Raw genomic sequence first — 57,671 nt, 5'->3', positions numbered from 1 at the left:
GGCTTCCATTTTTCCTAAAAAGTCAGCACTTTTAGCTTTGTACTCTGTTATGTCGTGCAGTACGAGCACAGACATTGCACTGTTGGGTGCTAAGCCTGCTGTTGTTAGGGTGGTCATTTGAAACCATAAGGGCGTTTTGGTCTTATCAAGTACTTGTATTTCGCTTGGTGAGTTTTTATTCGTGGTGTGGAAGTCTAAATTCAGCGTTGCTTTTAGTATGGCACTGTAAGGCCTGTTTATGAGAGCTTGGCGCTGGTAACCAAGCTTATCGAGAAGCGCATCACTCACTTCTGTGATCATGCCATCATCGTTGACTACCAACATGTATTGTTGATTAAATATAAGGTCATATTTTGTTTGAATTGCTTGTCTTTTTAGACGCTCTGTCCTTGATGAAAAGATCATAAGCCACCGAATCATTACAATTGAGTTGTAAGCAAAAATATAGTTGAAAATAGCTGTTGTGCCACTCGAGATTAGTGTACAGAACGGTATGAATTATTGGCAGTTTCCTGACAAGGATAATGTTTGCCTTAAATTGTGGTTCAAAAACAACTCAAAATTAAGGTAAAAAAAAGCGCGCAGAAGCTGCGCGCAAAAAAGTCTCATAAAGACAGGGGGAAATCAACATGTTAAACAATTGCATGGCTAACTGCTTGGGTTACTAAACAGGTAAACCGTATTTGCGCTTACTCAACGAGGAAAAGTATAAAATGATTTCCCTGTTGCAATCATCCTAACCCATGCAAAGGACTGTCACGCCTTGTTGCATTTTGTAAATTCAAAGATGTTTGCGAATACACAAATAAATATAAGCTGAATACCAGGGTCAAATGCCGTCAGTATAGCGACCAGGTGTAGTGCCGAGTATGTTCTTAAAGTCATTGATTAAGTGTGCTTGATCTACGTAATCTAATTTTAAAACTAAGTCCTGTATGCCCAGTGTTTCGTCATCTAATAAGGCTAAAGCTTGATGCAAACGGTATTTTCGAATTAAAAACTTTGGTGAGAGTCCAACATACTTTTTAAATTTTCTCTGTAGCGTGCGTATTGAAAGATCACTGTGTTTTGCCAGATCGGCAACACTGTATATATTTGTTTGGTTTTTTATATCAGCAACAAGTTGGTTTACTAGCTTTACTTCCTGTTGGTTTGATTGGTTACAAAGCGGACTGAGTGTTTGTTCGAGCGTATCCACACGTACTTTGTCATCTTGAACTTTAACCAATACTTGATGCAAGCTTTGTAAGTCAAGGAGCGATAAGTTGGGCGTTGGTATAGATGTATCAATAAAGTCTTCAATTGGCTTTGGCAGTGCGCCTTCGAGCGCCCCCAATGTAAATTTCACGCCAATCAATCCACTTTTTCCAGTCATTTTATAGTCATAGACTTTACTAACCGGACCAATCAGCTCGCAATTTGTAGGAGAAAATACCAAATGAAAATTGGGATCTGGTAAGTTCTTTTGTACATGATGGACGCCTCGTGGTAAGTCCCAGTCTACAAACCAAAATTGCTCAATCACGCATGCGAGTGCACTGGATGGAAAGTAACGCCTTAGAGTGTAATGAGTGGCACTCTTGGTTTGATGCAGTACCCCACTAATTGCTTGATTATTCAGTTGCATAATTGAGTTCCAATGGCAAAACTAGTATGACGCGTTTTTACAATACCTTCAGGTAGGTACATGTTAGTGTAATTAAAAATTAAAAACATCTCGGAGAGATTATGAAGTGGCAAGGTGAGTTTCAGATAACAGATTGGCAAGAACAAACGCGAGAATCTGAGCATTCTTTAGAAGGAGGGAGGTTGGCTACTGCTCAGGTAAAACAACTCTATAAAGGGGATGTAATTGGTAGCAGTGAACTACAGTACTGCATGGTTTATGACGACAAGGGCAATGCATACTTTAGCGGCTCAGAAGTACTAAAAGCACAACTGAACGGCCAAGAGGCCATACTGGTATTGTCTCATCAAGGTAAGTTTAGCCAAGGTGTTGCTAGCAGTGAGTTTGAAGTGGTTGCCAGTGAACCTTCTCATGCAATTGAAGGGGCCAGAGGTCACTTTACCTCAGCCGAAAATGGCACTGCTTTGTATTGTATTGAGAAGAATAACTAACTTACTTTGGGCGATTTATAAGCGTTAGCGATTGAATATGAAATTGCCCGAAGTTTTGATACAACAAATTGTAGGGTGATTGGTGTTGCTCCCTGTTGATATAGAATTGAAATTCAGTACTCATGCTTAATCCTAACATTCCAATATAAGTGTCTGTCTATTGTTTAGTGACTTGCTGACGCGTAACGGTTTAGAGTGTGTTTCGCGCTTTGTTGATGTACATGTTTCCCAGACTAAAATATAAAACGCGCCACTCTTGGCTTTACTATTTTATTTTGCTCAACCACACTTTATATTCAGGATTTTTTATCCCTTTATAAACATACGGTTGTTCAAATGGAATATGCGCAAAATATGCTTTCACTGCTCACACAGTCTCTCGGTGCTGGGCAGTGGCGGTGGCAGCTAGAAAGTGATGAATTAGAAATAGATTCAGCCTTTGAACAGCTTTTTGGAAAAGTGAAGCGGTGTTCAAAGAGTGGAGCCGGTTCTTTCGTGCCAAGCTTCATCGTTTCTACTTGTCATGTTGATGACCTCTCAGTCGTTCAGGAAAGCTTTAGTCTGGCTATTCGTGAAGGCAGTGCAATTAATGTTAGTTATCGTATGCATAATCCGTGCGGCCAGCCTATGACAAGGATCTCATGTCTTGCCTTACCTGAAAAAAATGAAAACTCGGCAGTGATTGCTGTGCGCGGGGTTTGTTATGAAAGCAAGATTGAGCAGTTGACACATCAAGTAGAAGTACTGGAAAGCGTGTTATCCCATATACCCAATCAAGTGTTCTGGAAAGATTTAGAGCTGAACTATCTTGGCTGCAACAATGAATTTGCTAAGGTGGTTGGCTTAAATGCATCATCAGACGTTGTTGGTAAAACAGACTTTGATTTCCAGCGTAATGGCGAACATGTTCAGAAGTATCGAGATGATGATCGACAGGTGCTTGAAAGTGGAATGGCAAAACTAGACATACAAGAGCCTTATCATTTGAGTGATGGAGGTCAAGGGCATGTTTTGACCAGTAAAGTCCCTTTGCGCGATAGACATGGAGTTGTTTACGGTATTTTGAGCATGTGTACAGATATCACTGAAAGGGTTCAAGTTGAACAGGCATTGTCTGATATCAGTAAATTGGTAAGAGAGCAAAAGCAATTATTTGAAGAGCTTGTGGATCTGTTACCAATAATGGTGAACTCCTTCAATGAAAGTGGTCAATGTTTACTGTGGAATCGTTCGTGTGAACGGCAATTAGGCTACAGCTTTGAAGAGGCGAGGAATACCCCTAACTTAATGGAATACTTCTATCCGGATGAGTCTATCCGAGAGCAAGTATTTAAAGATATTACTGCAACTCAGGGCATATTTAGAGAGTACCCTGTACGTATTAAAAATAATGACGAGCGAAGGCAGTTATGGGCTAATTTTAGGTTATCAAATGGAATGATGATTGGTTGCGGTACTGATATAACGGATCTAAAACGCACACAAAGCGACCTAGAAAATCAAATTCGTTATAGCCAGAGTGTCGTTGACAATATGCCAATGGGATACCACCTATGGGAACTCAATGACAATGATCAACTGGTCTTTAAAGGTTTTAATCGCGCCGCAGAAACCATCCTTGGCTTTGATCACAGCCCTCTCATTGGCAGTCATCTAGAAGCGGCATTTCCTGCATTAATAGATACCGAAATACCTGAACGTATGCTCTATATCGCAAAAAATGGCGGTAACTTTGATTATGAGTCACTTACCTACTCCGATGAACGGATAGACAGTGTATTTTCGAGCGTTTATTTTCAGTGCTATAAAGGGGCTGTGGTATCTATCTTTCAAGATATTTCAGCATTGCGCATCAAAGAAGAAGAACTCAAGCTAGCTGTGAACAAGCTTAAGCTTGTCGCTGAAGGCTCTCAAGATGGTTTTTGGCATTGGGTTGATCCTGTTCAGGATCATGTGGAGTGGTCTGACAATCTTTTCGCCATGCTGGGTTACGAGCCACTAGAATTTGAGCCAACTTTTGCTGTGTTTAAGACCTTGCTGCATCCTGATGATGTTGAGCGAACCATGCAAGTAGTTGAATCATCAATTCAAAAGCGTAAGACATTTGAAATTCAGCATCGACTGCGTAATAAAGAAGGAGAGTATGCTTGGTTTAGAAGCCGAGGTACTCCCTATTACACCAGAGATGGTGAGCTAAAGGAGATGGCAGGATCGGTGTCTGATATTGATCAAAATGTAAAAATTAGAAACTCACTCAAAGAGGCCAAAGAGAAAGCCGAACTTGCCACCAAATCTAAGTCTGATTTTTTGTCTAACATGAGTCATGAAATACGTACCCCGATGAATGCAATATTGGGCGGCTTGCAGCTTTTGGAAAGTACATCAATGGATGATAGTTCCAAAGTGATACTCTCAAACGCAGCTTACTCAGCGAAAAGCTTGTTAACGATTATCAATGATATTTTGGACTACTCTAAAATTGAAGATAACAAATTAACTTTGGAGCAGAGTGCTTTTTCCCTTAGTAAAGTACTCGATTCTGTGCGGTATGACCTAGATGCACTTGTCAGCAGCAAAAATATCAACTTTATAACCACCATTGAGCCAGGTTTTGTAGATAGCTGGATTGGCGATGTAGTTCGAGTAAAGCAAATCGTACTTAATCTTTCATCCAATGCTGTGAAATTTACTGATGCTGGAGAGGTACGCATTGAGCTAAGCCAGGTAATAAAATGTGGAAAACAAGCAATAAAAATTAATGTTATTGATTCGGGCATTGGTATGACGCAAGAAGCTCAAAGCCGTATTTTCGAGCGTTTTAGCCAAGCTGATTCATCGACAACTCGTAAATATGGGGGAACAGGCCTTGGGATGTCGATCACCATTAATTTAATTAAAATGATGGGAGGGGAGATAAACATTTATAGTGAGGTCGGCAAGGGGACCCGAGTTGAAGTAATACTGCCATTGATTGAAGCTTCTGATGACTCAATACCTGCTGTTAGAAAGTCACTAACAGCCCCAAGTTTGTTAGGGAAAAAGATTTTAATAGCAGAAGATAATGCAATTAACCAAACTTTGATCCGTGCCATGTTACAACCGACTAAAGCTGACTTAACGCTGGTGGCTAATGGCAAACTTGCAGTACAAGCTATTTTGGACGAGCAGTTCGATTTGGTACTTATGGATATCCACATGCCAGAAATGGATGGGGTTGAAGCGCAACAAAAGATAAAAGTGATAAACCATAAGCTGCCTGTAATTGCACTGACTGCAAACGTTATGGTGGAAGATGTCAATAAGTATCTATCATTGGGTTTTGATTCTCATATTGGCAAGCCAATCGATGTGAACACATTATATGGCGTCTTGGGAGGCTATACAGACGATAAGTCTAATTAAGCCGTGAAGTAAACATGTAAAAAGTTAGTTAGATGATTGAACTCTACTAGGCCTTGCCAGTATTGACCAAGGCCTGGAGTTAAGTCATTTTAACTATTCGATTTGCCCGCCATCAGCGATATTCCACTCGTGGACACCGGTTAGTATGTCTCGTGCAGCTTTACCACTCGCTGAGTATTTACTATTCCCAGCATGAAAGCCTATTTTTGTAGGTGGGTTAGGCAATTGGCTCCAACCTTTAAGCAGTGCGTCATAGTTTTCTACAGAAAGCGTTATATATTGAAACATGCTGCGCATATCTACAAGGTTTGAAATATCCCAGTTGCCAAGGTTTTGATCAAATGCAGTGGCATTTCTAAACAAGCTATTCATGTAGGCAACATGGGATACTTGCCAGCGCCCAATATCTTGATTGAATGATGAAGCGCCATCAAACATTCTGCCCATGTAAAATACTTCCGATGTATCCCAGTCACCAATGTCTTGATTAAATGCGGTGGCACCAGCAAAAGAGGCTGTCATTTTATAGACTCGGCCGACATCCCAGTTGCCTATGGGTTGATTAAAGCTACTGGCTTCATAAAACATAAATAACATGTCTTTCAAACTTGAAACATCCCAACCCCCAATTGGTTGGTTAAATTCTGTTGCGCCGTAAAACATGTAGCCCATGTACTGAACATTGGACACATCCCAATTCCCTATGTTTTGGTTAAAACTGGAGGCATTTTGGAACATGGCACTCATTGCTGTGATATTCGATACATCCCAGTGGCTAATGTCTTGGTTAAACGAACTGGCTCCAGCGAACATATATGATAGATCTGTAACTCTGGTTAGGTCGGGCGCATCAGTCGCATTCACTACTAAATTTGTGCTGCCGAGAAATGCATACTCCATTGAAGACCAACGTATATCACCCCACTGCTCTATAGAGAGCAATTTAATTCTGTCTGCTTCTCGCTCTCCAAAATAAAAGCGCGGGAAATCACCAGAGATTTTAACTGTATATGTACCAGTAGACTCATAAGTATGAGAGACCGTGCTTGTCACATCAGTGCTCAAATTACCATCGCCCCAGTCAACTTGGAAGTTATACCCATCTCCGATTGTGTCTATTTTTACTGTGTATTCATCAGTTGAGCCCTGCTCTACATTGTCTGTTTTCCATGTGGTGATGAACTCTCGAGGTATTACTACATCAATGGTACGGTCAATGCTCGCGCGATTACCCGCTTTATCTGTTGCGGTATAGGTGACGGTATATTTGCCAACAGTATCAGTAACCACAGTACCTGAAGCGGTTGCTGTCAGCTCACCATCAACGTTGTCAATTGCTATCGCGCCTAGTTCGACATAGGCTTCATTCAAAAATAGCTTAATATAATTGTCACCGTTTAAACTTAATACGGGTGCCGTCGTATCTTGCTCTGGAAGTACAGTTACTGTCCGCGTTGCGGTGCCTTGATTACCTGCCAGATCGGTAGCAGAGTAAGTTAGCGTGTAATCACTTGGTTGGTATGTATTTACGTGTCCGGTAATAGTGACTTCGACCACTTTGTCGATATTGTCAGTCGCTGTCGCGCCTAGTTCTTGATATGTATCACCATATTGCAATGTAATTTGGCTATCACCTTTTAATGTCACAATAGGTGCTGTTGTGTCGTTGGGCGCGACGATGGAAATTGTTCTTTGCACACTGACTGTGTTCCCTGCACTGTCTGTAGCACTATAAGTCAGAGTGTAAGTGCCTACTTGATTAAGGTTAAGTGTGCCTGATACTCCAACACTTACTTCGCCATCCTTATTGTCAGTTGCATATGCACCCAACTCAGTATAGCTTTCACCAAGCATTAGCGTGACGCTCTTTGAGCCATTGATGGTAATAACCGGGGCCGTGGTATCAACGTTTGATTGAGGTGATGTCACACCAGAGCTGGAGTTATCTGAACCTCCACCACCACATGCAGTAAGGCTTAACAGCGCAAAAGCGGCTGAGATATACGTACTTTTATAAAAGCACCTTTTGAACATTATTTCTCCTCAAATGGCACTGTGAGCCCGCAAGCTGAATGCCGTTCAAATTACATCTAGAAAATAGGGCAAATATTCTACTATACCTATAAAAGGGAATCAGCAAAAACTTTGTTTGAGGTTGTTTTATAATCGCTATCCAAAGCAAATAAGTACAACTAACTCTAAGTGGACAGGCATTTTACAAGTGGTCATAAAGCGGGTGCTCAAAAAAAGGCGCGTTGTCTGCGCCTTTAGAAAAGTAAAGTTAATATGCCCCAGCGCCGTAAATTAGCTCATAACTGTGGCTATAGATTTCTAGAATATTGCCAAATGGGTCTTCCATGTAAATCATACGATAAGGCTTTTCACCTGGGTAGTAGTAGCGGGGCTTCTCCATGCGCTTTTTTCCGCCAGCTGCGACGATGCGTTCGGCAAGCTCTTCAACATTTGGGTCTTGAACACAAAAGTGAAATACACCCGTTTTCCAGTACTCGAAGTTGTTGTCTGGATTGATTTGATTTTTAAATTCAAATAATTCGACGCCAATTCTATCTCCTGTAGATAGGTGCGCAATGCGGAATCGCTCCCAGCCAGCTCCGAAAACATCAGTACACATCTCTCCAATTGCGCTGTTATCTTCAGTTATCTGTGTTGGCGTCATGATTAAATACCAGCCTAATACGTCAGTGTAAAATTCAACTGCTTTTTCAAGGTCAGGTACAGAGATACCTATGTGGGAAAAGTTTCGTGGATATACCTTGCTCATAATATGTGCTCCTCATAATTTGAGTGCAGGTTACAAATCTCCAGCTATAATGTGAAATTATCATTTGTTCTTATATTAATAATATATTGTAATGATTAATTTGATTTGGCTACGTACGTTCTGCACACTGGCTGAGATAGGTCACTTCACGCGCACAGCAGAGAGTTTGCATATGACGCAGTCAGGTGTGAGTCAGCATATTAGTAAATTAGAAGCTCAATTAAATCAGGTGCTTATTGTGCGTGATGGCAAGCGCTTTTCATTATCTCCTGCCGGAGAAAAGCTGCATAATCATGGACGAGCGATATTGGATGATCTTATTGATTTAGAACAGTCCATTGGCGATGACCCTGCTTATGAAGGCTGTGTGCGTATTATGTCGCCAGGCAGTTTGGGGCTGAAGTTGTACCCTCATTTATTGGACTTGCAAGCGAAGCACCAAAATCTAGTCATAGACTACCGTTTCGCTCCGAATTCAGAAATCGAATTGGCTGTGGCTAATAAAACGGTCGACTTAGGCCTAATGACCGCAAAAAGTAAATTAGAAGATGTATGTAGCCAATCGATTGCCAAAGAACAACTGTTACTTGTTACGCCTGCTTGTTTGGCGCAGCCGTCATGGCAATCCATCAGTGAACTTGGTTTTGTTGATCACCCAGATGGTAGCCACCACGCAAATTTACTCTTAGGTGCAAACTATCCAGAGTTTCAGCACGCTAGTTTGCTCAAAAAGAAAGGGTTTTCGAATCAAATTGGCCTGATTTTACAACCTGTATCCATGGGGTTTGGTTTTACTGTTTTGCCAGCTCCTGCGGTGGAGGCATTTGGGCTGCAAGAAAAGGTAGCGATTCACACTTTGAACAACCCTGTGTTTGAAACTGTATATTTGTGCACTAGGCGAAACTATGTATGTCCCAAACGTGTTGAAACCGTAGCTAAAGAGATAGGCAAGCTGCTGTAGTGGCTGGGGTTAGCCACTACAGATCAATTTTTTACTAACTAGATAAATGCGTTTTCGAGCCAGTTTCTAAAAAAGGCATCTAAATGGTGTGTATCCTGCTCATGACTATTTGACTTTCTGATATTGTCTTCAAAATAACTGAGTTCTGACTCAATAAAGGTATTTAACATTATTATTTTGGGGGCTAGCGATTTTTCGGTAGCTTGCTGTTTTTTGGCAACCAAAGCGTTTAATTCTAACAACAGTTGAGTATCCTCTATCACTGAGTTAACCAACACGGAAAACTCAATTGGTGGAGGGCTGTCATATTTTTCAATCCACTTTGCTGCACATAGAGCGCGCAATACATAAAGGTACTTTTTCAAAGGCACCTTTTCCTGTTTGAGGTAGCCTCTATAATTGCTTTTTGCCATATTTATATAATGGTATAGGCCGCGTTCAGTTCTGTAATAGCGAGCAAAAAGAGCCTGGGCTTGAGTCTTAAACTTATCTTCATTGATGTAGACAATGGGAGAGTTGAGCCACTCTCCTATCGCAGGATTGGATGCCTTTAAAAGTTTGAGTGCTTTTCGCAGATCCCAGCCATTAATATCAATCTCATCCGTTATCGGGTACTCAATCACGTCACGCTTATCTTCTAACATGACAGACAAATACCAATCTTTAGGGTGAACGTAAATAAAGCGGACGTCATAATCGCTATTCGGTGATGCAAACCCCCATGAACGGCTGCCCGACTCGATAGCGTAAAGGACCTTTACATTGTGTTCTTGTTCAGCCTTCTTGATGCGGGCCATGACTTCTGTGCGTGCATTTGGTTCGATTGATAAGACTGCTTTATCCATTATTAATCCAAATAAACTTTCCAAAGGAGTTCGTTGAGTTGTTGTGTTTTAATTTGTATGCCGCTGAGCTGTGCAATAACGTTGATATTGGTCGTTGTATGACTGCTCAGCGCAGAGGTAGTAAAGCTGCCGCCGCCTGCAAGTGCTATGGGCAATAAAAGTTGGTCTGCCAAGTGCTCCTCAACTGCTGCGCCAGACTTTAAATAATGTTGTAGTGCTTTAACCGTGCGGCCCGCAACTCGTTCAGCGGAGAGGCCGAGCTCGCCAATTTGTTCAAACATGGCGACTTGCATGCCCTGCCCTACGCTTAAGTGAAAGCTGTTGCCGTTGCCAAAGGCTTTAGCTCTGTCTATTTCGGTGTTTGCTGCGCTCCAACCCAATAGCGACTGTGCAGCTTTGATTTCCCTATTGGCCACGGAGTCTCTTACTCCTGCGATAATCGAAAGCGAATGACAGTTACTTTGTTGAGTCTCTAACTCTGCACCAGGTTGCTCAAACTGGCAAGGCTTTAGAGACGCCAGTGGAGAAATATCTATTTGCCAACTACCACCACCAGCTGGGAAAAAACCCAGTTTATGTGTTGTGATTTCGCAGTTTAATCCCATGCTTTTTAGTGCAGGCATAAACGAACGCTCCAAAAAGGTCAAAGAAGGAGACATGCCATTATGGGTGCCCCCTTGTAGTTTGACTTTGGACGCTTTACCACTTAGTGCCAGTGGCAGCAAAATAGTTTGGCAAACTAGTACTGTACTACCTGCTGTGCCGATTTTAAATTCATAATTACCAGCTTGCACCGAGTTTGGTGCAAAAGTGATATGTTGAGAATTAAGCTCGGCCCCAGTTACTTGTGCATCACATATCTGCTGAGCAGCAAGTACACATGTCAGGTGTTGGCGCTTTAGCCCCGGCTTTTTTCTTCCTGCCCTGATATTTTTAATCTCAATAGGCTGATTTAATAACATCGATAGGCTAAGAGCGGTTCGTAGGACTTGGCCACCGCCTTCTCCCTTTGAACCGTCAATGATGATAGTTGGTTTGTTTGTCGTTGTTGTCATTCTTATCCTTTTACACAAACGATTTGTTTTAATGTGTGCACGACTTCTACCAAGTCTTGCTGTGCAGCCATAACTTTATCTATATCTTTGTAGGCGTGCGGTATTTCATCTATTACAGCTGCGTCTTTACGGCATTCTACCCCTTTTGTTGCAGCTTCATGATCGGCAATACTATAGACTTTTTTGGCTTTAGTGCGCGACATAACACGCCCTGCGCCATGACTACAGCTATTAAAGCTATCTGGATTGCCAAGGCCTCTAACAATGTATGAACGAGCGCCCATATTTCCCGGAATGATCCCCATTTCACCTTGCTCTGCACGAAGGGCGCCTTTTCGGGTGACATAACACGCTTTACCAAAATGCACCTCTTTTGAGATGTAATTGTGATGACAGTTAACCGCTACATCCACCGTCTCAAATGGCATTGGCAGCTCTTCTTTTAGCGCTTTTAATGCATTGAACATCATAATTTCACGGTTCTTTGCTGCAAAATCTTGTGCCCATTCTACGGCTTCTACATAGTCATCGAAATAGATGCTACCTTCTTTAAGGTAAGCAAGGTCCATATCGGGTAAGTGCTGCTGGTGGCGTTGCATCTCCTTTTTTGCCAGTTCAATAAAGTAAGTGCCTATGCGGTTGCCCACGCCTCGGCTCCCTGAATGCAGCATTAGCCATACATTTTGCGCTTCATCTAAGCAAAGCTCCAAAAAGTGATTACCTGTACCCATAGTACCCAAGTGGTTTACATGGTTGCTCTTGGCGATTGCTGGGTGTTTTGCACAAATCTGAGCAAAACGTTGCTCCAACGCTAGCCACTCTTTTTGTACCAGTTTGGGTATATTTCCCCAAGCCCCTTTATCACGCTTGCCTCGCCCTGTTGTACGACCATGCGGTACAACGGCTTCAAAAGCGCTACGTATCGACTTTAAGTTATCGGGTAAGTCACTGGCCTTTAGTGTGGTTCTGGTGGCGACCATGCCACAGCCTATGTCCACACCTACTGCAGCAGGAATAACTGCATCCACTGACGGGATTACACTGCCTATCGTGGCACCTTTACCTAGGTGTACATCAGGCATCACGGCAATATGGCTGTGTACGATATCCATTGATGCGATATTTTTAAGCTGTTGCTGTGCCTCGGGCTCAAAAGGAACGCCTTTTGTCCAAGCTTTTATCGGATGCTTGGTATTATTACCCAATAACTCGTATTGTGATTTACACATGTTGGCCTCCTTGTTTTTGACCTAGGTTTACTACATTGTTCATAAGCCCTTCCAAGCCGCCATAAACCGTTAAACTTTCAATTTTGTCTGCAACCTTTTCTAGTGCTTCTAGTTCTTTCAAGCGCATTAGCGTTGGATTGTTTTCCATTACTTTTGCTGTGTTGTGTAAGCTTCGCGTTGCTGCGGTTTCTTCTCGGCGTTTAATGACATTGGCTTCAGCCGCCTTTTGTGCTTCAACCACTTGATTAAGGATTGCTCTCATCTCTCCCGGTAGAATGATGTCTTTCATGCCGACGCTGATTAGTTGTACCCCAATCTCAGCTAGTTGCTCGCTCACCAGCTCTTTCACCGTTTCGTTTATATACAACTTATCGAGCAGCAGATCATCTAGGTTTTGTGTACCTACAGCCTCTCTCAAAGCGAGCTGCAGGGCGTTATACGCATATGAATTTACATCTTCAACACTTGAAGCCGCCTGCGCTGCATTGAGGATTCGAAAGCTGGCGCTGAGGTTGATACGAAGACTGACTCTGTCCTTACTTAATATCTCTTGTCCACAGACTTCTATCATTTGTGTACGCAAGTCGAAAACCTTAACCTCAATATCTCGGTTAAATTGCCAAATACCATAGCGCCCAGGTGCCAACTGTTGCTGCAGTTGATTGTTTACATACAGCAAACCGATGTGCTCACTGTCGATAGAGACATCGATAATAGGCTGGCATTGAGTGCCTGTAGGTTTGAATAACGTTGCTGTGCTATTTAGCCCTGCATTATTTACTTGAGTAAACGTGGACTGTTTAACATAAAGGTCTTCGCTGATATCTACTCTTTCTAAGTGAATATGACCCGCTTCTTTCCACAGGTACACTTGCTCCCCCGGCGGTACAATGCCTTTTAAGACTTCGTTTACATACATTAAGCCGACTTCTTCAGCGCCCAGCTTTTGATGCGTGATACTGTGCATTGCACTGTTTTTTTGGTAAATGTCTTTGGCATCTTCTGCTGACACTTTTTTGCAATCAAACGTTTTGAGTTCAACCTCACGGCCAAACTGCCATACGCCGTATTTTCCTGCTGGTAGTTCCTTAACCAGTTTATTGTCTACGAACAACAACCCAATGTGATCGCGTTCAATTTGTATTTGGTAAACCGGTTTACAAGCGGTGGTTTTTGCTGTTCTGATGAGTTTTGAAGCAAGGTTTAATCCTGCTTTCTCAATCTGCTTTAAGGTTTTGTCATCGACATAAAAGTCATTTCTGATATCTACCCTTTCCAAATGGATATCACCTGCATCTTGCCACAAATAGAGGTTCTCGCCCGGTGCAACTACGCCTTTCAAGGCGTCATTGAAGTACAGTAAGCCGATTTCTTGATCATTTAATTTGTAGTGGCGTATGTGTTCTTGCACTTCTGGATTTGAGTGGTACAGACGCTCTGCGTCCGGTGCTACAAAAAATAGCGTGTCGATACTGTGTGTCACAAATTCGAGCTCATTTTTAAAATCCCAAAAGGTATGCTTCCCTGATGTTAGTACACCCTTAAACTGCTTGTTTTTGTATACTAAAACACGTTTTGTCTCTGCTACGATTTGTTGTTTTTTAAATTTCATTTTTATTCCTTGTGATGCGTAGTAGCGGCCAGCTAGTTATCGCTGGGTTGGCTAAATAAGTGCATAAATGGGGAGCATCCAGCTTGCCATTTACGAAGTTTATTCAGCGAGGCCCACCTTAGTGTTAGTGGCGGCTACTCACATAGTTAAGCGCTTTCAGCGCAGTTAAATGTAAAAACTAATAACGTTTCTATCTTTTATTTATGGTGATTAGAGCGGGAGTCGAACCCGCAACAAACGAATGCATAAATTTCGTGGCTCTACCATTGAGCTATCTATCAAATTAGGGGAGTTGAACCCCACACTTACAGTGTTTCCATTTCTAGTACACATTACTGAGGTAGTTGACCTCGGAATACGTGCTTACAGTGTAAGTCGCACCGCGGTGTTATTTAGAAACACGCTATCAAACTACGAGCTTGGTATTTCAATTGACATGCCAAAGGTGTGTTAAAAGCTGAAATTAACTTTTAATATATTGATTTTAATGTGAAAAATAATTTTTATTGAATCAAGGTGTATATTTCTTATTGCGCTTTAATCATAAAAATGATTCCATTTAGATATTGATATATCCATATAGATAGGGTTGTTTTGAAAGAAGTTGTGGCTGTAAGTTTGCTTGGTACGCAATTGGACTTTGTAGGTAAACGGGTTGACCGTTGGCATCGTTGGCGCCCAAATATTTCATTGGTAAGCCAAGATGATTTGATCATAAATCGCTTGTATCTGCTGCATGGAAAACAAAGTACACGCTTAGCACATAATGTTGCCGTTGACATTGAAAGCGTATCTCCTGAAACAACCGTGCATTTGGTGGAAGTCAATTTTGATGACCCTTGGGATTTTGGCGAGGTGTACGCCAAATTGTATGATTTTTGCCGTACACTTGAGTTTGATTTGGATGCCCAAGAATATCTATTTCACATCACCACAGGCACCCATGTTGCACAAATATGTAGTTACTTGCTTACGGAAAGTCGGCAATTTCCAGGGCGTTTAATACAAACATCACCCGACCCACACAATGACAATAAGTCAGTTGGCCAAGTGCAGACCATTGATTTAGATCTTTCAAAATACGACCAATTGGCTGAGCGTTTTGATATTGAGCGCCGTCAAGGTGAGAGCTTTCTCAAAGGGGGCATAGAGACAAAAAATATGGCGTTTAACCGCCTGATCGCCCAAATTGAAAAAGTCGCCATACGCTCCACCGCGCCTATTTTGTTAACTGGCCCAACCGGCGCGGGAAAAAGCCAGCTTGCTTCGCGGATTTTCCAGCTTAAAAAGCAGCGTAAAACCTTACAAGGTGAGCTAGTGACTGTTAACTGCGCAACGCTCAAAGGTGAAAATGCAATGGCTGCCCTGTTTGGTCACACCAAAGGCGCATTCACCGGAGCCCAGCAGGCGCGAGATGGTTTTTTAAAAGCGGCGGATCAGGGGCTCTTGTTTTTGGATGAAGTTGGTGAGCTTGGGCTCGAAGAGCAAGCGATGTTGTTGCGAGCAATTGAAAACAAGCAATTTCATCCTGTGGGCAGTGATCAAGAGGTTACGAGCGAGTTTCAGCTAATTGCAGGTACCAACCGGGATTTAAAAGCGTGCGTATTAGAGGGGACATTCAGAGAGGATTTACTTGCACGTATTAACCTTTGGACCTATCAACTCCCAGCTTTAAAAGATAGGCGCGAAGATATTGATGCGAATATCGATTTTGAATTAGACAAATATAGCCAAGAGCAAGGCCGAAGAGTGCGTTTCAATAAAGAAGCAAGGGCTGCTTATTTGGATTTTGCACACAGCGCAAAAGCCACATGGCAGGGTAACTTTAGGGATCTCGGATCGTCGATGATCCGTTTAGCCACGTTGGCCGACTCTTCGCGGATCAGTACAGAGGACGTGGCAGAAGAAGTGATGCGGCTAGAGCGTAACTGGCACACCAATGAACCGTCACTGCATGGATCTTGCTTGTCATTAATAATGAGTGGCGAGCAAATTTCTCAACTCGATACGTTTGATCGTCAGCAATTAGAGTATGTAGTCACCGTATGTTTGCAAAGCCCTAGCATGGCTGCCGCTGGGCGCGTGTTGTTTGACGTTAGCAGGACTCAAAAAGCCACAAGTAATGACTCTAGCCGATTACAAAAGTACTTGGCAAAGTTTGATATTAAGTGGCGAGATATTGCAGCGGCAAAATAGTGCGTAATGTGTAAGTAAGCCTTTGTAATACCCCTTTACAGAGTTTTTACTACACTAAACAAGGAATTAGTGACGTGATTAGAAGGAAAACGACAATGCGATTCGTCAGTATTATGTTGGGGTTAATTATTTTGGCTAGTTGCAGCAGCCAAAAGCCCTTAAAAAAAGCGGAAGTGATCACTGCTTATGCGATGCTCGCACCAAGCAAACAAGGTGACACACTTATTTATATTCGGGCGATTATTCCCGGCATACAAAGTCAAGCTGCACTGTGCCCAGAACTTGAAAACTCAGAGGGTAAACGCATTAATATGCGAATACGAGGTCTGCACCCAGGGGCAAATTTTCCAGTCACCATCTGTGAGGCAAGTGTCGCTGAAGGACAATCTTATCTCGTGGGTGGTACGCAGTTAAAGTTTGAAGCCATGACTCTCAACCCCAAGCGTATTCAAGTCTACGGAGATTCAGGCTGCAAAGCACATGTTTGTGATGGCAATGGGCCAGCGGAGCCATTTAAAACGCTGATAGGTCAAGGTGCTAAACGTGAAGTGGATCTGCTGTTGCATATGGGGGACTACAATTATCGTGGCACCAGCGGCAGCATTAGCAAAGGGGTTTATGCATATGACGCTGGTGATGGAGGTTATGGTGGCAAAACCTGTGGTTTAGAAGAAACGTACTATAGTCAAAACGCAACGGGCAGTCCTAAACCAGATACTTGGCGTGCATGGCGCGCTGACTTTTTTAGTTCGGCGGATGCAATTTTGACTAAAGCGCCTTGGGTATTTGCCAGAGGCAACCACGAACTATGTAGCCGTGCAGGTCTTGGTTGGTTTTACTTTTTTGGCCCGGGATCAAGTATAGAGAGTGGAATTGCTCAGCGTGCATGCCCTGCACAAGGCGACTTTTCGAATCCTCTGAAAACTGCGGTGTCATCCATTGCGATGATTGACCCGTATATGCTTAAGCTTGAAAAATTAAACATTTGGGTGCAAGACACTGCCAATGCGTGTGATGACAGGTTTTCAAACGATCTAACGTCACAGTATCAAGCCCAATATGAAGGACTGCAAAAATTTGCAAGTAAATACCCTGATAAACCAATCTGGACGGTTACACACCGGCCTCTTTGGGGTGTGAACAATGTGGCCACCGACAACACGCTAAATATCATGATGCAGCGTGCTTTAGCCAATACCCCTTTAGGTCGACTACCTGAACAAGTCGCTTTATTGCTCTCTGGCCACATGCATATTTATCAGTCATTAAGTTTTGACAAACAGTACAAGCGCCCTCCCCAAATCGTCGTGGGAAACAGTGGTGTTACGCTTAGTGAGGAGTTGCCCTACACTAATTTTGAAGCCGTTGTGGATGGATTGGAGGCCACTGGGAATGAACAAGCAAAGTTTGGCTTTTTAGAGTTAGAATTAGATCGCTACTTTGGTTGGTATGGTCGTTTTTTTGACGAACAAGGAGAAGCTTTCTTACGCTGTGACTCTCAATTTTCGGCTCGAAATGAACAGGTATGCCAATAATGGATAAGGGGGATATTCCCCCTTATTACAGCGCGATAACGCGAGTAGCTTAATCAAACTCAACTGTCAGCCAATTATCATCTTTATCGAAGTGCATCGTTTTCACTTTTCCGATGCCTCTAAAATTGACGAGGTTAATTTGGTCCGGCCAAACGTCTCTTAACGCACCATGGCGCATTTGTAGCCCTTTGAGTGGTTTACTCTTTATAAATTGTGCTTCTTGATATACCCACAGATATTTTGCATCAATTTTGACCTGTGCAGCAGATAAAGCCAAAGCTTGGCCACTCAGCCGCCTAAGAGATGTTTGGGTATACACATAGTCAGCAAACGCTTGTTGTACTTTTTGATTTTGGTAAATATTTTTTTGCTCATTGAACAAATGTACTAAGGCATGTTCGATATCATGCAAGTGAAAACGATACTCAATTTGGATATTTCCTTGTTTTGGAAATATGTTTGCAGTGGCAATCGATGCTTTTAACTTGTGTGCTTGTGCTGAAAAAGCCAACAGCAAGCTGATCCCGGCGAAATGCCAAGTCCGCATAAAATAACTCCTTCGCAGAGGGTGATAGTGTTTACTCACTTACGTATAGTCTACTTTATTTTTGTTGTTGTGGAGAAGATTATTGTGTTTTTTTATTGAATTTGAAAGGACAATTGTCGGTTTTTTGACCTTTTTTAGGTAATAGCATTTTAAATATTTCTATTCACTGTTATTTTTCACATTAAATTCAGTTGGCTACTGTTGGATGGCAAAAATTTGTACATCTTAAATCGCGGTTCAGAACTGATTCAGTAAGCCATAGCTAGTCTTTTTACTGACCAAGATGATGATAAATTGGCAATTTTACATGCATGCTGAGAGTATATTTCTCAAATTTATTGTCTCTATTTTGAAAAAAAATTCAAAAACCACAATAAGACTGTTGATATTTGGTCGCAATTATCATTAAAATCGCGCTCTTTCTCATTTTGGGTAAAACTGGCGTTAGTTTTGCTCAAGTAATTATACCCGTTTATCGAAAAGAAATGTGGTGAGCAGTATGGACTTTTACATACTAAAAAAACAAGAGAAGCTGGTTGCGATACCTGCGGACGAACAAAACTGTAAAGAGTACATTGAAAACGGCTACTGTTATGTTGATAAAGTAGCGGCGTGTAATGAGCGTTCTGCAATTAAGCGATTAGAAGCTAAGCAGAGTAAACTTTACCGCGCGCCAATGTTATTGTTACTAGTCCTACCTGTAATAATTTTCGCGTGGTGGCGCTTGAGCTATTAATAAATAGCCCCAAGCAATGCTATATTAGCGTTCCTAAATAGGAAAGGAACGCTGAATGAAGGTTGTACACACATCTGACTGGCATCTCGGTCAACAATTTTACGAACATAGTCGCTTTGCAGAGCATCAAGCTTTTTTAGATTGGCTTTGCCAAGAGCTTGTGCTGGTTGAAGCCGACTTGCTTATAGTCAGTGGTGATATATACCATACAGCTACGCCGCCCGCTGCTGCTGAGCAGCAACTCTACACTTTTATCAAACATGCCAAAATAGCGCTCCCTAACCTTCACATTGTAATTGTGGCGGGCAACCATGACTCTGCAAATCGCATCGAGACCGCAAAACCTCTCTTATATCAGTTTGACACTCATGTCATTGGACGATTCGACAAACACAAGCCTGAAGATGTCGTCAAATCACTCATGACTTCATCAGGTAAGATCAATGTAATAGCCATGCCATTTTTACGAAGTGCGGATATTAGTCACTTAGACAGCGATGAAAGTGGCTATGGACTTGCCGTTGAGCAAGCTTACCAAAGTGCTTATGCATGCATAGAAGATGAGAACTTAGCTGTTATTGCAATGGGCCATTTGCATGCAAAAGGGGGAGACATTTCGAGTGACTCAGAACGCAATATCACAATCGGCGGTTTTGACTCTATTCATGCCGATGTGTTTGGTGATGTGCCTGATTATGTCGCCTTGGGACATCTACACAAGGCACAAAAAGTCGCTAATAATGATTGTATTCGTTACTGTGGGACACCAATGCCCATGTCTTTTGCAGAGCGTCATTACAAGCATCAAGTCTTGCTTGTGGAGTTTGAAGGCTCACGTGTTAAATCTGTTTCACCGCGTTATGTACCAAGGTACAAAGAAATTATATTACTGCCTGAGAAAGGAGGCGCGACGTTAGCTCAGCTTTGTGATGCAATAGAAGCGCTGGAACTGCCAACAGAGGACGAGCCCAAGCCCTATTTGCGACTGCGCTTAAATGCCAATGAAACAGATAGTCAGTTTCGTCACAAAATAGAGCAGGCATTGGAAAATAAAGCTGTGCACTTTTGTGGTATTGAAAGAGTTTCACCGCAAATGCAACAGGGAGATGAATTGCTCTTTGAAGATTTGGGGAAGGTTTCGGAGCTTGCACCAAAAACGCTTCTTGAACTGGCGTATAAAGAGCAAATAGATGCGCAAAGCACGCTACCTAGCGCGCTTGAAAAATGTCTCGAAGAGGTGCTAGTTTCGTTGAGCGAGCAAGGGAAATCATGAAAATCTTAACAATAAAAATCCGAAACCTTGCATCATTACCTGAAGCTGAGATTGATTTTACCGCAGCACCTTTGAAAAACACTGGGTTGTTTGCCATTACCGGAGAAACGGGGGCGGGTAAAAGTACCATGCTAGATGCAATATGTTTGGCATTCTATGGAAAAACAGCACGGCTTAAATCTGATTCAAAAAATAAGGTGACTTTTAACGGCGATGATATCAAGCTCAATGACCCAAGGCATTTATTGCGCCGTGGTACAGTGTCTGGGTATGCCGAAGTGGGTTTTGTTGGCCAAGATGGTACTCACTACATTGCTCGCTGGCAGGTTGCTAGAGCGCGCAACAAACTTGATGGTAGAATCAAAGAAGCTGAGCACGTGGTTCTGCGCGCAGAGGATGAGCAAGTCATAGCACAAAAGTCTAAAGCCAAGCTGCTTTTACAACAATTGTTAGGGCTCAATTTCGAACAGTTTACGCGCGCGGTGTTACTGGCTCAACATGACTTTGCGGCATTTTTAAAAGCCAATGCCGATGAACGTGCGCAATTACTAGAGTGTTTAACTGGAACTGAGCAGTTTAGCCGAGTTGGAAAAGCGATATTTGAGGCGCATAAAACAAAGTTAGAAGCCCTTGAAAGATTTAAACAACGGCTTGGCGATATCGAATTACTAAGTGATGAAGAGCAAGCTCAAAAGCAATCTCAATTAACACAGCTCAATACGCGGCAACAATTGCTCAAATCCGAACTCAAGGCAATCGAATTGCAATTATCTTGGTATGTTACGCAGAGTAAACTATTGCTGCAATACAATGACCTAGCTGCTGCGGTTGCTGATACCGAGTTTGCCCTTGAGCAAAAAAAAGAGGATTTCAAAACCGCGAAGCTGGCGCAATTAGTGCAACAAATCGCTGATAACCGAAAGCAAAAAGCGCAGTCACAGCAAGCTTTATTCGATGCCGAGACGGCTATAAGTGCGTTGTCTCAGGTCGATATAAAGCCACAAATCGCTCAAAAAGAAGATGCAGTAGAAGCGGCTGAATCGGCTAGTGCAAAGGCGCAAATAGCGTTGCAACAGTGCGGCCCAGATATCACACGCGCTCGCGAGCTGGATAGAATTTGTGCTGAGCATGTTGCGCTTGCAGAACAACAACAAATTCAACTGCAACAGTTACGTGACGTTGAGCAAGGCCACTCCAGCGAACTGAATATACTTAATGCGCAAATTAACGATTTAAATCATCAGCGAGCTGAGCTTTCAGAACGAATAGAAAATCAGCCAGCGCTATTTGGTTTGAATGAACAGTGGCAAGAGACAAATGAAGTATTACAACAATACTTGGTTTTGTTTCATGAACAAAATGCCCTTGCTGATGAAATAAAAGGCCTTGAGTCGAAATGTGCTGATGCCCAAGGCGCGTTGACAAAGGCACAGCCGCACTGTTTGGAACTTGAACAAAATATTGCAACTAACCAAACAGAGCTTGCTCAGCTGCAGAATGTGCTTAGTGAACTTGACTATGAGCAATTGCAATTCCAAAAGTCGCAATTGAACAAGGCCCAGCAGGCGATTGCACAGCAGTTGCAGTTAGACAATGAATTACTTCAATTGCAGGCTCAAATTGACGGTTTACGACATCAGCAACACAGTGCAAATGCCCAACGTAAAGATGCAGAGCACCAAGATGAATTGACAAGACAGCAATTGATGTTGACGCAAGACAACTTGCACCAAGTGCAATTGCGAGCCAGCGATAACATCAGCGCATTGAGATCGCAATTAGAACATGGAAAAGAGTGTATCGTATGCGGCGCGACCGAACACCCTTATCATGTGGACCACATTGATACGCATTGGCAACAGCTTATCAGTGATTTTGAGAGTCAGTATCAAGCTGCCGAAAAAGCGCGTGCTCAGACACAAACGCGCTATCACGAAGTTGTGTCACACTTAGAGCAAGTTAATGGTCAACTTCAAGCTTCATTACAACAACATGCTCAAATGGTGCAAAAACAAAAGGTGAATCAAGCGATTATTGCCGAATTACCCTCTTCCTTGGTTGACGTGTCGCGGCATGAAGAGCTGTTAAGAGACATCGACAATCGTTTGTCTAAATACAGTGAATTGAATAGAGCTCAGCAGCAAAAGTTTCAGGCACAACAGAGCTTGCAACAGCAATTAAGCTTAGCGCAAGCGACATTGAATCAGCATCAGGCACAGTTGCAAGAGCACACTCAGCTATTAAATAGTAAAGTGTCACGTGATGAAGAGCTCACTACCCATTGTAAAGGCTTAGCGGCGCGAGTTGCAAAAGCTTACCCACACCCTCAATGGCTCAAGTTATTTGAGCAAGACCCTCTCAACGCGGTTGATGAATTAAAAGCCAGTGTGCATGCATTCGCAGATAAAATGTCGCAGTTGACTAAAGTAGAGCAAACTTTGGTGGCGGCTCAACCTAAACTTCACTCTACACAACAGCTACTCACGCAAGTTACGCAGCAAATAACGGAGGCTGTTAATAAATTAGGTGAGCAGCAAGCAAAATGTGAAGAGACTAAGGCGCAAAGAGCGTTGCTGCTACCTCTGGAGCAAAGTGTTGATGATTGGCAGCAAGGCCTACAAAATGCAGTGTCTCACGCTCAGGAGCACTTGCAAGCACAAAAAGATCAGCTTGTGCAACTAATTAAGCAACATGATGAACACGCCTTAAAGCTTAAGCACTTAACTCAACAATGTCATATATACCAAGAGACCTTGAAAGACAATCATACAAGGTTTTTAAATTGGTTAGCGGGTGCCTCTGAACAATATCACGAATTGAATGAAGCGCTGGTTGATGAGCTATTGTTACTGCAACAGTCATATTGGCAACCTCTTTTAGTTGAAGCGCAAGCGCTTGAGTCCTCGCTAATTGAAAAGCGCTCACAATTGCAGCATGTCCAGAAAAATATTGATGAACACCAGAGCTCAGATAAACCTGAAATGAGCCAAGATGAGCTGAATACTAAGCAAGCGTCGTTAGCTCAGCAACAAGACGAATTACAAGCACAGGTAGTCACCTTATCGGTGAGTTTGCAAACCCATCATGACAATGTTGAAAAGCTGCATTCACACCAAGATGAACTTCAAAAAATGCAGTCTGATTATGAGAATTGGCATCTTTTGAATCGACTACTCGGTGATGCAACAGGTAAAACAATGCGTAATTTGGCGCAAACTCAAACGCTTAAAATTTTATTGCATTACGCAAATCATCATTTAGGTAGCCTATCGCGCCGTTACAGGTTAACTGTCATCGGGCAATCTCTTGAAATTGCAATTATCGATAGAGATATGGCAGATGAGCAGCGCAGTGTGAATACACTGTCGGGCGGCGAGTCATTCTTAGTGTCCCTTGCGCTTGCGTTAGGGCTAGCGTCTTTGTCTTCAAATCAAGTGCAAATAAACTCACTATTTATAGATGAAGGTTTTGGTACGTTAGACCCAGAAACACTCAGCGTGGCACTTGATGCGCTGGATGCGTTGCAGTCGCAAGGGCGCAAAGTAGGCGTTATTTCTCATGTGGCGCAAATGACTGAGCGTGTGGCAACACAAATACAAATAAAGAAACAAGCAGGTGGGTACTCGACTGTATTGACCAATGCATCTTGACAAGCAAAGGCTTGTTAGCTTTTAACCAAAGTAAAATAAGGAAGGTACATGCCGACATTCACGGGAGAAGAGGCGCTGAATTATGACCAGCGAATTGGTAAGCTGGTACCGGGTTATGCATTATTACACCAGATCACTGCGGCCCAGTTAGCAGTCACATTATCACCTAATGCGATTATATTGGTCATTGGTGCGGGTACAGGGCGTGAAATAATAGAGCTTGCTGATGCAAATAAAGATTGGCATTTTATTGCCCAAGATGTGTCGGCAGATATGCTGGCCATCGCAGATCAAAATTTTACTAACTTAGGCATTCGAGAAAGAGTAACGATCCATCATGGAACAATTGGCGGTGATGCTTACAAAGCAGATGCGGCACTGTGCTTACTCGTGATGCATTTTGTACAAGGTGAGCACGATAAGTCGGCTCTGCTCGGGCAGGTATATACAAATCTTAAGCCTGAGGGCCATTGTACTTGGCCGACCTAATGTCGCCTGAAAATGACTTTGAGCGTGAAGCGCAATTTCAATATTGCCATACAGCCTTGGGGTTAACCGAGCAGGGCGTGACAAAAATGCGTCGTAACTTTACTGATGAGTTTTTCCCTATCAGCACGCAGTGTTTAACCGAATTGCTCGAAAATATTGGTTTCTCAACACCTACCCCTTACTTTAAAGCACTTGGTTTTAGCGCTTTCTCAACTCACAAGTGTATTTAATCCTGCTATTCCACCTTGTATTAGTGCTACCAGCTTGGCGATTTTGATATTGCTGAGCTGTCTATAGTCAAAATATGGACAGACAATAAGTTTATTCTCTTCATCAATGGCAAACTCCTCATCTAGCCAAACTAATGAGTGGGTAAAAATCTGATCTCTGAGTAGTTGTTTAGCATAGGTGCGGCCAGCGATAATATGCCAAGTGTAGTTGTTTTGAGCCAAATCTGGGGCACTAAATAGCAGTGCCTCCTGGCTATGAGCTTGAAGGAGGGCATTATCTCGGTATGACTGCCACCGTGAATTTGGTCCTGACAACTTAGTAAAATTATGATCTGGCAGTTTTAATTCAGCAATAAACTTACTATACACGTTAAATACTTTGCGCCAACCATTGCCACATTCTTGGTTGATATATTCAATTTCACCCGTCTGTAAGGGCACAATTTTATTGAGGTTTTTGAATTCTTTTAGTGGCGGCTTATTTTCGACATAAACAGCCAGCAGGCCCTCTGTGACGCCAAAACCTTGAGTTGGTATTTTCATGATCTATGATTTATTTCAATGACTTATTTTTGTTGAGCGATCGTTTGCGGATAAGTGACCGTATTAGACGATTACAACAATGCTAGTTTAATAAAGTGTACGGGAGTTTATCATGTTGAATAGGCTAAATTTAAGCGTAACATGTTTTATTTGGTCTGCGCTGATCTTGCAAGGTTGTACTGGGTTACCTGAAGGAGTTCAACCAGTAAAAAGCTTTGATGTACAGAAGTACCAAGGTGTTTGGTATGAAATAGCAAGGCTAGATCATCGCTTCGAACGGGGTATGGGTAATGTAACTGCAACGTATGAGGTGCAGGCGGATGGCTCTGTTTCGGTGCTCAATCGTGGCTATGTTTCAGAGCTGGGGCAATGGAAGCAGGCGCAGGGGGTAGCTAAGTTCGTTTCAGCCTCGACAGTGGGCCATTTAAAAGTGTCTTTCTTTGGTCCTTTTTACGGTAGTTACGTTGTTTTTAAATTGGACAAAGAGCAATATCAGTATGCTTATGTGACCAGTTATAATAAAGATTATTTGTGGTTATTATCCAGAACGCCACAGGTTTCTGAGGCTGTTTTGGCTGATTTTCATCACACTGTAAAAAGCTTGGGGTACTCTGTTGATGAGCTGATTTATATGGATCATTCTCCACCCAAAAAACTGTAAATCCCCTTTACAGTTACATTAATTTTGTCTTCTTGATGACAGAAAAGTTTAATACTTCATCAACTTAAATGTCATGTCTTGCCGTCAGGCTATGTGCGCTTATCAATACAAACCCAATGTAGCAAAAACTAATCGGAGTAATAAAAATGAAGCGCATAGCCTATTCGTTAATTGCCAGTGCTGTTGTTCTGGCCTTGACCGCTTGTGATGGAGATGATGGTGCACAAGGTATTCAAGGTGAACAAGGCGTTCAAGGTGAAACGGGACAAGCTGGTAGCAACGGCACCAATGGTACTAATGGTACCAACGGAACAGATGGCCAAAATGGAACGGATGGTCAAAACGGAGCAGACGGCCAAAATGGGGCTGATGGAAAAGATGGCATCAATGGTGGTTCAGGGTTAGTACGTATTGCAACCGTTCCTACTGGCTCGGAAGTGACCGGGCTATTTTTGACAGACCAAGGTGACTTGTTCTTCAACGCGCAACACCCGAGTGATGAAAATACAGAAGTAGACTCACTTAATAATCGCCCATTTAATACGGGTACTGTTGGTGTATTGTCTGGCGTTAACTTCAACGAGCTTCCTCGCAATTTAGTGAGTGCACCATTACATGAAACTCAGTTTGAAGCGCAAACAGTTGTTACAGCAATAGGTCAATATCAAATCCTTGGCCAAAGTGGTGATACTTTTGCAGAACTTGGTGAGCAAGGCTTAGCCGGTGGCTTAGGCGTAATTTATGGCATGACTTCTGGCCAAGAAATTATTAAAAACGATATGCCTGATTTTAATGGTTTTATCTTTGAGTCAGAAAGTTCAGGTTACTTATTTACTAACTGGGAAGATTACCCTGGTGGCATGAGCCGTTTAAAAATGAGTAAAAGTGAGGCGGGTCGTTGGAGCGTTGATCAGGCAATGATGATCGACTTTGATGCTGTGAAAGGCACTGCTGCAAACTGCTTTGGCTCAGTATCTCCATGGGGGACGCCGCTTACATCTGAGGAGTGGATTGTAAACTCTACGGTTGATAGCACAACAAATCCAGCATGGAATGCGCCTGTTGTAGATACTCGCTTACAACAATTTAGAGACTTTTTAGCACCTGAGTCTCCAAATCCATATCGCTACGGTTATATTGCGGAAGTTAAATCGCCATTATCTGACAAGCCAGTTGTTGAAAAGCACTACACGATTGGTCGTTATGAGCATGAAAACGCGGTTGTTATGCCAGATCGTCGTACTGTTTATTCTTCTCAAGATGATACTGGTGGCGTGCTATTTAAGTTTGTTGCAGACAATGCGGAAGACTTAAGCTCAGGTACATTATATGGTGCGAAACTGACGCAAGACAAAGGGCTTTCAGACCCTGCTGTTACTGGTTTTGACATTGAGTGGGTTGAAATTGCAACTGGCACCAATGCAGCTATTTTAGGCTGGATTGAGGAGTATGATGGTATAACTCCAGATAGTTATGTTGATGGACAAACTAACTATATCTCAATGGCAGATGTTCAAGCTTGGGTAGACGGAAAAGAGACTTACCCGACAGCTGAAGAAGGTGGTTCACCTATCACAGCAGGCAAACCAATGGATGACCGAGTGGCATTCTTAGAAGCGCGTCAAGCAGCTCGCCTTAAAGGTGCAACAGCGGAATGGCGCAAGCTTGAAGGTTTGGCAATTAACCATGACCGTGTTCTAGAAGCAGTTACTGGCCAAGATGTAATCGAAGGTGAAGTGGTTGACAAGGCATATCTATATATTGGCATTGCAGATATCGACAACACCATGATTGACGGTGAAGGCGATATTCAATTGTCTTCTCGCGTAAAAGATTGTGGTGGTGTTTATCGTGCACACATCGATGCAAATTACAGCCTTACACGTATAGAGCCTGTCATTATGGGTTCTACATACCGTTCTTCACTCACGTCTGACGTACGTTGTGACGCTAGCCAATTAGCACAACCAGATAACGTGATTGTCATGCGCGATGGTCGTATCTTAATCGGTGAAGATCACAGTGCATCTTGGAAATACAACAACACATTGTGGATGTATGACCCGAAATCAAAATAATAAAAATTAGAAACTAGAGCGGTGCTTTGGCACCGCTTTTTTCGCATTAAAAATGGAAGTCATACAAATGCAACACCAATTACTTATTACGACATTAACTGCAACCATAATGCTAAGTGGCTGTTCCGATGCTCCTCAGCAGCAAAACAAAATTTTACCAACAGAAGTACAAGAACACGTATTTGATACACCATATAAACCCGGCGATGATATAGCTGCCACCGCGTATATTGAGCATGATGAAGTGTATAACCCTGAGTCTGTGATCCCACCTCAGTGCTACACCAAGACTGATGGGGTTAATAACCCTTGCTATGCATGCCACCAATCATATCATGAGCAAAAAAATCGACCCAATGTGATGAATGATGGGGATTTACAAGGCGATTATGAGTTTTCGGATCTGGGTTTAACTAACCATTGGAAAAACCTCTTTATCGACCGAACAGAGCTCATTAAAGGTATCTCAGATCAAGAAATTACTAACTGGATTGAGCAGGACAACTACAGCCCATTCATAGAGAAAACTTCTAAAGATACTGGGTGGAAGGGAGAAATCACGCCTATTAAAGATTTGGCATTTCCTGAAAAAGCATTTGATGAGCTAGGTTTTGCCCGTGATGGTAGTGGTTGGGTTGCGTTTAACTACAAACCTTTTCCGAGTACATTCTGGCCGACAAATGGCTCTACGGGAGACGTGATGATCCGCTTGCCTCGTCAATTTCAGACGATCAATGGTGAGTATAATCAAGATGTATACCTTGCTAATTTAAGCCTCACAGAGCTTGCTGTAAAAGGGCTGAAAGAGATAAGTGTGCCTGATATTTCAGAGCATAATGTTGGTCAAGATCTCAATGGTGATGGTAAGTTAAGCGTAATTGACCACATTGTTGCACAGCCTAAGTATGTGGGTGACAGTGTTGAGGCATTAGCACATATGCTCTACCCAGAAGGGACTGAATTTTTACACACTGTACGATACCTAGGTGTGGACGAGCAGGGAGAAATCTATAATGCTCCTAGGCTTAAAGAGTTACGCTATATGAAAAAGCATAACTTTAAGTCAAAGCAAGAAATAGCAGCGTCTTATTACCGAGAAGCGAAAGAGAAAGAGTTTGAAAAAATGCCTGTTACTATGTACTTGGGTGACAGGGGCGTGAACAATACTTTTGGCTGGACCATCAATGGATATATAGAAGACAGCAACGGCGAACTGAGACCTCAACATGCGCAAGAGCTAGCATTTTGTAATGGTTGCCACAAAACCGTGGGCTCTACTTACGACCAAACGTTTTCTTTTGCTCGAAAGGTCGAAGGTGCTGCTGGCTGGGGCTATATTAATCTTCGCACACAACAAGATGTACCCAATGTGGGAGAAAAGCAAGGCGAGTTCTTGACTTACATGGAGCGTGTAGGCGGTGGGGATGAGTTTCGTCAGAATCAAGAAATGCTGAGAAAATGGTTTACAGGTGGAAAGGTCGACATGGAGAAAGTGCAATCTGCTGTAAACTTATATGAGCTGATTACGCCTTCAAAAGAGCGTGCCCTAGCACTCAATAAGGCTTACCTAACCATTGTTAAGGAACAAAGCTATTTGTTTGGCCGTGATGCGACTCTCGTAAAAGCCAAAAATGTTTTACAACAAGTGGATGATTCGCAAGCTCCGTTACAACAAAGCAAGCAGTTTGCATGGGATATGCAGCTAGATTGGTCCAAAAACTAAAGTGAGCTGGGGAGAGTCCTCCCCTACTCTATAGCTCCTAAGCTCCTGAAAGAGCTAACTAAACCTACAAGCTCGCTTTGGATCAGAGTTTTACTTACAGACGATACAGTTATTAAAAAATCTATAATCCGGCAAAATAGATTGATGGCTTTAAATTAACGCTTTGATATTTATGTAGTTATTATTCGTCCCACATACTGTATAGCTAATTTTAAAGTACAAATAGGCCATTCTAGATCATTTTTTTACTAACTATCTCAATGGTGAGATCGCTATTTTACTAACTTGACCGCCCCAAGTTGGTAAAAAGGTGCGTTGCAATTATTTCAGATCGCTATTTTACTAACTTAAACGGTTGAATGGGAGCCATTTAGCGACATTACATCAACGTTGTGGTGACGAAATAGTGAATTTTACGCCTGATACTTATCAGAGATCGCTTTTTTACTAACTCAAAGTGATAACTTATCTCGTTAGATCACTTTTTTACTAACATATTCTATCTGGATCGTAATTTTACTAACTGAACTCACCTTTTGCTGGCCGATAGATCACGTATTTACTAAGTAAATTACCTGTACTCTAAGCTCAGATCAAAATTTTACCAACTGCTATGAAAGAAACGATGGTTTGCTTGATAGAAAGTACGGGGAAGTGGACGATATAAGTGCTAGTAGGTAGTAAAATCGTGATCTGAACGGCTGGCAACTAGCTACCAGCCGTTCAATGGCTTATAAAATTAAAGATAATGCAGCTAATACAATAGCCCACATGGGCAGTAAGTATAAAGCTGATCTCAGCAATGTGGGTTGGTAAGTTAAACACAAGGCTATGAGCGTGACTGACAGAGCCATTTGCCCACAAAACATGAGACTACCGTAGCCAATAGCTTGAGATAAGTTAACAACAAAACTTAGTAAAATAATGATCCAGCCAAGGTTGTTGATATACAGACTTTTCTTTTGGCTCGGTCTTGTTCCAAACACACTTTTATAGTGTGAAGTCTTTGCCATTGCGAAAGCATAAAAAGCACTCAAGCATAACAGGGTTGCTAAGCTATAAATCATGCTTCTTGCTCCGTTGCAGCCCTAGTACGAGGGCGTTTAGTTGGCGCTTGATGTGTTGCTTTCGATGCCAACTTATTACCTTGAAAATAAAACACCAGTGCAGTTGCTAGAAATGCAAAATCAAAGCTAGCCAAGATCCACTTTCCTTCTTGGATGTAGGTGACCAAGTTTCCGCTGGTTGTCAGAGCATTGCAAACAGGAAGCAGTATCCAAACAAGGGCGTTTGTATATGCGAATATCTGCCATGCGCGCGTGTTTCTAAATGCAATGGATGCAAGCGCTGTGATGAGCCAAGTGACAAAAAATGCCAATACTTCTTTATCAGCTCTTGCTGTGATTTCTGGAGGTAATAAGCGATTTGCATAAAAGAACCCTGCTGTCGCCAATGGCAACCCCATAATGGTTGCAATATTGAGTGTTTCCACTAACTTCAAACCAATGCTGCCAGACTGAGTAGGCTTAAGCCGCTCCCTTATTCGTTTCGCCCACATAATACAACCGGAGGCAATCATAATGCAGCCTGCTATCCCGCAGATGAAATACAGCCAGCGCAAACCAGAATGCGCTAATCTGCCACTATGTACCGCTATCATTCCGCCATAAAGCATTTCTGCATTACTTGGGTCAATGCGTGCTGTTTTAACTAAATCACCGGTGGCACCAGAGTATTGCCAAAACGGATATTCATCCCTAATCAAGGTGCCATTATCACCATAAATTTTTATGCTGACAGCCGCATTGTCTGGATGATCGACAATCACTCGTTTGATTTTTTGCTCCGGCCAATTCTGGTTAAAGTGAGCAAAAGCTTTGTCAAAAGCCGGTTCAGATAATCTATCAGGCGAAGCTTCAATACGTTGCCGTTCAGGGTAAAAATCGGCTCTAAAGCCTTTAAGGCCCTCGTCGTAGAGCGTTTCTGCAGGGTTTGGGAACAGCATGAAAATCAGCGTTACTAACCCTGTATAGGTGATCATGAGATGGAATGGCAGTGCTAATACTGACGATAGATTGTGCGCATCCAACCATGCTCTTACCCCTTTTTGAGGTCTAAATTGGAATAGATCTTTAAAGATACGCTTATGGATAACAATGCCTGAAATCAATGCAATCAGCATAAATAGAGAAGCAAAGCAAACAAGCCATCTGGCGAGCTTTCTATCCATATAATGTAAATCAAAATGGAGTCGATAAAAAAAGTTGCCACCTTTTGTATCTATAAGCCCATCAATTTGAGTTAGGGTATTTGGGTCTAAACGCTCATCTATCCATTTGTCTCTTTTACCCTCTCCTTGTGAGTGACGGTGTGACACTTGAAGCTCTGGTTGTCTATCAGAAGGTAGCCCAATCCACCAACGGTTGGCATCAGGAGCCGCTTCACGCAAATACCCCAAACCCGACTCAATCAATGTTTGTTGCTGATACTTATTATTCTCGATGCTATGAACAGCTGGTTGGTTCCATAAGCTAATTTCGTGACGAAAAAAGCTGATTGTGCCTGCAAAGAAGATTAAAAATAATAACCAACATAGTAGTAAGCCTACCCAGGTGTGTAACCAGGTCATTGAGCGAAAAAAGCTCTCTTTCATATTCCCCCCTGGACATATCGAGTGAGTAAATCCAATCCTAAGATACTTATGATCAAAACCGACCAAATCCATTTTTGTGAGCGAGCCGCAAAAACAGCGATGAATACACAGCAATAGATCAGGATACTGACGCAAACACTATATAAAACAGCGTCTACCTTGGAGGTCGGAATGAGTAAACTAAGCAGAGCCACACAATGAGCGGTGAAGAAGTAACCGCCAAATATTGCAGCGCAAAATCTGGACAATACGCTTAGCCGATATCGAAGTGTCAAGGCATTGTCTGCTCGTGACATAATGTTCCTTTGGTTTTTTATAAGATCTCTAATTATCCATGAATAGTTTTGCAAATGACAGTAATTATCATTGCTAAATGCGTTAAAGTGACATTTCTTTGAGTTGGAATTTTAATGTTAAACGTTTAGCTACAAGTAAAATACAAGGTAGAACAACCGATAATAAGATAGCTAACTATGTAAATATTTTATTTTTGATTGCTGCTTTTAAAGTGTAAAATTATCTCTTTTTGTGTTCAGTGAAATTTTTTTGTGTTGGATGGGGTCTTGTTTGATAATCCAAGGCGAAGCATTTTGGATAAAAGATAAATTAATGAAAGTAGTAAGACTTACTCTATGAATTTATTGGATGAAATTAGCGGTTGTCGCCTGTGCCAAGGTGCATTTGGCTACGAGCCAAGGCCCGTTATACAAGGTGAATATTCAGCAAAAATTTTGATAGCAGGGCAAGCACCAAGCTTAAGCGTGCATAAGTCGGGCAAGCCTTTTGACGATGCAAGTGGCAAAAGGCTTAGAGCGTGGCTGGGTGTTGATGAGCAGCAATTTTACGATCCGAGCCTATTTGCTATTGTACCGATGGCGTTTTGTTATCCAGGCAGAGGTAAGTCGGGAGACAATCCGCCACCAAAGGTGTGTGCTAAGACATGGCGTGAGAAATTATTGAGAGAGTTTGATGAAGTTAAACTGACTATATTGATAGGTCAGTATGCTCAAGCTTATCATTTAGACGATTTCAATAATGTGACTGAAAGTGCGCAGCAATGGCCAACACTACTGCCGTCAAAAATCGCAATACCACACCCAAGTCCGCGTAACTTTCATTGGTTGAAGAAAAACCCTTGGTTCGAAATAAGTGCAATTCCTGCACTAAAAGAACGTGTGGATTTAATCATAAATAGTTAGTTAAAACTGACTTACACCCTAAAGGAGTTGCCAATTTGTCGTACATCTACCATAATCGCACCATAAACTGTGATTTACAAAAAATAACAATTTAATTCAAGGGAATTGAAAATGATTTATCATATATCGGGATGGAGCTCGGTAATTCTTTCTATATTAGCCATTTACCCTAGCTACCAGCCCGGCGCCAACTCGGTTATCGGCTTTTACCTTTGCTTATTTGCACTTCTTGTTGCTGCATTTGCCAGTCATTTAGGACATGTTGTGTATTACAGAGTGGTGTTTGCTCTGTCTATTGTTAACGTGCTTTTCGTCAACGATGGGACCAATATTGCCTTACTTACAAACCAAAATAATTGGGTTTATATTGGTTCAATGTATGGGATTTATATTGTCGTCAGTAGTATATGTGGTTTTTTGGTCAGCAGAGAAGATTTATTAGGTAATGGCTTGCGTAGAAAGCAAGAAAAGAGACAACACAAACACACAGTATTGTAAGTTCCATTAAAATTAATCCCACCGTGTAAATGTATGTAAATATGCAGCTTTTTGCATTTTTTACATTTTATGTGTGTTTGTTAACTACATTCATGTTACCGTGAAAAACGCTAACTTTACGCTGTTAGTTCGCTGATATTGCCCCACATTCTGTTCAATTTTCTGTTGTTAATCCTAATTGTGCCACTTAATACAAAAACTCAATGTATTCCATAGGCTGTTTTTTATCCGCAGTGTTCTGTTTTGCTACACTTAAAGAAACAATATGGGTTTGGAGCTTATATGTATTGGGGTTTACTTGTTGTGGTATTAGTGATGGGTTTTTGGCTACATAACCGTTACAGCTCGTCATCAGAAACATTTCCCGCGCTTGAAACCGATCCCGATGATCCATTGCTAATTGAAGCAATTGAATTAGCTAAATCCTCCATAGATGAGTTTAGAGTTCTGTTTCTGAGATATCCCAATGATGCGTTTGTGAAGCTGGGTTTTGAAAGTGACGGTGGCGTTGTTGAGCATCTGGGGGCGCACGTAGAGACGATAAAGGGCAATGAAGTCAGCGTATTTTTGGTTACGCCTCCAATTACTCACCGTGGAAAAATGGCACACAACTTTGTTTGTCAGTTAGATGATATTGAAGATTGGCAGATCACAGACGATAGCGGCAACATATATGGTGGCTTTATACAACGTGCTATGTTCACCATTGCGCAAAGAGACGGTATTACACTACCGCCTGAATTACATGCTATGCAGCAAAAGTATATTGACCTTTAAGCTTGCTGTGCAAAGTCTTTAAGTGCCTGCCCTGTTAATCTGTAAATGATCCACTCATCTTGTGGCTCAGCCCCAATGCTTTGATAGAAGTCTATTGCAGGTTTGTTCCAATCCAGTACTACCCATTCAAACCTGCCGCAGTCTTTCTGTACAGCTAATTGTGCGAGGCGCTTCATCAATGCTTTGCCTGCACCCGCCCCTCTTTTATCCTGCGATACATAAAGGTCTTCGAGATATAGACCGTACTTACCAAGCCAAGTGGAATAGTTGAAGAAATATACTGCAAAGCCGATTGCTTCGCCATCTTGTTCACAAATCAGCGCATGAGCGCGTACATCTTCTCCAAATAGTTTTGTTTCGATTTCTTCTACTGTGTTTATGACTGCCTCAGGTTCTTTTTCATAGATAGCTAGTTCGTTTATAAAGTGGAGAATGGTCGCTGCATCTTGTTTTTCTGCTGAGCGTATTGTTAAGTTCATAGTGGTTTGTTCTCTGTAATGTTTGACTTAGCTTTGTTCCAGTGTAATGTGTAGTTCTTCATGAATAAAGTGCATGTTTTGCACATACTATATGCATAAAATACATGAGTGCGATACCTAATATTGATTTAAATCTTCTTAAACTGTTTGCAGTACTTTATGAAACTGGATCGGTGACTCAGACTGCACAGCGTTTGCACATGAGTCAATCTGCTTGTAGCCATGCTCTAACGCGATTGCGAGAGCGTTTAAATGACGAGCTGTTTGTCAGAGTGAATAACCAAATGCTGGCCACTAATTACGCCCATCGGTTGGCTGATGAAGTGCTCCCCGCTTTAAAAGTGATATCGCAGGGCTTAAGCGAATCTAAGGATTTTAACCCCAATGATAATCATCACTTTACGATAGCTGCAACAGACTATACTGCTTGGTGCTTAAAACCATTCTTAAGCAATCTGCTCAAACGATTTACGAATGTTTCGGTGCAGGTTATCCAACTAGAGCAGCGGCTTCCTACTTTGGCACTGAAAGAGCTTAAGCTCGATATTGTTTGTGGATTTGCGCATAAAAAAGAAAAATCGGAAAGTTTAGAGCAGTTGACGTGGTTTGAGGGAAAATATGTAACGCTTGGTTGTCACCAGCATGCGCTTGAAGACAAATTGACGATGCAAACATTTTTAACCCGTCCTCATGTGCTTATTGCTCCATGGAATGAGGAGCGAGGTATTGTGGATAAGACGTTAGCCCAACAAAAAAAATCTCGACGGATTATTCTGTCAACTCCACATATGCTAAGTGCGCCGATATGTATCCAAAATACCGATTGGTTGCTGACTATGCCAGCCAAATATGCCGTTGAAATAGCACCTAGGTTGGGTTTAACATTGCATACTCCGCCACTGACAATACCTAATTACCATGTAAAACTGTATTGGTACCGTACCCGGCATCATGACCCGAAACTTCAATGGTTTATTGAACAGTTTAGAGATTTTCACGATCTAGCCTAGTAGATAAATTGATATCAAACTCAACATTACAGCCTAGTGTACTTTGGCGGCGATAAAGTGAACGGAAGCAAAGTTGTCTGCGTATATATGCAGGAATTCTTTACATGGACTTAAGATGAAGCGACTTAAATATAGCGCAATAACGTTGCTGATGATGCTCAGCAGCGTAGCCAACGGTGCTGAAGTAAACCCAGAAACCATCAAAAATGACATGGTACAAGTTGGCCAAACAGCGCGCATGACCTACTTGTTTTGGGATGTGTATGATATTAGTTTGTACTCACCGTCTGGTGACTATAACCCTTCACGACCATTTGTACTGCAACTCACTTACCTGAGGGAACTCAGTGGAGAAGACATTGCAGAGCGCTCGTTAGAAGAGATGCAAAAGCAAGGGTTTGATGACAAACAAGCCGGGCAAAAGTGGCTCGAACAAATGAAGCGTATTTTTCCTGACGTAGATGAAAATTATACGTTGTTCGGATACCGTACTAACACTGGCTCCACTAAGTTTTTCAACGCCGAAGGACTACTCGGCGAGGTCAATGACCCTTTATTTACGCAATGGTTTTTTGATATTTGGCTAGGTAAAAAAACGTCAGAACCAAAGATGAGACGCAGACTGTTGGGAGATAAATCATGAGAATGGTATTGGTCATTGCCAGTATTGTATTGTTGTCAGCGTGCAGAACATCAGTGTACAGCGAGGAGTATGAAACAATGTCGCCTAATATCGATGTTTTCACATTCTTTAATGGACAGGTGAATGCATGGGGGATTGTGCAAAACCGTGATGGGCAGCTAGTACAAAGGTTCAAAGTGGACATTAAAGGTGCCGTCAATCAACAAGAGCAGTTAGTGCTTGATGAGACCTTCACATATGGGTTCGGCGAAGGCGTGAAACATCGAATTTGGCGTATTACTCGCTACGGTGATAGTTTTAAAGGTAATGCCAGCGATATTGCTACAGAAGCAACTGGCGATATATACGGAAATGCGCTTAGGTGGCAATATGAGATGGACTTACCTGTTGATGACACGACCTACCGCGTGCATTTCGACGATTGGATGTGGGCATTTGATAAATGCACTTTGATGAATCGTTCATATATCAAAAAGTTTGGCTTGGTTGTGGCTGAAGTCACTATTTTCATGCAAAACAGAGAGCCTTCTATGGGCTGTACAGGGGGTTTACACCCTTAATTTTGCAGCTTTATAGCAAAGGCGTTTTCTTACCTTGAAGCGCCTTTTCGTAAGGCTTTACATAGACTCTTTCAAACGGAAAACGTACTGAATATGACATGATTCAATCACAGTTTTCCCTCCATATAAAGATCGATTTCTTGCGCAATGTGTGTTTCTATTTCCTCTTCTAAATCGGCTTTTGATATGTTGTGCATTTCTACAACCCTGACGGCTTGCTCTGCTTTAAGCAATTTGTTTTTGAGTCGGTATTCCCACTCAGGTAGCGTTTTATCGTATCTGGGTACAACACTGACGATGGCAAAGTCATTTTGCCAAGGAGCGGTATTTTCTTTTTTGCAAAAAGCTTCTATATGCTCTTTACCTTGTGGCCCCATGCATCCAGGCTCTAGGCGCAGTTGAATGCAAACCTGTAATTCACTCATAAACTCTCCCCACTTCATAGTTTATTTGAGTCTAGCTATTTTCATCGAAATTTAAAACACCGAGAGTCGTTTACTTTAACTTTGTATTGCTTTTACATTGTTGATATACAGCAACCTTAACGCGGTCATGATGCTAATGGGTATACTGTTGCCTAAACTGCTGTGGGCTTTGATGCACTATTTTTGCAAAGATCCGCCTAAATTGTCGACTGCTTGAATAACCACAGCTTTGTGCTACATGCTCAACACTATGATTACTATGCTGTAATAGCTGTTTGGCATAACCTACTTTGATTTGCTGCAAATATTCTCGGGGAGAAATGCCAAGGTGCAAAGAAAATAAGCGGCTTAACTGCCTTTGGGACAGGCAGGCAATATTTGCAAGCTGCTCAAGAGAGTAATTTTTTTCGACATTATTGCAGATTTCATCTTGGATCTTATGGATACCACGATGCATGTGATTGCGATATTGCAGCCAACTGCTGAGTTGAGGGTCTTGCCCTGTACGGCGAAAATACACCAACATTTCTTGTGCTATTTGAGCGCCAATATGTTCTCCAAAACGTGAACTGACGTAGTACAGCGCCATGTCGATGCCTGAGCTTATTCCCGCACTACTAATAACATTGTCATCTTCAACGAAAATGCGGTTGTCCAATATTTGGCTTTCAGGAAATGCGGTGCGCATTTTATCAATCAGTTGATAATGTGTAGTACAGGATTTTCCGTTCAGTAACCCTGCCTTTGCAGCAATCAGCGCACCAGAGCATATAGTTAGGACGGTTTGTTGACTAACGACTAGCTTGAGCCATCGAATCGTTTTCTGGGCTGCATCGGTTGCGTAAGCCGAGACGGCGTTATTGCAGCCAGGTAATACAATAATATCTTCAGATTGAAGTGAAGTGGGCAAAGTATCGAGGTTGTTTAACTGTAATCCTCCATCGAAAGTGAAGTGCGTAGAAGCGCTCACATATTTTATGTCGAGTGAGACTCCAAGACGCCTAGCTTCTAAAAATACTTGCAAGGGACCTGCAAAGTCCAGCGGTAAAGTATCAGGCACTAAAACAAAATATATCGTCACTGTGGCTCCATGCTGCTTTTGAAAATGCGCCAAATTTGAATACGGGCTTTGGCGCGATTGATATAAGCGTTAGTAATCGCTGTGAGCATGTATTGAAGCGAAGCGATTGGCAAGCACTAAATTGGTTCTTGCTTGGATCTCAGCAGCTGTATACTGTTTACCAGTTGTTGGGCAGCTCATGTCGAAAGTCAGAGTGGCGTCAGTAACAAACTCAACTTTAAAGCCTAAATCAAAAGCGACTCTAGCAGTTGTTTCACAGCATTGCTCTGTACGGATCCCGGTAATGACAACAGTATCAATATGCTGACGTTGTAGCCACGTCGCAAGACCTGTATCAGTGAAGGCATTGTGCACAGATTTGTAAAAGACTTTGGTAAATTCTTGTGGCAAAAATGCCATAGGTTTGACCAAGCCCGTTTTGGGATTAAACGGACTGTCAGCTGCATCTTCGCGACTATGGAGTACTTTTACAATTGGCTGTGCAGTTGTTTGAAAAGCATCAATCATGCTTAATAGGTTGCTTTTAAACTCAGTAAAGCCTATTTCCTGCCAATAGTCAGTTTCGAAAAATGAATCTTGCGTGTCGATGATAATAAGTGCTTTTGTCATAGTTTACTCCTTACGTTTATTGCTGGTGATAAATATAAGTTTTTTGAGCCAGTATTTAGAGACATGTTGTTGACAATCAGCGGACAGATTGAGACATCTAACAAGTGAGCATAAAACTTATACAATCTATGCGTTAATAAAAGGAAGGCGATATGGCTAAAAGCAAAGATGCATCGCTGATGGTATAGGGTTAATAAGATCTACAGGAATAAGCTTATAGTCTTATGTAATGAATTAGAGATCAGCTTACCTCTAGGGATACGAAAGTTTATTCAAGAGTTTGTGAATAAACATAAGCCCAAGCAAAAGCTAGCAAAAAGGAGGCATTCATAGCGAATAAAATTGAAGTGAAAAAGCTTAAACATTAGAGCTACTTAAGGGCCATTGTCAGTGAACCTTGCAATTAAAGTTGAAATTTTATTGTTTGGTACTCCTAGAAGTTATAAGCCAATAAAGGACAATTTAGTCACCACAACCATCTTTTAAACTCTGGTTTTACATCTACACTTTAAGTGATACGAGGATGACAAACCATGCAGATATTCATAGCCTTTTTATTGGCAATTGTATTCTTTAGCTTGCAGGCTAAGGCCAAAGATCCCAAATTGATATGGTTTACAGAAGACTATCCGCCATTTAACTATCATGTTAATGGCAATGTAGAAGGCATTGCCATTAATGCTTTAAAGACCATTTACCGAGATCTTAATTGGGATTTTGACCCTAAAGAAGTCATGCTCTTGCCATGGCCAAGGGCCTACCATATGACTTTGGCCAATCATAATGCATGCATTTTTTCGATGACCTATACGGAAGAACGAGCAAAGTTATTTCAGTTTGTTGGGCCGGCCATGGACAACCATGTTGCCATTATTGGCCACAAAGAGACTGACTATCAATTGTCTGACTTAACAAGCTTAGGTGCACTCAAAGTTGGGGTGGTAAAAAATGATATTGGTCATCAACTACTTCGCCAAGCAGGTGTGAGTAAAGAAAGTTTAGTATTCTTGGCATCTGGATTTGAGTTGGTGCAGATGCTTAAATTAAAGCGAATCGATTTGATAGCATATGGTGATGTAATTGCCAGATATCAATTTAAACGTGCTGGTATTGATCCCTCTCATTTTCGTATTGTCCTGCCATTGCGTTCTTCGTATTTGGGTTTTGCCTGTAATCAAGGTGTGAGAAAGCGCCTTATCGAAAAAATGAATAAAGCGCTCAAAACCATTAAACGTAGAGAGCCTGAAATTTTTGACCCTGAATATTTTTACTCTAAAGTGGAGTAAGCGTTACTTACTCCAGATTTGGCAGGTTTGTATGTTAGGCGCCAGGACCGCACTCTAAGCAATGTTGTATAATATCTGGGCCAAATTTAAGTTTAGCATTCACATTTCTAAGCGCAGTTCTTACTCCCTCTTCGATAACTGGGTGGTAAAAAGGCATATCTAACATTTGGGGTACCGTCATTTTATTTTGTACTGCCCAAGCTAATAGATGTGCAATATGTTCTGCGGCTGGGCCGATGAATTCTGCACCTAAAAACAGGCCTGTACCCTGCTCTGCATATACTCGCATATGCCCTTTATTTTTGAGCATAACGCGACTTCGGCCTTGATTTTCAAAGCTGACCTCTCCTATTTCATAACAACCGCATTCGCCATAATTGGCCGTCAACTGGGCATAATTGTCACCCACCATACCGATTTGAGGATCGCTGAATACCGCAGCAATGGGGGTACGGCGCAGCCCATTTCTAATATCTGGGAATCTCCCAGCATTTGAGCCCGCAATAGTACCTTGATCAGCAGCTTCATGGAGAAGCGGAATTTGATCACTGGCATCACCTGCAATAAATATATGGCTTTCACCACATTGCATGGTATGCGGGTCAGCAATTGGTACACCATGATCCTGTAGCTCAACCGAGGTATTTTCCAAACCTAAGTTATCTACATTTGGTACCCGTCCTGTGGCTGCAAGTACATAGTCAAATTGTTCTGTTTGTGGGTTACCTTGTTTATCAACATAGGTCAGTTGGGCTTTACCATCAACGACTTTCATATCTGATACTTTGGCATCTGTATCGACGTAAAACTCTTCAGCAAACACCGTGTTAGCATAATCTCGAATAACTGGGTCAGTTAAAGGGCCAATATTGCCACCAACGCCAAATAACTTAACGTTTACGCCCAGACGATGAAGCGCTTGGCCCAGTTCTAGACCAATTACACCTGGACCAAATACCGCTACGGACTCAGGTAAGTCTTGCCAGTCAAACACATCGTCATTGATGATGAGCTTGTCGCCAAAGGCAAGAAATGGTGGTGGAATGTTAGGTCTTGAGCCGGTAGCAACGACAAACCGTTTGGCAGTTATCACAGTGTGATCGTCGATCTGCAACCGGTTGTCGTCTAGAAACTTGGTATGGCCAATGATGCGGTCTTCTTGAGGCAACTCTTCAACAGCTTCAACTACAAAACCAACAAAGCGATCTCGCTCACTGCGCACGCGTGCCATGACCGCTTTTCCATCTATTTGGGGTTTTTCTGTCAGCACTCCAAATTGTGGTGCATGCTCGACACTGTGTGCAGCTTCAGCAGCAGCTATTAACAGTTTACTTGGCATACAGCCAACACGCGCACAGGTAGTGCCGTATTTCCCTGATTCCACCATTAAAACGTTGGGGGTATACTGCTTAGCATTACGGTATGCACTCAGGCCAGCTGTTCCAGCACCAATTACAACGACATCTGTTTCAAGCTGTTTCATTATTACCTCACTAAATTATGAAAGGGTGTTAAAGGGGGTGTAAAACCCCTTTACAGTACTGGTATTAGTTGTTTTCAAAGTAGGTTGTTAAATCATCAGAGCCGCCAATATGCTGGCCACCGATGAACACTTGAGGCACGGTTTCGCGTCCCGATAACGCTTTTAAGCTTGTTAAGCTTGCCTGTTGTCCTAATACGAGCTCTTCATAAGCTAGACCTTGTTCACTCAGTAATGCTTTCGCTTTAGCACAAAATGGGCAGCCAGGTTTTGTGATAATTGACACAGGTTGTGGCTTTTTCTGGTCTGGGTTGATGTAAGTAAGCATTGTATCGGCATCTGATACTTCAAACGGGTCTCCTGGTACGTCTGGCTCGATGAACATTTTTTCGATAACACCATCTTTGACAAGCATTGAGTAGCGCCAGCTACGTTTGCCAAAGCCTAAATCGCTTTTATCCACTAACATACCCATTCCGTCAGTAAACTCACCATTTCCATCTGGGATTAGCGTTACATTTTCTGCTTCTTGGTCTTGCGCCCAAGCATTCATTACAAATGTATCGTTTACAGACATACACACGATGTCATCTACGCCATTTTGTTTAAATACATGTGCCAACTCGTTGTATCTAGGCAAGTGTGTTGATGAACAGGTTGGTGTAAATGCGCCTGGTAGTGAGAATACGATGACTGTTTTACCTTTAAATAGCTCATCAGATGTAATGTGTTGAAACTCTTCTCCCACGCGGATTGGGAAAGTGACAGATGGTACAGTTTTACCTTCAATATTGTTTAGCATTTTTCTATTCTCCTCGAAAGTTGATGGAGCTATTATGTCGCTGAGTTTATGTTTTGTATATTTGATTGAATAAATCAAATCAATCAAAAAAATAGATTGGTTGTGCGGAGCACTAAGCGAACTTAATCAAAATATAGACGCTAAATGACAAATTGATTAGGTACAGCTGATTTTCTTATGAAGGACTTAGAGTATAAAAATTATCTCAAAGAAGGCGTTTAGCAGTTGCTAAACAGGTCAGCAGCTGAGTATGTTTAAAGGTTAATTGTGAGCAATTTTGATTGGCAAAGTAAATTTAATTAAAACACCCCCGAGTGAACTGTGCTTTGCCTCAATTGCACCGTGGTGAAGTTCAATCACTTTTTCGCAAATCGATAGGCCTAGGCCTGAGCCACCTAAATCTCTGCTGCGAGACTTGTCGCAGCGATACAAGCGTTCAAACAATTTGCTTAATGCAACAGAGCTTACACCCGGTGCGCTGTCTTCAAACGTGCAAACAATGGTTTGCTGCTGCTGAAACACGTTAATTTCAATTTTACCTGGCCTATCGGTGTAGTGAATACTGTTTCTCGCTAGGTTATTAAAAACTTGGTTTAAACGGCTAATATCGCACTCAACCAGAAGAGAGTCTGGCAGACGGTTTTCATAGCTGATCTCTAAGTCAGGTACTTCGATTATCGGGCCGATAGCGATGAGTAATTCATCAAACAAGCTTCTTGCTTGCATTGTTTCGAATTCCAAGCGGAGGTTATTGGTATCGGCCTGTGCCAACTCGTATATGTCTGCAATTAATGTATTGAGCATATCCAACCTGCGCTGTAAGACTTGGTATGTGGCTTTTGGATCTTCAGTTAGGTTGTACTCCAAGGCTTCAATGTTCAGCTTCAATACTGTCAAAGGAGTGCGCAGTTCGTGAGACACATCGGCTAAAAGCTGCTGCTTAAGGTTCAGGCTTTGGTTTAGCAACTCTGTCTCTTTTTCCATCACTCGGCGTCTTTTTAAGTGATAGAGGTAAAACAGTAGTAAAAAGTTGGTCAAAACAATAATTGCAGAGGCGAGTACAACGGTGCGTGTTTTAGTGTCCTGCTGTTGTTCTTCTAGCCCGGCCTGTAGCTCGCTCACTTCGAGGTTTTTTAAGCCGAGTTCGCTGTTGAGCTTTTTGGCTTCAAGCCTCGCCGTTATATCCTGCTCATTTTGTGTTTGTTTATGATTTAGGGCTTGCTCTTGATAACTAAGTGCTTGTTCAAAATTGCCTAATCGTTTATGCGCTCGAGAGAGGCTCGTTAAAATGCGAAAAGTGTTTTGCGTGCCGGCGGTGTCAAGCATCGGCGAAAGCAGCGCGATAGCTTTAACTGGTTGGACATGAGACATTGCCACCCCTAAATAGGATCGATAGCGTTCATTTAACTGTCTATTTTTGTCATAGCTGATTTTCTCTAACCCAGTTTGGAGTAAAGAGATCGCTTCATTAAATTGTTGGTTTGCCAGTTTGACTTGCCCAAGAACGGCCTGCGCTTGACCTATATTCTGACTATTTTTTACTTCAATAAAGAGCGCTAGCGCTTGTTCTACCGCTGCCTGCGCAGCAGTTGTATCTTCTAACTTTAGGTGCTGCTTGGCAATATTCAGTAGAGATATGCCCATATAGTTTTTATCTTCTAATTGGGCATCTAGTTCATAGGCCTTTTGAAATGCCGATAAAGCGGCTTCATGATCTGAGAGGCTTCGGTATATCTTCGCGAGGTTGAAATATGTCGAGGATAAATGCGCGGGGCTGACTTGGGGTTGATCATTTTGAAATTGCAGTTTTTGATTTAGTACGTCCAGGGCTTTATCAAATTGCTTAAAGTCACTGTAAATACGCGCCTCGGTACTAAGTGCGGCGTCGAATAATTGCGCGTGGTTTATCTTTAACGCTGTATCTTTGGCTTGATAAACGTGAGATACCGCTTGAAAGTAATCTCGTTTTGCAGAGAGCACGTTGGCTAACAAGCGATGCGCATGACTTAGCATTCGCGTATCTTGGGTTTGGGAAAATAACGTAACGGCGTGACTAAAGTGGTATTCAGCAGAGTTATTGTCACCAAGTAGCAAAGACAGGTCCCCAGACACCCAGTGGTATTTGCCCAATAGATTGTTATCGGGAAAGCGTTCAAGGTGTAACTTGAGTTGAGCTAAACGTTTTTGGGCTTGTTCAAACCGATTCTCTCTGACTAGGTGCAACGCACTTCTGTGTAAAACATAAGTCAATTGAGTAGGACTTAGCGTTTCGTCTGCTAAGAGGCCATCAGCAATCTTGAGTAGCGCGGGTCTGTTTTTTTTACCTTTTGCCTCTGATTGAGCTTTATATTGAGTAAACGTCTCGGATGCAGCCACAGGCAAGCCAATGGCGGTGAGCGATAAGATACTGGCTGCGACAAGTCGTTTAAACACGTTATTTCCATTGTTTTTGCATAATATGACAATACTATGGTAACTACGTAGGTGGTGATATCGGTAAATATTATTAACGGTAAGGACTTGATATGCATTTTTTCAGCAAAAACACGCTTAGATTATAAGCACTCATATCTAGTTATTATCTATTATTCATTGTATCGGAATTTATCATTCAATTTGGATGAAAATTGGACTTTTCGTAATGAGCTAGAAAATTGCCACTGACAGGGTTGCCCTGCCAGTGCTGCGCTAAGGAAATTTGATGCTTAGTCTAACTCAATGACTTTTTTGACGTTAGAAACGGTTACATCTCCAGAGGTGTCATCTCTAATCTCAAGCTGTTGGCTATCACTGACGTTAATATCGCCCGAGCCATCAGCTATGACCACATGACCTTTAGTACGGTTTACCCAAATACTGCCTGAACCATCGGTTATCTCAACATTACCCCGAATATTTTTCACTTCAATATCACCTGAGTCATCCTTTACGTTGAGGGCCTGTGCACCATCAATATCGATTTCACCAGAACCGTCTTCCAAGCTGATGATGCCAGTAACTTGTTTGATTCTGATATCGCCAGAGTCATCCTCAATAGATACTTTGGCGCCTTTTATAATTTCAATATCGCCAGAGCCGTCTTCAATTTCTATATTGCCAGATACCGCACTAATGCTGATGTCCCCAGAATCGTCATCAATAGAGACGTTTCCTTTGATATCATCTATTGAAATGTCCCCAGAGCCATCTGTTATTTGGGTTTTACCAAAGATGTTTTTAAGCGTGATGTGGCCAGAACTATCATCAATCGAAACCCCTTTTACGTCACGAATATTCATTTCCCCAGAACCATCTTCTACATTGACGAAAAGCGCTTTTGGTACTTGAACTTCTATGTCAATTCTTGGGCTTTTATTTGTATACCAAAGAACGCCAACATGCGGGTCGTGTTTTGCAATCAGGTTTGCATGGTCGCCAGCGCTATCCAAGGAAAAGGTGTAGCTTCTATTTTCGAAAGTGATGATGTGGGCAGTGACTTTGATCTCGTCAATCCCCGATTTGCCAGTCACAATAATATCACCGGCACGATTATCAATATTTATTTGATTGAGGTTGTGCGAGGATAAAGTTAAAGAACGTGTTAGCTCAGTGTGTTGTTCGTTTGCATTTGAATCTACATGGACGATACAGCCGCCAAGCAACACGGCGCAAAAAAGTGGAGAGAGTTTTTTCAGCATAGTATTTTCTTCTTTTAAATTTTTTGATTTTGCTGTGTAAGTCAGCAAGTGTAATGCCAAGTGGGGGCTGTTACTATCTTTATGATAATTATAAAGTTTTTATTTTTATATAAAGAGGGGTGATTGGTAATATTCACCAAAAAGTGAGGGTTTTACAAATTTAATCGTCAAATTTTGTCACGTCATTGTCAATTCACAATGGTAGCGTTGAGCTGTTCGCTTTCAGTCGGAGTTTTACGGTATGTTGAAAGATCTCTCTCTTGCTCAAACGGCTGGAGAAAATTGGAATAGTGTACCGGAGCAGCCTAAGGGACCTGATTCCGCAGTATTTTTGGGGGTGGGAGATGCCAGCTCCGAGACATTAGGAAATTCGGCGTGTGTCCTATGCAAACAAGCCCAGCCTTGGCTATTAATTGACTGTGGTCATGACACCGTTAATCGGTTTAGACAAACATTTTCAAATCAATTGCCAAAGCATGTATTTATTACACATTTACATTATGACCATGTTGGTGGTTTAGAGCAGTTGTTTTTTAAAGCCGCCCTGTCTGGTCTGCAAATCCGTTTATATGTCCCTGTTTTACTCGTCCAGCAGTTGTGTGCAATGTTGAGGTACACTCAGCTATCAGAAGGGAAAGCAGATGTTTGGAATACATTTATACTTCATCCCGTGTCTGAGACTTTTTGGCACCAAGGGGTCAAACTATTCGTCTACCCTGTGCGACATCATGCTCCAAACTCAGCCTATTCAATGCACCTGCCGGGTAAGGTTTTTTATAGTGGCGATACTCGCCCTATTCCTGAACTTCTTACTCACAGGATGATAGGCAGCGAGACTATCTTTCATGACTGCGGTGTAAAAGGAAATCCAAGTCACAGCGGTATTGAAGATCTTTTGAAAGAGTACCCAGTCGACGTTTTGGCAAACATATGGGTATATCATTACCAAAGTGAGCAAGATCATATCGCTTTTAGCAATGCAGGTTTGAAATTCGCGACTCCCCTTTGTGAGGTCAAACTTGGATGTAATTAATTCAGCCAAAGCATAGAAGTTTGTTTAATAAGTAGACTTTTGGGTGCGTTTGTACCCATTTCCTGCTAGAAATCGCATTTTAATAACATTTTAAATATTTTCCGTTATACTTGCGTCAATTTCGATTGCACTGATTAATTTGGGTGAGTTTTAATACACAAATGTGTTGAACATTCATATCCAAAATAGGTCTCACATATACCATTATGCTGAATTGGCGCGGTAGTTGGCCTTTGGCAGTGTCATCCAGACTCATACAATAACAATGTAAAAGGGACCCTATGCAGCTAGTCGAGTTAAAGCCTGATGATCCTAATGTGGTAGATTTATTTTCTGAAATCGACCGCTTAATGAACACACTATACCCTATTGCTAGTGACCAGTCTTTGGCACTCGAAGAGTTGAACCAGCCAAATGTACGTGCTGTTGGGCTGATGAATGAAGAAGAGATAGTCGCCTGTGGCGCCATTGTAAAACAGTTTGATAAAACGCTTTATGGTGAAATAAAGCGTTTGTACGTAAAGCCAAATTATCGAGGTAAAGGGCTGTCAAAGCGCATAATGCAAATTTTACTGCATTATGCTGGTGATGCTCAGATTCCGCTCATTCGCTTAGAAACCGGCGTTAAGCAAGAAGAGTCGATTAAATTATATGAATCATTGGGTTTTGACCGCTGCGAACGCTTTGGTTTGTATCGAGACAATCCATTGAGTGTCTTTATGTCGTTATCTCTGCAATCAGAATAATCTAGTCTGATAGAATTAGCGTCGTAAAGTAAGAGTTTGGTGTTAGAGCAGTAAGCTTGGAGATGTCATCCAGTAGGATAAAAGTTTGCTGCTCATTATGGTTTAACACTAAGCACTGCTGTCTTTGATCATTATAAACGATGTCTTTGGCTTGGCCTGAAATAGACTTGTTTTCTCGTGTCATTACTTCTAGTACAAACCCTTTTATGCAGGCTAGTTCAAGATAGTCGGTATGTTCACAGCGCATTGCCACCCTCCCCCATGTGTTTTGTCACTGTTTTCTTACGTTAAGCGTAAAAAATCACGCCGTTTACGCTCGCACATAGTGTACTCTCAATTTAGCGTGTTTGTAGTTAGACAACAAACAAATACTTAGCTAGTTTTTAAATACCTAATTCGACTTACGCAGTGATTAAGGACAGACAATGCGAATACTTGTAGTTGATGATATCACCACAATGCGGCACGTAATGATAAACATGCTACGCAATTTGGGGTTTAGCCAAATTGATGAAGCCACAGATGGCAAACAGGCCTTAACACTATTGGGTAAGCGCAAGTATAGCTTGGTGATTTCTGATTTAAATATGCCCTTTGTGGATGGGTTAACCTTATTGGACAAAATGCGTGCAACGCCTCAGTTAGCCAAAGTACCCGTGTTGATGGTGACTTGTGAAAACACCAAAGAGCGTGTTCAGGAGATTTTGCTACATAAAGTCGATGGCTTTGTTATTAAGCCTTTTAATATGGCGACATTGGTTAAGCAGCTACAGAGAATAAAAATCCTAGATGCCAGTGGTCAACTATGTAGCTAACTGTGAGGGTTAAGTAAAAAGGCATGCGTTCATTAGCATGCCTTTTTAATGAGAGGTTACATCGTTTCTGGGAAACCTCGGTCACGCATAAGAGCGCTCACATCTGCGTCACGTCCGCGGAACTTGCGATACGCTTCTGCTGGGTCCATGGCATTGCGTACAGCGAATAGATAGTCAACAAGGCGCTTGGCTACCTCTTTGTCATAAAACCCGCCAGGAGCATTTGCAAATGCTTCTGCTGCATCAGAGGTTAATACTTCAGCCCATAAATAGCCATAGTATGCCGTTGCATAGCCTTCACCAGAGAACACATGTCCAAAGTGAGTTGTTCTATGGCGCATCACGACTTCACTTGGCATACCAATCGCTTCTAGCTGAGCCTTTTCAAATGCAACAGGATCTCCAATTTTATCTGGATCAGTTGTGTGAAACTTCATATCCATAATGGCAGAAGCAAGGTACTCAGTGGTTGCAAAGCCTTGGTTGAAAGTTGCAGACTGTTTGATCTTCTCAACAAGAGATTTAGGCATTGGTTTGCCTGTTTCATGATGCAATAAGAAGCGATTAATAACTTCATCCGATGACAACCAACGTTCTAGCAGCTGCGATTGGAACTCAGTATAGTCACGAACACCTGAGTTAGAACTTGGGTATTTAACATTCGATGATAACGCGTGTAATGAGTGGCCAAATTCGTGGAAGTAAGTTTCCGCATCGCTCCATGAAACCAGTGTAGCTTGGCCTTCTGGGGCTTTCACAAAGTTCGAGTTATTTGTACTTAGTACATTTGTTTTACCATCGAAAGATGTGTGATTACGGAATGATACTGCCCATGCACCAGAGCGTTTGCCTTTACGTGCAAATGGGTCTAGGTACCAAAGGCCGATATGTTTACCAGTGCCTTTTTCTTTGACTTCCCAAACTTTTACATCCGCATGATAAACAGGAACAGATCCATCAGTGATCGGAGTAAATTCATAATTGAACAGACGTCCAGCGACATAGAACATTGCATCAGTGAGCTTGTCTAGTTGCAGGTATTGCTTAATTTCGTTTGAATCTAAGTCGTACTTAGCTTTACGAACTTTTTCTGCGTAAAAGCGGTAGTCCCAAGGTTCAATCGTAATTTTTGCCCCTTCTTTGTCAGCAATTGCTTGCATGTCAGCGACTTCTTCTTTGACTCGCGCAATTGCAGCAGGCCAAACCTTGTCCATTAATGCAATGGCATTCGCTGGCGTTTTAGCCATGCGATCTTCTAAGCGCCAGTGTGCATAATCTTTATAACCAAGTAGCTCAACACGTTCGCGACGAAGCTTCAATATTTCTGAAATCACTTCTTTATTGTTGTGTTCACCCGCATTGTTCCCTCGGCTGTAATAGTTTTGCCAAACTTGCTTACGCAACTCACGCTCAGTTGAGTAAGTTAAAAACGGATCCATCGAAGAGCGGGTATTGGTAATTGCATATTTGCCTGGCTGGCCTTTCTTCTCAGCTGCACTTGCGGCTGAGTCAATGAACGCTTGTGGCAAACCTGATAACTGATCTTTATTCAAGAATGTTGTATAGCCTTCTTCATCAGAAAGTACATTGTTACCAAACTTGGTGTAAAGCTTCGAGAGCTCTAGGTTGATATCTGCATAGCGTTTAGCTGCTTCGCCTTCCAAAGTTGCACCATTACGCGCGAAGCTATTGTATTGCGTCCAAGTTACGCGCTGTTGTTCAGGGCTCAGCGTTTTGTATTCTGGGCTTTCGTATACGGCTTTTACACGCTTGAAAAGCGCTTTGTTTTGATTTCTTTTCGAGTCAAACTCAGAAAACTTAGCCATCACTTGTGCTTGTTTTTCACGTACTTCCTCAGATGAAAGGTTCGTGATGTAAGTAACGAAGAAGGCATATAGTCTGTTAGTCGCACTACCAGAGCGTTCAAGTGCAACAATGGTATTTTCAAACGTAGGTGCTTCTGACGTGTTTACAATTGCATCTAGTTCACTTAAGTGCTCTGCTAATGCAATTTCAGCAGCTGGAACTAAATCTTCTAGCTTCATTTCGCCAAACTGTGGCACACCTTGGTATAGACCACTGAACTCTTTTAATAGAGGGTTAGAGTATTGCTTTTGAACTTTTTCAACAGTTGTTGTGTCCTGAGTGCTAGGTGTTGTTCCACACCCTGCAAGTGCTAAACAGACCGCCGCACTTAAAAATGACATGTTTAATTTCATAGTGTTCTCAGTATGCTCTGATTTCTTAATTGTGAGTAATTGAATTGCAATATTGACCAATAAATGGTGCCTGTAACATATAATCGTTATTTTTTCAGGCTTGCGATATGGGGACATACTACTTTAATCGAAGGCTAGTGCCAAACAGATACGAGGGAAAAGTATTGCAAATTGTGACACGGTTAATTTACCGTTTGTTTGTCGCTTTTTAATACTAGTTCATCGTAAATGAGATGATTTTTTAAATTTAACTGAAGGTGTTATTGATTAGGCAATTTTTTCATAAAAGTTTCCCTTGATTGTTGGTCAAAATTGAGCCACTTTATCTTACACATACTCTAATCCCGTGATGAACTCATGGAAATTGGTATCTTTATTTATAACGGTATTGAAGCCCTCGACTTTTGTGGTCCACTTGAGGTGTTTACTACCGCATCGCGTATCACAAACAGGCCAATTAATGTTAGTTTGATTGCGCCCAGTCAAGCCCCAATCCGTACTCGGGGTGATGTGTCAATTAACCCTCATTTTTGTATTCATGGTCATCCCCGCTTCGATTTGTTAATTGTGGCTGGCGGAAAACTTGATCGTGTTATTAATAACCAAGCGGTACTAGATTGGTTAGCAGAAACTGCGACACATACCCGTCATTGTGCCTCAATCTGTAGCGGTGTATTTTTGTTTGCAAAAGCTGGATTGATCGAAGGGAAAACAGTGACAACCCATTGGCAGCGTGTTGATGAACTCAGTGAGCAATACAGACATCTAAATGTGGTGAATGACAAGCGATTTGTTACTGACCAAAACTTCACAAGCTCAGCGGGTGTGGCGTCTGGCATTGATATGAGTCTGGATATGGTTAAGAAGCGTTTTGGATACGAGGTGGCGAAACAAACGGCTCATCAAATGGATTACCGCTGGAGCGAGATTTAGTCAACTAAGTAGTTTGGACAAATTAAGCGTGTTTTTTCTAATTAAATCAATCTTGCGGCCGATATGCTGACTAAGCAAGTCTGTAAGTGAAAAGGAATATGAAAACAAAGAACACAGTATATTTAGCTCAAAGTCTAGATGGTTTTATTGCTGACGAGAATGGCGGTATTGATTGGTTATCAGCGATTGATAATCCTCAGCATAGTGACTTGGGTTTTGCCGAATTTATGGCTGACATAGACGCTCTGGTGATGGGCCGAAATACGTTTGAACAGGTTTTAAGCTTTGGCCAATGGCCTTATGACAAGCCTGTATATGTAGTGAGTCACAGTCTTGCTAAACTTCCTGCACATACTCAGGGAAAAGCTTATTTAATTAGGGCTGGTGAGCATGAGTTGGTTAGTCAAATGAGTCAATTGGGACACAACAGGTTATATATTGATGGTGGAAAGTTGGTCCAAAACTTTATCAGAGCAGCGTTGGTCGATGAGATAATCGTAACGACCGTACCGGTTCTTTTAGGACGTGGTATTAGGTGGTTACCCGAACAGACAATAACTCAGAAGATTGAGCTGGTATCCTCACAAGTACTATTGAATCAACTAGTCCAGTCTCGTTATAAAATTACTTCTTGAGCTGAGGTGTAAAGGGGGCTGACAATTATATTGCCAGCGTTAAGGTGAACTTGCAGGCAATACCATGTGAAATTCGTACTCGTCCTCTGAGGTGATGATAAACCCTAACTGTTCATAAAGGTGTTTAGCGGGGTTGTCTTTTAGTACTGTGAGGTAGGTTGGTAAATGCGCCGTTTGTGTAACAATATACTTGATAACAGCCGTGCCTAACCCCAGCCCTTGGTATTTTGGGGAAATTTGTAGTTGCATGATTTCAAGTCTGTCTTGTGTCTGAAGGTATTTAAGAGTCCCTACTTTGTTGTTATCAATCAAGATTAAATGGGAGCACTTATAATGGTCTTCTAAGCGGCTTAAGTGCGCTTCATTGCTTAAAAATATTCCTTGCCGCTCTAGGTGCTCTGTCATAGTTTGCTTGCGCAATGCTAATAAATAAGGCTTGTCTACTTCTGTTGCTGGTCTCAATACTATCTGCATATTTTACCCTTCCTTGATATCGGTTTGAACAAACACTTATCTTTGTAAGCTAAGACATAAACATGACAATTTACCTTTTTAATTTAAACTAATTTACTTTGGTTTTGTAATCAACGAATTAAACTATGATACCTTTTAATGATCTATGCGAATGCACATTTATGAGGTGCATGTTTAGGTAATTCTGGTTTTGAAATTTGATTGAGAACGGTACAAACTGGCCAAAATATTTGAGTAAAAAAATGCTGGTTTAAAGTACTATTAAGGCCTTGCTTGTGAGGAGTGATGCATATTGGCAACACTTCTGTGTAAATTATTCTAGCCAACCTATCAATGACAATATAGTGATAGTAAAAAAACAGGTACGTGTGAGGTCCACCGTTGCTATTTTGAGTTTTATTAACGGAATATAGGCAACATTACATCTAGCCCTTTATAACAATCGGTTTGGGTGTGTATAGAGACTCGAAAGGTGCTAAGTGGAAAATCTCAAGCGGGTACTGGCAGGTGGCTATATTATGCGTGAGAAGTATATACACGTTATAAGAGGCAAGCGTTATCGTAAGGAAAGTGATTATGTCTGAGGTTACTTTTGAACTCACTCAAGAAGAGCTCCCGCTCTCTTTACTATTAGAAGCAGACCCATCGGAGGCTGCAATTGCGTCATATATGGCGAGTGCTCAGCGCTTCGTTGCAAAGCGAGGTGACAGTATCGTTGCTGTGTGTATTGTAAAGCCCCTTTCCAACCAAATTTGTGAGATCTGTAATATTGCGGTCATAGCCGAGTTGCAAAAGAAAGGCCTGGGGACTCGTTTATTGACATTTGTATTGGCTCAACTTAAAGCTCAACAATATCTCAGGGTAGAGCTAGGTACGGGCACATTTGGTTATCAATTGACTTACTATCAGCGCATGGGCTTTCGAGTCGAAAGTGTAGAAAAAGACTATTTTTTGAAGCACTACAATCAACCGCTTTTTGAACATGGCATCCAGCACAAAGACCGACTTAAACTCTACCTTTCGCTATAGGGGGTAGCAGGAAGAACTGAAACCTGCTAACCCTGCCCTACTCTGTTACCGCGTAACAAAGCCACCATTTATGAAGAGCGTTTGGCCTGTTGTCCATTGAGATTGTTCTGAGGCGAGAAAGTTAACCATGGGGGTAATGTCTTCTATCTTACCTAGCCTATTAGCAACACTGGCTGCGCTAAGGTAAGCAACAGACTGAGGATCTTCCTGTGCGTGAAAAAAAGCAGTGTCTATAGGCCCTGGGCAAATTGTATTAACAGTGATGCCCCGAGCGCCTATCTCTTTTGCAAGTGGACGAGTAAAATGTTCGACAGGTGCTTTTGAACCAGCATAAAGCGCGTAATTACCCGTGAATGCCCCGAGTAATGATGTACTCACATTAATGATTCGACCGTTGTCTTGCAGAATCTTGGCCGCATTTTGCATAATAAAAAATGTGCCTTTACAGTTTATGTTAAATAGCGTGTCGAAATCTTGTTCAGTATAATCTACAAATGCTTTTTTAAGTATTGCTCCTGCATTGTTAATGACGATATCAACCTTTCCAAATGCTTCTAAGCCCTGTTTAAATAAATTCTCTGCCTCTAAGTAATTGCTGATATCGGCCTTAATTATTAGTGATTGTCTGCCGTGAGCTCGCACCAATTGCGCTGTTTCTTCAGCATCAGCTAATGATGCATCGCTATGATAGTGAATGATGATGTCACAACCCTGTGCGGCAAGGCTCTGTGAAAATGCTCTACCCATATTACGGGCAGCGCCTGTTATCAATGCCACTTTGCCAGTTAAATTCGAATTCATAATGTTTCCCTTGTATGAAATTTCACCAGATATAACTATAGACTTATTGCAGTAAACTTGGCTATGCACTAAATTTGCATCTATTAAATGCATTATTTGCAATAAATAAATTATGGTCAGTGAGTTGAGTAACGAGCAGTTGTTTTTGCATGTGGTTGAAGCGGGGAGTTTTAAATCCGCAGCGCAGCGTTTAGGTATAGACCCATCTCTGGTTAGTCGGCGTATAGCTTCTTTGGAGCGACGAGTTGGGGTCAAGCTTATGTCGCGGTCAACTAAGCGAACGGTACCCACGGAAGTCGGGGAGCAATACTATCAAGGTTTGAGAAGGTTGCTTGATGAACAGCAAGTGCTGGAATCCAAGATAATCAAATCCGTGGAAGTGCCAAGTGGTCTTTTGCGTGTCGGCGCACCTCATGATTTTGCTATACAGTTCATTGTGCCCGTGCTTGCTGAAATGACAACGCATTATCCAAGTTTGAGTGTAGATTTGGTATTGGCGAGTCATTTTGAAGATTTAGTAGGTCAAGGAATTGATGTAGCGGTGAGAGTGGGGGAGTTATCAGATTCTAGCCTCATTTGCCGAAAGCTAGGTGAAGTACAGCGCGTATTAGTTGCATCAGAGAGCTATTTAGCAAGCAAAGGCGTACCTGTGCATGTTGATGAATTGAGCCAACATGATTTTATTTTTTCCTCCCAGACTCAAGCTCAAAAGCCCCTCATTATTGGGACTCGAACTGTGAAGGTACAAGGGCGATTTGCGGTAAATAGTGTCAGTGCTGTAAAAAGCTTGGTGCAGGATGGGCTAGGTATACATTTGGGGCCAAAGTGGGCATTTGAGGAAGAAATCAAAACAGGCAAAGTTATTCAGTTGTTTCACGACATACCGTTAAAAAGCTTTCCTCTTCATGTTTTGTACCCATGTCGTGACTTTGTACCAGCGAAGGTTAAAATCTTCATAGACAACTTAATTAACAAGTGCAACAGTGGCAGCCTTCGTTAAGTAATTAACCTGTAATTTATTGACACCGAAGAGGATCAGTAACGTGTCCCAAGAAGTTAAAATGAAAAGAATAAGTATCTTTGTAGATGTACAAAATGTCTACTACACGACTCGAAGTGCATTTAAAAGGAACTTTGACTACAACCAGTTTTGGGCATCAGTGACTAAAAACAGACAGGTTGTAAATGCCTACGCCTACGCCATCAATCGTGGGGATGAAAAGCAACTTCAGTTTCAAAATATACTCAGAGCCATCGGTTTTGACGTAAAGTTGAAACCCTTTATTCAGCGCTCGGACGGCTCGGCAAAGGGAGACTGGGATGTTGGTATAACGGTAGACGTACTTGAATGTGCAAAAGACTCAGATATCGTGGTGCTTGTATCGGGAGATGGAGACTTTGATATCCTAGTTAAAGCAGTCAGAGAAAAGCATGGAGCGGAGGTAGAAGTTTATGGGGTAGAAGCGCTGACTGCAAAAAGCCTTATGGATGCAGCAACCCACTATATTCCAATCGAGGGTGAATTACTGCTATAACGTGAATAAGCCTTAATTTGACCTGTCAGGTTTGACCAATAGAACTTAATCAAATCTGACCGTCTAATATGTACCAGAAAACGACTATCTGCATAATTCGTTTCTGCCCCAAAACGTGTTTAGTCGAATGCCTCAAAAGAATAGCGGCCATTAGAAAGTTTATTTTAAAGCACTGATGTTATGTCCAGTTGCTTTGTGTTTTTTCTATAGTCAAGAAAACGACCCAATGGGTCGATAATAAATTGTTATATGCCTATAGGGAGCAATTGAAATGGAAAACTTTGTTTTAATAGCTGGAATGGTATTGGTGATTATCAATATCATGGTCAGTGTTTTAATATTTAGGCGTGTTGATATCGAAAAATTTCAAAAAATAGCTCAAACAATTATCGTATGGCTTATTCCATTTGTTGGTGGTGTTGGCTTGTGGTTGTTTTATAGGGGGCAAGACCAAGAAAATAAGCCCGGTTATAAAAGGCCATTCGGCGGTGGTACAGTAGACAGTGCTGGCTCTGGTGATTAGCGGCATATAACAAATAAGGATAGGTGTCGCGAAGCCGACACCTTATCTGGGTGTTGAACAAGCCCTGCGGCGCTGGTGATGCTT

The 57,671-nt window shown here is 42.0% G+C and carries 52 protein-coding genes and 1 pseudogene (1 of these 53 running past the window's edge); 29 read left to right on the top strand and 24 right to left on the bottom strand.

All coding sequences use genetic code 11. The annotated features are described in order from the left end of the window. Together N475_RS15450 and N475_RS15445 are read right to left on the bottom strand one after the other, a co-directional pair. Positions 1 to 405 carry the beginning of a methyl-accepting chemotaxis protein gene (locus N475_RS15450; RefSeq protein WP_081232447.1) on the bottom strand. 2,388 nt of this gene lie to the left of the window's left edge, so 405 of the gene's 2,793 nt are visible here — the first part of the coding sequence; its start codon is at positions 403 to 405; its stop codon lies off the left edge, out of view. A 424-nt stretch (positions 406 to 829) separates the two neighbouring features. Next, the gene (locus tag N475_RS15445; protein WP_063358001.1) at positions 830 to 1,627 is read right to left on the bottom strand and encodes a helix-turn-helix transcriptional regulator; all 798 of its coding nucleotides are present in this window, start codon (positions 1,625 to 1,627) and stop codon (positions 830 to 832) included. Between the two features lie 101 nt (positions 1,628 to 1,728). Here N475_RS15445 and N475_RS15440 point away from each other — a divergent pair, with 101 nt between their 5' ends. After that, entirely contained in the window at positions 1,729 to 2,118 is a 390-nt protein-coding gene (locus N475_RS15440; RefSeq protein ID WP_081232446.1) for a DUF3224 domain-containing protein, read from the top strand. Between the two features lie 336 nt (positions 2,119 to 2,454). Beyond that, positions 2,455 to 5,520, top strand: coding sequence for a PAS domain-containing protein (locus tag N475_RS15435; RefSeq protein WP_063365546.1), 3,066 nt, complete (start codon positions 2,455 to 2,457; stop codon positions 5,518 to 5,520). Between the two features lie 93 nt (positions 5,521 to 5,613). Here the strand turns inward: N475_RS15435 and N475_RS15430 are convergent, their stop codons facing one another. Next, the gene (locus N475_RS15430; RefSeq protein WP_063365545.1) at positions 5,614 to 7,554 is read right to left on the bottom strand and encodes a BspA family leucine-rich repeat surface protein; all 1,941 of its coding nucleotides are present in this window, start codon (positions 7,552 to 7,554) and stop codon (positions 5,614 to 5,616) included. Positions 7,555 to 7,801: 247 nt separating this feature from the next. Next, on the bottom strand, positions 7,802 to 8,302 hold the full coding sequence (locus tag N475_RS15425; protein WP_063365544.1) for a lactoylglutathione lyase family protein: 501 nt from the start codon (positions 8,300 to 8,302) through the stop codon (positions 7,802 to 7,804). A 91-nt stretch (positions 8,303 to 8,393) separates the two neighbouring features. On the opposite strand from N475_RS15425, the gene N475_RS15420 reads away from it, so the two are divergent. Then, the gene (locus tag N475_RS15420) at positions 8,394 to 9,263 is read left to right on the top strand and encodes a LysR family transcriptional regulator (protein ID WP_063358006.1); all 870 of its coding nucleotides are present in this window, start codon (positions 8,394 to 8,396) and stop codon (positions 9,261 to 9,263) included. A 38-nt stretch (positions 9,264 to 9,301) separates the two neighbouring features. Here N475_RS15420 and N475_RS15415 read toward each other — a convergent pair whose 3' ends face one another. The 4 genes from N475_RS15415 to N475_RS15400 are packed head-to-tail and all read right to left on the bottom strand — an operon-like array spanning position 9,302 to position 14,004. After that, the gene (locus N475_RS15415; RefSeq protein ID WP_081232445.1) at positions 9,302 to 10,108 is read right to left on the bottom strand and encodes a nucleotidyltransferase domain-containing protein; all 807 of its coding nucleotides are present in this window, start codon (positions 10,106 to 10,108) and stop codon (positions 9,302 to 9,304) included. Positions 10,109 to 10,110: 2 nt separating this feature from the next. After that, the gene (rtcA, locus tag N475_RS15410; RefSeq protein WP_063365543.1) at positions 10,111 to 11,163 is read right to left on the bottom strand and encodes an RNA 3'-terminal phosphate cyclase; all 1,053 of its coding nucleotides are present in this window, start codon (positions 11,161 to 11,163) and stop codon (positions 10,111 to 10,113) included. A gap of 2 nt (positions 11,164 to 11,165) precedes the next feature. Continuing rightward, positions 11,166 to 12,392 carry an RtcB family protein gene (locus N475_RS15405; RefSeq protein WP_063365542.1) on the bottom strand — a complete coding sequence of 409 codons (1,227 nt, stop codon included), beginning with the start codon at positions 12,390 to 12,392 and terminating at the stop codon, positions 11,166 to 11,168. Next, the gene (locus N475_RS15400) at positions 12,385 to 14,004 is read right to left on the bottom strand and encodes a slipin family protein (protein WP_081232444.1); all 1,620 of its coding nucleotides are present in this window, start codon (positions 14,002 to 14,004) and stop codon (positions 12,385 to 12,387) included. The genes N475_RS15405 and N475_RS15400 overlap by 8 nt, the downstream gene beginning before the upstream one ends. A gap of 241 nt (positions 14,005 to 14,245) precedes the next feature. Between N475_RS15400 and N475_RS25535 the strand changes: the two genes are divergently transcribed. The 3 genes from N475_RS25535 (at position 14,246) to N475_RS15385 (ending at position 17,735) form a co-directional block, all read left to right on the top strand. Next, positions 14,246 to 14,458, top strand: a complete 213-nt coding sequence (locus N475_RS25535) for a hypothetical protein (protein WP_155730942.1) — start codon at positions 14,246 to 14,248, stop codon at positions 14,456 to 14,458. Positions 14,459 to 14,598: 140 nt separating this feature from the next. Beyond that, positions 14,599 to 16,200, top strand: coding sequence for an RNA repair transcriptional activator RtcR (gene rtcR / locus N475_RS15390; protein ID WP_063365541.1), 1,602 nt, complete (start codon positions 14,599 to 14,601; stop codon positions 16,198 to 16,200). 95 nt (positions 16,201 to 16,295) lie between these two features. Next, positions 16,296 to 17,735 (top strand): metallophosphoesterase, encoded by a 1,440-nt coding sequence (locus tag N475_RS15385; RefSeq protein ID WP_063365540.1) that lies wholly within the window; start codon positions 16,296 to 16,298, stop codon positions 17,733 to 17,735. 49 nt (positions 17,736 to 17,784) lie between these two features. On the opposite strand, the gene N475_RS15380 is transcribed toward N475_RS15385, so the two are convergent. Continuing rightward, entirely contained in the window at positions 17,785 to 18,282 is a 498-nt protein-coding gene (locus N475_RS15380) for a DUF6702 family protein (protein ID WP_063358011.1), read from the bottom strand. A gap of 499 nt (positions 18,283 to 18,781) precedes the next feature. Between N475_RS15380 and N475_RS15375 the strand changes: the two genes are divergently transcribed. The 4 genes and pseudogenes from N475_RS15375 (at position 18,782) to N475_RS15360 (ending at position 24,660) form a co-directional block, all read left to right on the top strand. Continuing rightward, positions 18,782 to 19,018, top strand: coding sequence for a hypothetical protein (locus tag N475_RS15375; RefSeq protein ID WP_063358012.1), 237 nt, complete (start codon positions 18,782 to 18,784; stop codon positions 19,016 to 19,018). Positions 19,019 to 19,073: 55 nt separating this feature from the next. Continuing rightward, entirely contained in the window at positions 19,074 to 20,291 is a 1,218-nt protein-coding gene (locus tag N475_RS15370) for an exonuclease SbcCD subunit D C-terminal domain-containing protein (RefSeq protein ID WP_063365539.1), read from the top strand. Next, on the top strand, positions 20,288 to 23,941 hold the full coding sequence (locus tag N475_RS15365; protein WP_063365538.1) for an AAA family ATPase: 3,654 nt from the start codon (positions 20,288 to 20,290) through the stop codon (positions 23,939 to 23,941). Before N475_RS15370 ends, N475_RS15365 begins: the two co-directional genes overlap by 4 nt. 48 nt (positions 23,942 to 23,989) lie before the next feature. Then, positions 23,990 to 24,660 (top strand): annotated as a pseudogene (locus N475_RS15360) (class I SAM-dependent methyltransferase). Here the strand turns inward: N475_RS15360 and N475_RS15355 are convergent. Then, positions 24,640 to 25,203 carry a DUF6942 family protein gene (locus tag N475_RS15355; RefSeq protein WP_063365537.1) on the bottom strand — a complete coding sequence of 188 codons (564 nt, stop codon included), beginning with the start codon at positions 25,201 to 25,203 and terminating at the stop codon, positions 24,640 to 24,642. The pseudogene N475_RS15360 and the gene N475_RS15355 sit on opposite strands and share 21 nt — an antisense overlap. A gap of 112 nt (positions 25,204 to 25,315) precedes the next feature. On the opposite strand from N475_RS15355, the gene N475_RS15350 reads away from it, so the two are divergent. The 3 genes from N475_RS15350 to N475_RS15340 all read left to right on the top strand — a co-directional run bounded on the left by N475_RS15350 (position 25,316) and on the right by N475_RS15340 (position 29,665). Beyond that, the gene (locus N475_RS15350; protein ID WP_063365536.1) at positions 25,316 to 25,864 is read left to right on the top strand and encodes a lipocalin family protein; all 549 of its coding nucleotides are present in this window, start codon (positions 25,316 to 25,318) and stop codon (positions 25,862 to 25,864) included. Between the two features lie 146 nt (positions 25,865 to 26,010). Continuing rightward, complete coding sequence (locus N475_RS15345; RefSeq protein ID WP_063358018.1) at positions 26,011 to 27,942, top strand: alkaline phosphatase PhoX; 1,932 nt, start codon at positions 26,011 to 26,013, stop codon at positions 27,940 to 27,942. Between the two features lie 67 nt (positions 27,943 to 28,009). Further along, the gene (locus N475_RS15340; RefSeq protein WP_063365535.1) at positions 28,010 to 29,665 is read left to right on the top strand and encodes a hypothetical protein; all 1,656 of its coding nucleotides are present in this window, start codon (positions 28,010 to 28,012) and stop codon (positions 29,663 to 29,665) included. Positions 29,666 to 30,396: 731 nt separating this feature from the next. Here the strand turns inward: N475_RS15340 and N475_RS15335 are convergent. Further along, positions 30,397 to 30,732, bottom strand: a complete 336-nt coding sequence (locus N475_RS15335; RefSeq protein WP_063365534.1) for a DUF3325 domain-containing protein — start codon at positions 30,730 to 30,732, stop codon at positions 30,397 to 30,399. Continuing rightward, complete coding sequence (locus N475_RS15330; RefSeq protein WP_063365533.1) at positions 30,729 to 32,318, bottom strand: PepSY-associated TM helix domain-containing protein; 1,590 nt, start codon at positions 32,316 to 32,318, stop codon at positions 30,729 to 30,731. Before N475_RS15330 ends, N475_RS15335 begins: the two co-directional genes overlap by 4 nt. Before the next feature lie 632 nt (positions 32,319 to 32,950). Between N475_RS15330 and N475_RS15325 the strand changes: the two genes are divergently transcribed. The 3 genes from N475_RS15325 (at position 32,951) to N475_RS15315 (ending at position 34,792) form a co-directional block, all read left to right on the top strand. Beyond that, complete coding sequence (locus tag N475_RS15325; protein ID WP_063358022.1) at positions 32,951 to 33,517, top strand: uracil-DNA glycosylase family protein; 567 nt, start codon at positions 32,951 to 32,953, stop codon at positions 33,515 to 33,517. Positions 33,518 to 33,628: 111 nt separating this feature from the next. Next, positions 33,629 to 34,015 (top strand): hypothetical protein, encoded by a 387-nt coding sequence (locus N475_RS15320; RefSeq protein WP_063358023.1) that lies wholly within the window; start codon positions 33,629 to 33,631, stop codon positions 34,013 to 34,015. 282 nt (positions 34,016 to 34,297) lie between these two features. Further along, on the top strand, positions 34,298 to 34,792 hold the full coding sequence (locus N475_RS15315; protein ID WP_063358024.1) for a DUF2314 domain-containing protein: 495 nt from the start codon (positions 34,298 to 34,300) through the stop codon (positions 34,790 to 34,792). Here N475_RS15315 and N475_RS15310 read toward each other — a convergent pair. Beyond that, positions 34,789 to 35,271: a GNAT family N-acetyltransferase gene (locus N475_RS15310; protein ID WP_063358025.1), complete on the bottom strand. Its 483-nt coding sequence runs from the start codon at positions 35,269 to 35,271 to the stop codon at positions 34,789 to 34,791. The genes N475_RS15315 and N475_RS15310 overlap by 4 nt on opposite strands. 104 nt (positions 35,272 to 35,375) lie before the next feature. Between N475_RS15310 and N475_RS15305 the strand changes: the two genes are divergently transcribed. The 3 genes from N475_RS15305 to N475_RS15295 all read left to right on the top strand — a co-directional run bounded on the left by N475_RS15305 (position 35,376) and on the right by N475_RS15295 (position 37,484). Further along, positions 35,376 to 36,281 (top strand): LysR family transcriptional regulator, encoded by a 906-nt coding sequence (locus N475_RS15305; protein WP_063358026.1) that lies wholly within the window; start codon positions 35,376 to 35,378, stop codon positions 36,279 to 36,281. Positions 36,282 to 36,396: 115 nt separating this feature from the next. Beyond that, positions 36,397 to 36,924 (top strand): chalcone isomerase family protein, encoded by a 528-nt coding sequence (locus tag N475_RS15300; protein WP_063358027.1) that lies wholly within the window; start codon positions 36,397 to 36,399, stop codon positions 36,922 to 36,924. Next, complete coding sequence (locus N475_RS15295) at positions 36,921 to 37,484, top strand: DUF3833 family protein (protein ID WP_063358028.1); 564 nt, start codon at positions 36,921 to 36,923, stop codon at positions 37,482 to 37,484. The genes N475_RS15300 and N475_RS15295 overlap by 4 nt, the downstream gene beginning before the upstream one ends. 107 nt (positions 37,485 to 37,591) lie before the next feature. Here the strand turns inward: N475_RS15295 and N475_RS15290 are convergent, their stop codons facing one another. The 3 genes from N475_RS15290 to N475_RS15280 form a co-directional block, all read right to left on the bottom strand. Continuing rightward, positions 37,592 to 37,909, bottom strand: a complete 318-nt coding sequence (locus N475_RS15290; RefSeq protein WP_081215995.1) for a hypothetical protein — start codon at positions 37,907 to 37,909, stop codon at positions 37,592 to 37,594. Positions 37,910 to 38,042: 133 nt separating this feature from the next. Then, positions 38,043 to 38,990: a GlxA family transcriptional regulator gene (locus N475_RS15285; protein WP_063365532.1), complete on the bottom strand. Its 948-nt coding sequence runs from the start codon at positions 38,988 to 38,990 to the stop codon at positions 38,043 to 38,045. A 69-nt stretch (positions 38,991 to 39,059) separates the two neighbouring features. Continuing rightward, positions 39,060 to 39,599 carry an isochorismatase family protein gene (locus N475_RS15280; protein WP_063358031.1) on the bottom strand — a complete coding sequence of 180 codons (540 nt, stop codon included), beginning with the start codon at positions 39,597 to 39,599 and terminating at the stop codon, positions 39,060 to 39,062. Between the two features lie 533 nt (positions 39,600 to 40,132). Here N475_RS15280 and N475_RS15275 point away from each other — a divergent pair. After that, positions 40,133 to 40,885, top strand: a complete 753-nt coding sequence (locus N475_RS15275) for a substrate-binding periplasmic protein (protein ID WP_063358032.1) — start codon at positions 40,133 to 40,135, stop codon at positions 40,883 to 40,885. 34 nt (positions 40,886 to 40,919) lie between these two features. On the opposite strand, the gene N475_RS15270 is transcribed toward N475_RS15275, so the two are convergent. From N475_RS15270 to N475_RS15255, 4 genes are all read right to left on the bottom strand, one after another. After that, positions 40,920 to 42,368: a dihydrolipoyl dehydrogenase gene (locus N475_RS15270; protein ID WP_063365531.1), complete on the bottom strand. Its 1,449-nt coding sequence runs from the start codon at positions 42,366 to 42,368 to the stop codon at positions 40,920 to 40,922. A 64-nt stretch (positions 42,369 to 42,432) separates the two neighbouring features. Further along, positions 42,433 to 43,167, bottom strand: a complete 735-nt coding sequence (locus tag N475_RS15265) for a glutathione peroxidase (protein WP_063358034.1) — start codon at positions 43,165 to 43,167, stop codon at positions 42,433 to 42,435. A gap of 261 nt (positions 43,168 to 43,428) precedes the next feature. After that, complete coding sequence (locus N475_RS15260; protein WP_063365530.1) at positions 43,429 to 45,600, bottom strand: ATP-binding protein; 2,172 nt, start codon at positions 45,598 to 45,600, stop codon at positions 43,429 to 43,431. Positions 45,601 to 45,872: 272 nt separating this feature from the next. Next, positions 45,873 to 46,844 (bottom strand): DUF4097 family beta strand repeat-containing protein, encoded by a 972-nt coding sequence (locus N475_RS15255; protein WP_155732587.1) that lies wholly within the window; start codon positions 46,842 to 46,844, stop codon positions 45,873 to 45,875. A gap of 241 nt (positions 46,845 to 47,085) precedes the next feature. Here N475_RS15255 and N475_RS15250 point away from each other — a divergent pair, with 241 nt between their 5' ends. Further along, on the top strand, positions 47,086 to 47,877 hold the full coding sequence (locus N475_RS15250; protein WP_063365528.1) for an MBL fold metallo-hydrolase: 792 nt from the start codon (positions 47,086 to 47,088) through the stop codon (positions 47,875 to 47,877). A gap of 281 nt (positions 47,878 to 48,158) precedes the next feature. Further along, complete coding sequence (locus tag N475_RS15245; protein WP_063358038.1) at positions 48,159 to 48,623, top strand: GNAT family N-acetyltransferase; 465 nt, start codon at positions 48,159 to 48,161, stop codon at positions 48,621 to 48,623. A gap of 1 nt (position 48,624) precedes the next feature. Here N475_RS15245 and N475_RS15240 read toward each other — a convergent pair whose 3' ends face one another. Beyond that, positions 48,625 to 48,870: a Rho-binding antiterminator gene (locus N475_RS15240; RefSeq protein WP_063358039.1), complete on the bottom strand. Its 246-nt coding sequence runs from the start codon at positions 48,868 to 48,870 to the stop codon at positions 48,625 to 48,627. 178 nt (positions 48,871 to 49,048) lie between these two features. Between N475_RS15240 and N475_RS15235 the strand changes: the two genes are divergently transcribed. Next, positions 49,049 to 49,438, top strand: a complete 390-nt coding sequence (locus N475_RS15235; RefSeq protein WP_063358040.1) for a response regulator — start codon at positions 49,049 to 49,051, stop codon at positions 49,436 to 49,438. A gap of 56 nt (positions 49,439 to 49,494) precedes the next feature. Here the strand turns inward: N475_RS15235 and N475_RS15230 are convergent, their stop codons facing one another. Beyond that, positions 49,495 to 51,657 carry a M3 family metallopeptidase gene (locus N475_RS15230; RefSeq protein WP_063358052.1) on the bottom strand — a complete coding sequence of 721 codons (2,163 nt, stop codon included), beginning with the start codon at positions 51,655 to 51,657 and terminating at the stop codon, positions 49,495 to 49,497. A gap of 357 nt (positions 51,658 to 52,014) precedes the next feature. Here N475_RS15230 and N475_RS15225 point away from each other — a divergent pair, with 357 nt between their 5' ends. Together N475_RS15225 and N475_RS15220 are read left to right on the top strand one after the other, a co-directional pair. After that, positions 52,015 to 52,590 (top strand): DJ-1/PfpI family protein, encoded by a 576-nt coding sequence (locus N475_RS15225; protein WP_063365527.1) that lies wholly within the window; start codon positions 52,015 to 52,017, stop codon positions 52,588 to 52,590. Between the two features lie 98 nt (positions 52,591 to 52,688). Then, complete coding sequence (locus tag N475_RS15220; RefSeq protein WP_063358042.1) at positions 52,689 to 53,225, top strand: dihydrofolate reductase family protein; 537 nt, start codon at positions 52,689 to 52,691, stop codon at positions 53,223 to 53,225. A 39-nt stretch (positions 53,226 to 53,264) separates the two neighbouring features. Here the strand turns inward: N475_RS15220 and N475_RS15215 are convergent, their stop codons facing one another. Next, positions 53,265 to 53,699, bottom strand: a complete 435-nt coding sequence (locus tag N475_RS15215) for a GNAT family N-acetyltransferase (protein WP_063358043.1) — start codon at positions 53,697 to 53,699, stop codon at positions 53,265 to 53,267. Positions 53,700 to 54,275: 576 nt separating this feature from the next. Between N475_RS15215 and N475_RS15210 the strand changes: the two genes are divergently transcribed. Further along, the gene (locus N475_RS15210) at positions 54,276 to 54,728 is read left to right on the top strand and encodes a GNAT family N-acetyltransferase (protein WP_063358044.1); all 453 of its coding nucleotides are present in this window, start codon (positions 54,276 to 54,278) and stop codon (positions 54,726 to 54,728) included. A gap of 45 nt (positions 54,729 to 54,773) precedes the next feature. Here N475_RS15210 and N475_RS15205 read toward each other — a convergent pair whose 3' ends face one another. Further along, entirely contained in the window at positions 54,774 to 55,529 is a 756-nt protein-coding gene (locus N475_RS15205; RefSeq protein WP_063365526.1) for an SDR family oxidoreductase, read from the bottom strand. A gap of 112 nt (positions 55,530 to 55,641) precedes the next feature. Between N475_RS15205 and N475_RS15200 the strand changes: the two genes are divergently transcribed. The 3 genes from N475_RS15200 (at position 55,642) to N475_RS15190 (ending at position 57,587) form a co-directional block, all read left to right on the top strand. Then, positions 55,642 to 56,529, top strand: coding sequence for a LysR family transcriptional regulator (locus N475_RS15200; protein ID WP_063365525.1), 888 nt, complete (start codon positions 55,642 to 55,644; stop codon positions 56,527 to 56,529). A 61-nt stretch (positions 56,530 to 56,590) separates the two neighbouring features. Continuing rightward, positions 56,591 to 57,064 carry a LabA-like NYN domain-containing protein gene (locus N475_RS15195; protein ID WP_063358047.1) on the top strand — a complete coding sequence of 158 codons (474 nt, stop codon included), beginning with the start codon at positions 56,591 to 56,593 and terminating at the stop codon, positions 57,062 to 57,064. A 271-nt stretch (positions 57,065 to 57,335) separates the two neighbouring features. Further along, positions 57,336 to 57,587, top strand: a complete 252-nt coding sequence (locus N475_RS15190) for a hypothetical protein (RefSeq protein ID WP_081215996.1) — start codon at positions 57,336 to 57,338, stop codon at positions 57,585 to 57,587. Positions 57,588 to 57,671: the final 84 nt, after the last annotated feature.

Source organism: Pseudoalteromonas luteoviolacea DSM 6061 (genome assembly GCF_001625655.1).
Lineage (GTDB): Bacteria > Pseudomonadota > Gammaproteobacteria > Enterobacterales > Alteromonadaceae > Pseudoalteromonas > Pseudoalteromonas luteoviolacea.
The sequence above is the reverse complement of the archived record's forward strand: the minus strand, read 5'-3'. Positions and strand labels throughout refer to the sequence as shown.

Coding starts and splice junctions, on each gene's coding strand:
- N475_RS15290 (WP_081215995.1), bottom strand. CDS start 37,909: ATGAGTGAATTACAGGTTTGCATTCAACTGCGCCTAGAGCCTGGATGC.
- N475_RS15275 (WP_063358032.1), top strand. CDS start 40,133: ATGCAGATATTCATAGCCTTTTTATTGGCAATTGTATTCTTTAGCTTG.
- rtcA (WP_063365543.1), bottom strand. CDS start 11,163: ATGACAACAACGACAAACAAACCAACTATCATCATTGACGGTTCAAAG.
- N475_RS15435 (WP_063365546.1), top strand. CDS start 2,455: ATGGAATATGCGCAAAATATGCTTTCACTGCTCACACAGTCTCTCGGT.
- N475_RS15305 (WP_063358026.1), top strand. CDS start 35,376: ATGAGTGCGATACCTAATATTGATTTAAATCTTCTTAAACTGTTTGCA.
- N475_RS15255 (WP_155732587.1), bottom strand. CDS start 46,844: ATGCTGAAAAAACTCTCTCCACTTTTTTGCGCCGTGTTGCTTGGCGGC.
- N475_RS15440 (WP_081232446.1), top strand. CDS start 1,729: ATGAAGTGGCAAGGTGAGTTTCAGATAACAGATTGGCAAGAACAAACG.
- N475_RS15340 (WP_063365535.1), top strand. CDS start 28,010: ATGCAACACCAATTACTTATTACGACATTAACTGCAACCATAATGCTA.
- N475_RS15415 (WP_081232445.1), bottom strand. CDS start 10,108: ATGGATAAAGCAGTCTTATCAATCGAACCAAATGCACGCACAGAAGTC.
- N475_RS25535 (WP_155730942.1), top strand. CDS start 14,246: ATGCATAAATTTCGTGGCTCTACCATTGAGCTATCTATCAAATTAGGG.
- N475_RS15280 (WP_063358031.1), bottom strand. CDS start 39,599: ATGACAAAAGCACTTATTATCATCGACACGCAAGATTCATTTTTCGAA.
- N475_RS15320 (WP_063358023.1), top strand. CDS start 33,629: ATGATTTATCATATATCGGGATGGAGCTCGGTAATTCTTTCTATATTA.
- N475_RS15265 (WP_063358034.1), bottom strand. CDS start 43,167: ATGCTAAACAATATTGAAGGTAAAACTGTACCATCTGTCACTTTCCCA.
- N475_RS15400 (WP_081232444.1), bottom strand. CDS start 14,004: ATGAAATTTAAAAAACAACAAATCGTAGCAGAGACAAAACGTGTTTTA.
- N475_RS15335 (WP_063365534.1), bottom strand. CDS start 30,732: ATGATTTATAGCTTAGCAACCCTGTTATGCTTGAGTGCTTTTTATGCT.
- N475_RS15330 (WP_063365533.1), bottom strand. CDS start 32,318: ATGAAAGAGAGCTTTTTTCGCTCAATGACCTGGTTACACACCTGGGTA.
- N475_RS15240 (WP_063358039.1), bottom strand. CDS start 48,870: ATGCGCTGTGAACATACCGACTATCTTGAACTAGCCTGCATAAAAGGG.
- N475_RS15245 (WP_063358038.1), top strand. CDS start 48,159: ATGCAGCTAGTCGAGTTAAAGCCTGATGATCCTAATGTGGTAGATTTA.
- N475_RS15270 (WP_063365531.1), bottom strand. CDS start 42,368: ATGAAACAGCTTGAAACAGATGTCGTTGTAATTGGTGCTGGAACAGCT.
- N475_RS15325 (WP_063358022.1), top strand. CDS start 32,951: ATGAATTTATTGGATGAAATTAGCGGTTGTCGCCTGTGCCAAGGTGCA.
- N475_RS15380 (WP_063358011.1), bottom strand. CDS start 18,282: ATGCGGACTTGGCATTTCGCCGGGATCAGCTTGCTGTTGGCTTTTTCA.
- N475_RS15445 (WP_063358001.1), bottom strand. CDS start 1,627: ATGCAACTGAATAATCAAGCAATTAGTGGGGTACTGCATCAAACCAAG.
- N475_RS15295 (WP_063358028.1), top strand. CDS start 36,921: ATGAGAATGGTATTGGTCATTGCCAGTATTGTATTGTTGTCAGCGTGC.
- N475_RS15250 (WP_063365528.1), top strand. CDS start 47,086: ATGTTGAAAGATCTCTCTCTTGCTCAAACGGCTGGAGAAAATTGGAAT.
- N475_RS15350 (WP_063365536.1), top strand. CDS start 25,316: ATGTTGAATAGGCTAAATTTAAGCGTAACATGTTTTATTTGGTCTGCG.
- N475_RS15210 (WP_063358044.1), top strand. CDS start 54,276: ATGTCTGAGGTTACTTTTGAACTCACTCAAGAAGAGCTCCCGCTCTCT.
- N475_RS15355 (WP_063365537.1), bottom strand. CDS start 25,203: ATGAAAATACCAACTCAAGGTTTTGGCGTCACAGAGGGCCTGCTGGCT.
- N475_RS15345 (WP_063358018.1), top strand. CDS start 26,011: ATGAAGCGCATAGCCTATTCGTTAATTGCCAGTGCTGTTGTTCTGGCC.
- N475_RS15235 (WP_063358040.1), top strand. CDS start 49,049: ATGCGAATACTTGTAGTTGATGATATCACCACAATGCGGCACGTAATG.
- N475_RS15405 (WP_063365542.1), bottom strand. CDS start 12,392: ATGTGTAAATCACAATACGAGTTATTGGGTAATAATACCAAGCATCCG.
- N475_RS15370 (WP_063365539.1), top strand. CDS start 19,074: ATGAAGGTTGTACACACATCTGACTGGCATCTCGGTCAACAATTTTAC.
- N475_RS15420 (WP_063358006.1), top strand. CDS start 8,394: ATGATTAATTTGATTTGGCTACGTACGTTCTGCACACTGGCTGAGATA.
- N475_RS15215 (WP_063358043.1), bottom strand. CDS start 53,699: ATGCAGATAGTATTGAGACCAGCAACAGAAGTAGACAAGCCTTATTTA.
- N475_RS15195 (WP_063358047.1), top strand. CDS start 56,591: ATGAAAAGAATAAGTATCTTTGTAGATGTACAAAATGTCTACTACACG.
- N475_RS15365 (WP_063365538.1), top strand. CDS start 20,288: ATGAAAATCTTAACAATAAAAATCCGAAACCTTGCATCATTACCTGAA.
- N475_RS15430 (WP_063365545.1), bottom strand. CDS start 7,554: ATGTTCAAAAGGTGCTTTTATAAAAGTACGTATATCTCAGCCGCTTTT.
- N475_RS15425 (WP_063365544.1), bottom strand. CDS start 8,302: ATGAGCAAGGTATATCCACGAAACTTTTCCCACATAGGTATCTCTGTA.
- N475_RS15310 (WP_063358025.1), bottom strand. CDS start 35,271: ATGAACTTAACAATACGCTCAGCAGAAAAACAAGATGCAGCGACCATT.
- N475_RS15375 (WP_063358012.1), top strand. CDS start 18,782: ATGGACTTTTACATACTAAAAAAACAAGAGAAGCTGGTTGCGATACCT.
- N475_RS15200 (WP_063365525.1), top strand. CDS start 55,642: ATGGTCAGTGAGTTGAGTAACGAGCAGTTGTTTTTGCATGTGGTTGAA.
- N475_RS15230 (WP_063358052.1), bottom strand. CDS start 51,657: ATGAAATTAAACATGTCATTTTTAAGTGCGGCGGTCTGTTTAGCACTT.
- N475_RS15300 (WP_063358027.1), top strand. CDS start 36,397: ATGAAGCGACTTAAATATAGCGCAATAACGTTGCTGATGATGCTCAGC.
- N475_RS15225 (WP_063365527.1), top strand. CDS start 52,015: ATGGAAATTGGTATCTTTATTTATAACGGTATTGAAGCCCTCGACTTT.
- N475_RS15385 (WP_063365540.1), top strand. CDS start 16,296: ATGCGATTCGTCAGTATTATGTTGGGGTTAATTATTTTGGCTAGTTGC.
- N475_RS15220 (WP_063358042.1), top strand. CDS start 52,689: ATGAAAACAAAGAACACAGTATATTTAGCTCAAAGTCTAGATGGTTTT.
- N475_RS15190 (WP_081215996.1), top strand. CDS start 57,336: ATGGAAAACTTTGTTTTAATAGCTGGAATGGTATTGGTGATTATCAAT.
- N475_RS15205 (WP_063365526.1), bottom strand. CDS start 55,529: ATGAATTCGAATTTAACTGGCAAAGTGGCATTGATAACAGGCGCTGCC.
- N475_RS15315 (WP_063358024.1), top strand. CDS start 34,298: ATGTATTGGGGTTTACTTGTTGTGGTATTAGTGATGGGTTTTTGGCTA.